The organism is Methylobacterium sp. J-077, assembly GCF_022829365.1.
Taxonomy (GTDB): Bacteria; Pseudomonadota; Alphaproteobacteria; order Rhizobiales; family Beijerinckiaceae; genus Methylobacterium.
Map to the genome: position 1 here is coordinate 1 of NZ_JAKSYJ010000111.1, position 55,273 is coordinate 55,273.

Annotated in this window: 53 protein-coding genes and 1 pseudogene (1 of these 54 cut by a window edge); 16 read left to right on the forward strand and 38 right to left on the reverse strand. The window is 70.2% G+C overall.

The annotated features are described in order from the left end of the window. Positions 1-490 precede the first annotated feature (490 nt). Together MKL11_RS10095 and MKL11_RS10100 are read left to right on the forward strand one after the other, a co-directional pair. Complete coding sequence (locus MKL11_RS10095; protein WP_243943050.1) at positions 491-1,246, forward strand: lysophospholipid acyltransferase family protein; 756 nt, start codon at positions 491-493, stop codon at positions 1,244-1,246. Then, positions 1,243-2,379 (forward strand): glycosyltransferase, encoded by a 1,137-nt coding sequence (locus MKL11_RS10100; protein WP_243942769.1) that lies wholly within the window; start codon positions 1,243-1,245, stop codon positions 2,377-2,379. Before MKL11_RS10095 ends, MKL11_RS10100 begins: the two co-directional genes overlap by 4 nt. 69 nt (positions 2,380-2,448) lie before the next feature. Here the strand turns inward: MKL11_RS10100 and MKL11_RS10105 are convergent, their stop codons facing one another. Beyond that, positions 2,449-3,057 carry a hypothetical protein gene (locus MKL11_RS10105; protein WP_243942771.1) on the reverse strand — a complete coding sequence of 203 codons (609 nt, stop codon included), beginning with the start codon at positions 3,055-3,057 and terminating at the stop codon, positions 2,449-2,451. A 305-nt stretch (positions 3,058-3,362) separates the two neighbouring features. Here MKL11_RS10105 and MKL11_RS10110 point away from each other — a divergent pair, with 305 nt between their 5' ends. Next, positions 3,363-3,980 (forward strand): LpxA family transferase, encoded by a 618-nt coding sequence (locus MKL11_RS10110; protein ID WP_243942773.1) that lies wholly within the window; start codon positions 3,363-3,365, stop codon positions 3,978-3,980. On the opposite strand, the gene cutA is transcribed toward MKL11_RS10110, so the two are convergent. After that, positions 3,968-4,321 (reverse strand): divalent-cation tolerance protein CutA, encoded by a 354-nt coding sequence (gene cutA, locus MKL11_RS10115; protein WP_243942775.1) that lies wholly within the window; start codon positions 4,319-4,321, stop codon positions 3,968-3,970. The genes MKL11_RS10110 and cutA overlap by 13 nt on opposite strands. Positions 4,322-4,467: 146 nt before the next feature. Here cutA and MKL11_RS10120 point away from each other — a divergent pair, with 146 nt between their 5' ends. Beyond that, complete coding sequence (locus MKL11_RS10120; protein WP_243942777.1) at positions 4,468-5,235, forward strand: NAD kinase; 768 nt, start codon at positions 4,468-4,470, stop codon at positions 5,233-5,235. Between the two features lie 58 nt (positions 5,236-5,293). On the opposite strand, the gene MKL11_RS10125 is transcribed toward MKL11_RS10120, so the two are convergent. Beyond that, positions 5,294-6,307, reverse strand: coding sequence for an alpha/beta fold hydrolase (locus MKL11_RS10125; RefSeq protein ID WP_243942779.1), 1,014 nt, complete (start codon positions 6,305-6,307; stop codon positions 5,294-5,296). Positions 6,308-6,451: 144 nt separating this feature from the next. Here MKL11_RS10125 and MKL11_RS10130 point away from each other — a divergent pair, with 144 nt between their 5' ends. Beyond that, the gene (locus tag MKL11_RS10130; protein WP_279600400.1) at positions 6,452-7,315 is read left to right on the forward strand and encodes a LysR substrate-binding domain-containing protein; all 864 of its coding nucleotides are present in this window, start codon (positions 6,452-6,454) and stop codon (positions 7,313-7,315) included. Positions 7,316-7,389: 74 nt separating this feature from the next. On the opposite strand, the gene MKL11_RS10135 is transcribed toward MKL11_RS10130, so the two are convergent. The 6 genes from MKL11_RS10135 to MKL11_RS10160 all read right to left on the reverse strand — a co-directional run bounded on the left by MKL11_RS10135 (position 7,390) and on the right by MKL11_RS10160 (position 10,689). Beyond that, positions 7,390-7,590: a hypothetical protein gene (locus MKL11_RS10135; RefSeq protein WP_147855991.1), complete on the reverse strand. Its 201-nt coding sequence runs from the start codon at positions 7,588-7,590 to the stop codon at positions 7,390-7,392. A gap of 134 nt (positions 7,591-7,724) precedes the next feature. After that, positions 7,725-8,093, reverse strand: coding sequence for a DUF6481 family protein (locus MKL11_RS10140; RefSeq protein WP_243942784.1), 369 nt, complete (start codon positions 8,091-8,093; stop codon positions 7,725-7,727). A 111-nt stretch (positions 8,094-8,204) separates the two neighbouring features. After that, positions 8,205-8,414 (reverse strand): cold-shock protein, encoded by a 210-nt coding sequence (locus MKL11_RS10145; protein WP_007568877.1) that lies wholly within the window; start codon positions 8,412-8,414, stop codon positions 8,205-8,207. Positions 8,415-8,760: 346 nt separating this feature from the next. Further along, positions 8,761-9,891, reverse strand: a complete 1,131-nt coding sequence (locus MKL11_RS10150) for a beta-ketoacyl-ACP synthase (protein ID WP_243942786.1) — start codon at positions 9,889-9,891, stop codon at positions 8,761-8,763. After that, positions 9,888-10,355: a 3-hydroxyacyl-ACP dehydratase FabZ family protein gene (locus MKL11_RS10155; protein ID WP_243942788.1), complete on the reverse strand. Its 468-nt coding sequence runs from the start codon at positions 10,353-10,355 to the stop codon at positions 9,888-9,890. Before MKL11_RS10155 ends, MKL11_RS10150 begins: the two co-directional genes overlap by 4 nt. Positions 10,356-10,380: 25 nt before the next feature. Continuing rightward, positions 10,381-10,689, reverse strand: a complete 309-nt coding sequence (locus MKL11_RS10160; protein ID WP_050734803.1) for an acyl carrier protein — start codon at positions 10,687-10,689, stop codon at positions 10,381-10,383. A 306-nt stretch (positions 10,690-10,995) separates the two neighbouring features. On the opposite strand from MKL11_RS10160, the gene MKL11_RS10165 reads away from it, so the two are divergent. After that, complete coding sequence (locus MKL11_RS10165) at positions 10,996-12,108, forward strand: AI-2E family transporter (RefSeq protein WP_243942790.1); 1,113 nt, start codon at positions 10,996-10,998, stop codon at positions 12,106-12,108. A gap of 51 nt (positions 12,109-12,159) precedes the next feature. Here the strand turns inward: MKL11_RS10165 and MKL11_RS10170 are convergent, their stop codons facing one another. Next, positions 12,160-12,852: a L,D-transpeptidase gene (locus tag MKL11_RS10170; protein ID WP_409565839.1), complete on the reverse strand. Its 693-nt coding sequence runs from the start codon at positions 12,850-12,852 to the stop codon at positions 12,160-12,162. A gap of 160 nt (positions 12,853-13,012) precedes the next feature. Here MKL11_RS10170 and MKL11_RS10175 point away from each other — a divergent pair, with 160 nt between their 5' ends. Next, positions 13,013-13,456, forward strand: coding sequence for a VOC family protein (locus MKL11_RS10175; protein WP_243942794.1), 444 nt, complete (start codon positions 13,013-13,015; stop codon positions 13,454-13,456). A gap of 2 nt (positions 13,457-13,458) precedes the next feature. Here the strand turns inward: MKL11_RS10175 and MKL11_RS10180 are convergent, their stop codons facing one another. After that, a complete protein-coding gene (locus tag MKL11_RS10180) occupies positions 13,459-13,902 on the reverse strand; it encodes a cyclic nucleotide-binding domain-containing protein (protein WP_058194054.1) in 444 nt (147 codons plus the stop codon). 52 nt (positions 13,903-13,954) lie between these two features. Here MKL11_RS10180 and MKL11_RS10185 point away from each other — a divergent pair, with 52 nt between their 5' ends. Further along, positions 13,955-14,818 carry an SCO family protein gene (locus MKL11_RS10185; RefSeq protein ID WP_243942796.1) on the forward strand — a complete coding sequence of 288 codons (864 nt, stop codon included), beginning with the start codon at positions 13,955-13,957 and terminating at the stop codon, positions 14,816-14,818. A gap of 12 nt (positions 14,819-14,830) precedes the next feature. On the opposite strand, the gene MKL11_RS10190 is transcribed toward MKL11_RS10185, so the two are convergent. Continuing rightward, the gene (locus MKL11_RS10190; protein WP_243942798.1) at positions 14,831-15,037 is read right to left on the reverse strand and encodes a hypothetical protein; all 207 of its coding nucleotides are present in this window, start codon (positions 15,035-15,037) and stop codon (positions 14,831-14,833) included. Positions 15,038-15,286: 249 nt separating this feature from the next. Between MKL11_RS10190 and MKL11_RS10195 the strand changes: the two genes are divergently transcribed. Continuing rightward, a complete protein-coding gene (locus MKL11_RS10195; RefSeq protein WP_007568857.1) occupies positions 15,287-15,475 on the forward strand; it encodes a general stress protein in 189 nt (62 codons plus the stop codon). Between the two features lie 138 nt (positions 15,476-15,613). Here the strand turns inward: MKL11_RS10195 and MKL11_RS10200 are convergent, their stop codons facing one another. Both MKL11_RS10200 and MKL11_RS10205 read right to left on the reverse strand, forming a co-directional pair. Beyond that, on the reverse strand, positions 15,614-15,934 hold the full coding sequence (locus MKL11_RS10200) for a hypothetical protein (RefSeq protein WP_243942800.1): 321 nt from the start codon (positions 15,932-15,934) through the stop codon (positions 15,614-15,616). A 498-nt stretch (positions 15,935-16,432) separates the two neighbouring features. Continuing rightward, positions 16,433-17,236 carry a response regulator gene (locus tag MKL11_RS10205; protein ID WP_058194056.1) on the reverse strand — a complete coding sequence of 268 codons (804 nt, stop codon included), beginning with the start codon at positions 17,234-17,236 and terminating at the stop codon, positions 16,433-16,435. A 233-nt stretch (positions 17,237-17,469) separates the two neighbouring features. Between MKL11_RS10205 and MKL11_RS10210 the strand changes: the two genes are divergently transcribed. Then, positions 17,470-17,757, forward strand: a complete 288-nt coding sequence (locus MKL11_RS10210) for a NepR family anti-sigma factor (RefSeq protein WP_243942802.1) — start codon at positions 17,470-17,472, stop codon at positions 17,755-17,757. A 141-nt stretch (positions 17,758-17,898) separates the two neighbouring features. Here MKL11_RS10210 and MKL11_RS10215 read toward each other — a convergent pair whose 3' ends face one another. After that, complete coding sequence (locus MKL11_RS10215) at positions 17,899-18,075, reverse strand: DUF1328 domain-containing protein (protein ID WP_007568853.1); 177 nt, start codon at positions 18,073-18,075, stop codon at positions 17,899-17,901. A gap of 566 nt (positions 18,076-18,641) precedes the next feature. Between MKL11_RS10215 and MKL11_RS10220 the strand changes: the two genes are divergently transcribed. Further along, complete coding sequence (locus MKL11_RS10220; RefSeq protein WP_243942804.1) at positions 18,642-19,562, forward strand: MBL fold metallo-hydrolase; 921 nt, start codon at positions 18,642-18,644, stop codon at positions 19,560-19,562. 12 nt (positions 19,563-19,574) lie between these two features. On the opposite strand, the gene MKL11_RS10225 is transcribed toward MKL11_RS10220, so the two are convergent. Continuing rightward, positions 19,575-20,354 (reverse strand): DUF1499 domain-containing protein, encoded by a 780-nt coding sequence (locus MKL11_RS10225; protein ID WP_243942806.1) that lies wholly within the window; start codon positions 20,352-20,354, stop codon positions 19,575-19,577. A 64-nt stretch (positions 20,355-20,418) separates the two neighbouring features. Beyond that, positions 20,419-22,221, reverse strand: coding sequence for an AsmA-like C-terminal region-containing protein (locus MKL11_RS10230; RefSeq protein WP_243942808.1), 1,803 nt, complete (start codon positions 22,219-22,221; stop codon positions 20,419-20,421). Positions 22,222-22,535: 314 nt separating this feature from the next. On the opposite strand from MKL11_RS10230, the gene MKL11_RS10235 reads away from it, so the two are divergent. Beyond that, complete coding sequence (locus MKL11_RS10235) at positions 22,536-23,276, forward strand: CoA transferase subunit A (RefSeq protein ID WP_243942810.1); 741 nt, start codon at positions 22,536-22,538, stop codon at positions 23,274-23,276. Between the two features lie 179 nt (positions 23,277-23,455). Then, positions 23,456-24,118 (forward strand): 3-oxoacid CoA-transferase subunit B, encoded by a 663-nt coding sequence (locus MKL11_RS10240; protein ID WP_243942817.1) that lies wholly within the window; start codon positions 23,456-23,458, stop codon positions 24,116-24,118. A gap of 27 nt (positions 24,119-24,145) precedes the next feature. Here the strand turns inward: MKL11_RS10240 and MKL11_RS10245 are convergent. From MKL11_RS10245 to MKL11_RS10260, 4 genes and pseudogenes are all read right to left on the reverse strand, one after another. After that, positions 24,146-25,840, reverse strand: a pseudogene (locus tag MKL11_RS10245) (methyl-accepting chemotaxis protein); the annotation flags it as partial. 442 nt (positions 25,841-26,282) lie between these two features. Further along, positions 26,283-26,969 carry a metal ABC transporter permease gene (locus tag MKL11_RS10250; RefSeq protein ID WP_243942819.1) on the reverse strand — a complete coding sequence of 229 codons (687 nt, stop codon included), beginning with the start codon at positions 26,967-26,969 and terminating at the stop codon, positions 26,283-26,285. Positions 26,970-27,150: 181 nt separating this feature from the next. Beyond that, complete coding sequence (gene acnA / locus MKL11_RS10255) at positions 27,151-29,850, reverse strand: aconitate hydratase AcnA (protein WP_243942822.1); 2,700 nt, start codon at positions 29,848-29,850, stop codon at positions 27,151-27,153. 671 nt (positions 29,851-30,521) lie between these two features. After that, the gene (locus MKL11_RS10260; RefSeq protein WP_409565841.1) at positions 30,522-31,331 is read right to left on the reverse strand and encodes a CDC27 family protein; all 810 of its coding nucleotides are present in this window, start codon (positions 31,329-31,331) and stop codon (positions 30,522-30,524) included. A 132-nt stretch (positions 31,332-31,463) separates the two neighbouring features. Between MKL11_RS10260 and MKL11_RS10265 the strand changes: the two genes are divergently transcribed. Then, a complete protein-coding gene (locus MKL11_RS10265; protein WP_243942826.1) occupies positions 31,464-32,861 on the forward strand; it encodes a leucyl aminopeptidase family protein in 1,398 nt (465 codons plus the stop codon). 9 nt (positions 32,862-32,870) lie between these two features. Here MKL11_RS10265 and chrA read toward each other — a convergent pair whose 3' ends face one another. The 4 genes from chrA to MKL11_RS10285 form a co-directional block, all read right to left on the reverse strand. Then, positions 32,871-34,271, reverse strand: a complete 1,401-nt coding sequence (gene chrA, locus MKL11_RS10270) for a chromate efflux transporter (RefSeq protein ID WP_409565840.1) — start codon at positions 34,269-34,271, stop codon at positions 32,871-32,873. Continuing rightward, on the reverse strand, positions 34,229-35,401 hold the full coding sequence (locus MKL11_RS10275; RefSeq protein ID WP_243942830.1) for a M20 aminoacylase family protein: 1,173 nt from the start codon (positions 35,399-35,401) through the stop codon (positions 34,229-34,231). Before MKL11_RS10275 ends, chrA begins: the two co-directional genes overlap by 43 nt. Positions 35,402-35,464: 63 nt before the next feature. Continuing rightward, positions 35,465-35,956 (reverse strand): Cu(I)-responsive transcriptional regulator, encoded by a 492-nt coding sequence (gene cueR, locus MKL11_RS10280; protein ID WP_243942832.1) that lies wholly within the window; start codon positions 35,954-35,956, stop codon positions 35,465-35,467. Further along, positions 35,953-38,457 carry a heavy metal translocating P-type ATPase gene (locus MKL11_RS10285; RefSeq protein ID WP_243942834.1) on the reverse strand — a complete coding sequence of 835 codons (2,505 nt, stop codon included), beginning with the start codon at positions 38,455-38,457 and terminating at the stop codon, positions 35,953-35,955. Before MKL11_RS10285 ends, cueR begins: the two co-directional genes overlap by 4 nt. 111 nt (positions 38,458-38,568) lie before the next feature. On the opposite strand from MKL11_RS10285, the gene MKL11_RS10290 reads away from it, so the two are divergent. After that, positions 38,569-39,171, forward strand: coding sequence for a glutathione S-transferase family protein (locus MKL11_RS10290; RefSeq protein WP_243942837.1), 603 nt, complete (start codon positions 38,569-38,571; stop codon positions 39,169-39,171). Here MKL11_RS10290 and MKL11_RS10295 read toward each other — a convergent pair. From MKL11_RS10295 to MKL11_RS10345, 11 genes are all read right to left on the reverse strand, one after another. Next, the gene (locus tag MKL11_RS10295; protein ID WP_243942839.1) at positions 39,162-40,427 is read right to left on the reverse strand and encodes an ATP-binding protein; all 1,266 of its coding nucleotides are present in this window, start codon (positions 40,425-40,427) and stop codon (positions 39,162-39,164) included. The two genes, MKL11_RS10290 and MKL11_RS10295, sit on opposite strands and share 10 nt — an antisense overlap. Before the next feature lie 22 nt (positions 40,428-40,449). Beyond that, complete coding sequence (locus MKL11_RS10300; protein WP_243943052.1) at positions 40,450-41,538, reverse strand: lysylphosphatidylglycerol synthase domain-containing protein; 1,089 nt, start codon at positions 41,536-41,538, stop codon at positions 40,450-40,452. Between the two features lie 151 nt (positions 41,539-41,689). Then, a complete protein-coding gene (locus tag MKL11_RS10305) occupies positions 41,690-42,319 on the reverse strand; it encodes a uracil-DNA glycosylase (RefSeq protein WP_243942841.1) in 630 nt (209 codons plus the stop codon). Next, complete coding sequence (locus MKL11_RS10310) at positions 42,309-43,067, reverse strand: PIG-L deacetylase family protein (protein WP_243942843.1); 759 nt, start codon at positions 43,065-43,067, stop codon at positions 42,309-42,311. Before MKL11_RS10310 ends, MKL11_RS10305 begins: the two co-directional genes overlap by 11 nt. A gap of 177 nt (positions 43,068-43,244) precedes the next feature. Then, positions 43,245-44,483 (reverse strand): glycosyltransferase family 4 protein, encoded by a 1,239-nt coding sequence (locus tag MKL11_RS10315; RefSeq protein ID WP_243942845.1) that lies wholly within the window; start codon positions 44,481-44,483, stop codon positions 43,245-43,247. Positions 44,484-44,781: 298 nt separating this feature from the next. Then, on the reverse strand, positions 44,782-45,654 hold the full coding sequence (locus MKL11_RS10320) for a sugar phosphate isomerase/epimerase family protein (RefSeq protein WP_243942847.1): 873 nt from the start codon (positions 45,652-45,654) through the stop codon (positions 44,782-44,784). After that, complete coding sequence (locus MKL11_RS10325) at positions 45,651-47,252, reverse strand: YcaO-like family protein (protein WP_243942849.1); 1,602 nt, start codon at positions 47,250-47,252, stop codon at positions 45,651-45,653. Before MKL11_RS10325 ends, MKL11_RS10320 begins: the two co-directional genes overlap by 4 nt. A gap of 224 nt (positions 47,253-47,476) precedes the next feature. Beyond that, positions 47,477-48,472 carry a Gfo/Idh/MocA family protein gene (locus MKL11_RS10330; RefSeq protein WP_243943054.1) on the reverse strand — a complete coding sequence of 332 codons (996 nt, stop codon included), beginning with the start codon at positions 48,470-48,472 and terminating at the stop codon, positions 47,477-47,479. Further along, the gene (locus tag MKL11_RS10335) at positions 48,472-49,851 is read right to left on the reverse strand and encodes a class I SAM-dependent methyltransferase (protein ID WP_243942851.1); all 1,380 of its coding nucleotides are present in this window, start codon (positions 49,849-49,851) and stop codon (positions 48,472-48,474) included. The genes MKL11_RS10330 and MKL11_RS10335 overlap by 1 nt, the downstream gene beginning before the upstream one ends. A gap of 62 nt (positions 49,852-49,913) precedes the next feature. After that, the gene (locus MKL11_RS10340; protein WP_243942853.1) at positions 49,914-50,819 is read right to left on the reverse strand and encodes a hypothetical protein; all 906 of its coding nucleotides are present in this window, start codon (positions 50,817-50,819) and stop codon (positions 49,914-49,916) included. Beyond that, positions 50,819-52,009 carry an inositol-3-phosphate synthase gene (locus tag MKL11_RS10345; protein WP_243942855.1) on the reverse strand — a complete coding sequence of 397 codons (1,191 nt, stop codon included), beginning with the start codon at positions 52,007-52,009 and terminating at the stop codon, positions 50,819-50,821. The genes MKL11_RS10340 and MKL11_RS10345 overlap by 1 nt, the downstream gene beginning before the upstream one ends. Before the next feature lie 322 nt (positions 52,010-52,331). Here MKL11_RS10345 and MKL11_RS10350 point away from each other — a divergent pair, with 322 nt between their 5' ends. Next, a complete protein-coding gene (locus MKL11_RS10350) occupies positions 52,332-53,594 on the forward strand; it encodes a transglycosylase SLT domain-containing protein (protein WP_243942857.1) in 1,263 nt (420 codons plus the stop codon). Between the two features lie 12 nt (positions 53,595-53,606). On the opposite strand, the gene MKL11_RS10355 is transcribed toward MKL11_RS10350, so the two are convergent. Beyond that, positions 53,607-55,226: a DHA2 family efflux MFS transporter permease subunit gene (locus MKL11_RS10355; RefSeq protein ID WP_243942860.1), complete on the reverse strand. Its 1,620-nt coding sequence runs from the start codon at positions 55,224-55,226 to the stop codon at positions 53,607-53,609. A gap of 5 nt (positions 55,227-55,231) precedes the next feature. After that, on the reverse strand, positions 55,232-55,273 hold the 3' end of the coding sequence (locus MKL11_RS10360; RefSeq protein WP_243942862.1) for an HlyD family secretion protein. It continues 1,209 nt past the right edge of the window; the window shows 42 of its 1,251 coding nt (coding positions 1,210-1,251); its start codon lies off the right edge, out of view; its stop codon occupies positions 55,232-55,234.

Sequence of the window (55,273 nt, forward strand, 5' to 3'; positions counted from 1 at the left end):
CCGCACGCGCGCTGCACGCCACACCCCTCCGCTCTGACCACACCCGCCCCTCCTCGTACCCCTCTGCTGGGGCGGCGACGGGCTTCACTGAGCACTGCCAGATTACGGCAAAGGCCCTGCTCAGGCGCCTCTCCCGCCCCCCGCTGCGGGGGAGGGTGGGCACGGGGTCAGCCGAGGGCGGGGGAGGGAACCTGGCGGCAGACACCGCTGCGACCGGCACGACGGGGGAAGCTCTATCCTCCACCCGCGCTCCCCTCTGCCGGGCCCCGTCGGGGGCCACCCTCCCCCGCAGAGGGGGGAGGGTGCGTGCGCGTCCAACACATGAAGACTTCTCGCCCATTTTAGGAAGATCAAGACGCCCTTCCGTGACTTTGCTCACCCGCAAGGCAGGGCGGACCCGCGGCGCATCCGGCCATCCGCGGAGGATCGGATAGTGCCCTCCCCGCCCCCCGCGCCCCTGCACGCGGTCTCGCCCCTGATCCGTCGCTTCATGGAAGCGTGGTTCGCGCGCTACGTGCACCGGCACTTCGACGCCCTGCGCTCGCCACACTGGAGCCTGCCGCCGTCCCAGGATCATGCCGGACCGCTGGTGATCTACTGCAACCACCCCGCCTGGTGGGACGCCGCGGTGATCATCGTGCTGTCCGGCCGGCTCTATCCGAAGCGCGAGAACCGGGCGCCGTTCGATGCCGCCATGCTGGCGCGCTATCGGGTGTTCGAGCGGATCGGCGCCTTTGGGGTCGACCTCGACAGCCCCCGGGGCGCCGCCCAGTTCCTGGCCGCCGCGAGGGCGATCCTGGCGCGCTCCGACACGGCCCTCTGGATCACCGCGCAGGGCCGCTTCGTGGATGCCCGGGTTCGGCCCCTCGGCCTGCGTCCGGGCGTGGCCCGGCTCCCCGAGATCGCCCCCGACGCGCTGTTCGTGCCGCTGGCCCTGGAATACGCGTTCTGGGATGAGCGCGGCGCCGAGGCCTTCGCGGCCTTCGGGCCCGGAATCCCCGGCGTCGAACTGGCGGCCCTGCCCCGACCCGCGCGGCTCGCACGCCTGGAGGCCGAGCTGACCGCGACCCTCGACCGGTTGAGCGCCGACGTGATCAGCCGCGAGCCGGAGCGCTTCCGGGCGCTGGTCGCGGGTCGCAAGGGCGTCGGCGGGGTCTACGATCTCTGGCGGCGCGGCGCCGCGCGGCTGGCCGGGCGCCGCTTCGATCCGGCTCATCGGGCCGGCGATGGGCAGCCCGGGCGATGACCGACCTGATCCCCACCGCCCTGGCCCTGCTCTGCCTGCTGACCGCCCTGCTCCCGGCTGGGCTGGCGGCGGTGAACCTGTTCGCCCTGCGCCGGCCGGCCCCGGAGGCGGATCCCGGCCTGGTTTCGATCCTGATCCCGGCGCGCAACGAGGCCGGTAACATCGCTGACACCGTGCGGGCCGCGCTTTCCAGCGTAGCCGTGCCCGTGGAAGTGATCGTGGGCGACGACCATTCCACCGACGGGACCGCCGAGATCGTGCGGGCGCTCGGCGACCCGCGCCTGCGCGTCGCCCCGGTGCCGCCGCTTCCCGAGGGCTGGACCGGAAAGAACCACGCCTGCGCCCACATCGCCGGGCTCGCGAACGGCCGCCACCTGCTGTTCATCGACGCGGATGTCCGCCTGGCGCCCGAGGGCGCCGCTTCGCTCACCGCCCGGGCCCGGCAGGTCGGCGCGGCCCTGGTCAGCGGCGTGCCCCGGCAGCGCACCGAGACCCTCGGCGAGATGCTCACCGTGCCGATGATCGACTTTCTGCTCGTCGGCTTCCTGCCGGTGCCGCTGATGCGCCGCCGCGCCGACCCCGCTCTGGGCGCGGCTTGCGGGCAGCTCATCCTGTTCGAGCGCGCGGCCTACGCGGTGATCGGCGGCCACGGCGCGATCCGCGCCTTCCTGCATGACGGCGTGCGCCTGCCCCGGCTCCTGCGCGCGGCCGGCCACCGCACCGACCTCGTGGCCGGGTCGGGTCTCGCGACCTGCCGGATGTATCGGGGCTTTGCCGAGGCCTGGGCGGGGTTCTCCAAGAACGCGCACGAGGGCATGGCCACGCCCCGCGCCCTTCCGGTCTGGACCCTGCTCCTGGGCTGCGGCCAGATCCTGCCGCCGCTCCTGGTGCTGGCCGGCCTGCTCGGCCTGATCCCGCCCCTCGCCCTGATCTTGGCCGCCACAGCGACCGCGCTGTCGCTCGCGACCCGGGCGGCGATTACCCTGGCGGTGCGGGCGCCGCTGGCGACGATCCCGCTCCACCCGGCCGCGGTGGTGGTGGCGCTGGCGATCCAGTGGAACGTGCTGCTGCGCGGCGTCCGAGCCGGCGCCGCCACCTGGAAGGGCCGCACCTACCCGGTCAGCGGCGCCTAATTTTTTTTCGGACGGCACGGCAGAGCGTGTCCGCCGGATGGCGCATGTCAGGTCAGGCAAGCCCTGCGATCACCGCGCGGTCGGCTGGCACGGATCGGTCGATCGCTTCCCCGTCCGAGGCTTCAGCGACACGATCAGCTGGACATTCGGCACGTCGCCGACCTGGCGGGTGAGGTGCCCGACATGGCCGTCCGGCCCTTGCGGGGTCGATCCGGTATCCGCGTTGAACTCGACCTCGCCCGGCCCCTGCTCCAGCACGGAGCCGTCCGTCGCCTCCACCGACCAGCGCCCCGACAGGGTGATCACCCATTGCGGGCCGGGGGCGGTGTGCCAGGTGCCGACATAGCCGACCGGCAGGATCGCGTACTTGATCGACGCGACCTCGCCCGGCGGGAAGCCGACATATTGCGGCGCCGCGGGCGGCGCGTAGCTTTTGAAGATGAAGTTCTTCAGGTCGCAATACTGGACGTGGCTCTGGCCCTTGGCGTCCGCATAGAGGGTCCCGTAGCGCAGCGCCGGCGGATTGGCCGCGGTCAGGCCGGCGGGGTCCGACGGCGCCGCCTCGATGGTCAACAGCGGCTCGCTCGGCTTGCCTCCGGCCGCGAAGACGCCCGTCCCGCTCGCGGCGGAAGCCAGCAACACCAAGGCGGTGCAGCCGGCGGTCTTGAATGACATCATGGTTTCGACGTCCCAAAGGTGACGGCGCCGAAGACGACGCCGCCAAACCCTTAGTCGTACCCGCAACCAATGCCAAATTAACCGCCTATATCAATAGATATACAGGCCGCAAAAATCCCAAATTCGCTGAGTTTCATTGAGTTATGGCTTGACGCGATTCGCAATGCGGTCGGACGCTCGATCAATCCCATGAACTCGAAGCTCGACGTGTCGTCGCGGCACAGGCGGCTGGCACCATCGGGCGCGGGCTGACAGGATCGGCGGCGACGCCGCGGATCGTCCCCGCCGCATGTCCTGGATCGACCATGGCTGACGATTGTCCGGACCTGCGCGATCTCATCGCGCGCTATTCCACCTCCTGGCTGGGCGCGCTCGCCCTGGCTCCCTGGGCGATCACGGCCCGGGCTGCGGCGCTGATCGCCGAACGGATCACCGGCCTCGACGGGACCTACCGGGTTGCGGACGGCGTCGCGATCCACGCGCAGGCGATCGTGGAAGCGGGTGCGACCGTGAAGCCGCCGGCGATCATCGGGCCGGGCTGCCTCGTGGCGGCCGGCGCCTACCTGCGCGGCGGCTGCTGGCTGGAAGCCGACTGCACGATCGGCCCCGGCGCGGAGCTGAAATCCGCATTCCTGTTCGCGGGCGCAGCGGCCGCGCATTTCAATTTCGTCGGCGACAGCATCCTCGGCACGACCGTGAATCTCGAAGCCGGCGCGATCATCGCCAACCACCGCAACGAGGCGCCGGACCGGCCGATCGTCCTCCGGTTCGCAGACCGTCTCATCGAGACCGGGACCCGGAAGTTCGGCGCGCTGGTCGGCGACGGCGCCCGGATCGGCGCCAACGCCGTGATCGCCCCGGGGGCGGTGATCGGCCGGAACACGGTGGTGCCGCGCCTGGGGCTGATCGATCAGGGCTGCTGAGGCGCGCCCTGCCCCGGCCCGCCGGCTCCCGTCTCCGACAGGATCCAGGCCGCCGTGTCGGCATCGGCCCCGGCGACCGGCAGGTGCAAAATAATCGGCGTCTCGTAGGGGTGGCGCGCCTTTAGGGAAGCCGACAGGGCATCGGCCAGGCCCTCCCGGGTCTTGAGGATCGCCGCGACCTCCTCGCCGCGTTCCACCGCGCCCTTCCAGCTGTAGACCGACAGCATCCCGGGCAGGACGTTGATGCACGCGATCAGTCGCTCGCGGACCAGGGCCTCGCCGATATTCAGCGCGGAGGCGGCGTCGGGAAAGGTGGTGTAGACGAGGAGCGGACGCTCCATGCTATGCCTCCGGGATCGCGCATGTGTCCGAGGAGACAGACGCATGCGGGGCACCGACGTCAACCGGGCGGTTCGCTCATCAGACTGGAGCCGTGACGTGACCCCCGACGCGAATCCGACCCGCCTGCCCGGCATCGCCTGACGCCATGCCGACATTCAAGAAGATCGCGTTCGTGGCGAGCCCCACCGGCTACGCCCGCGAAGCCGCCGCCGCCCTCATGCGGCGCTACGACCACGTCTCACCCGAAGCGGCGGATGTCGTCGTCGCGCTCGGCGGCGACGGGCTCATGCTGCAGGTGCTGCACCGCTTCATGGATCGGCCGAAGCCGATCTACGGGATGAACCGGGGCACGGTCGGCTTCCTGATGAACGAGTTCCGGGACGACGACCTCCTGGAGCACCTGGAAGCCGCCCAGCGCAGCGTCATCCATCCCCTGGTCATGGACGTGATCGACACCGAGGGCCGCAGCCACCGGGCGCGGGCGATCAACGAGGTCTACCTGCTGCGCCAGACCCATCAGACCGCCAAGCTGAAGATCGCCGTGGATGGGCATGTGCGGCTGGACCTGCTGATTGCCGACGGGGTGCTGGTCGCCACGGCCGCGGGCTCGACCGCCTACAATCTCTCGGTGGGCGGCCCGATCCTCCCGCTCGACGCAAAGCTGCTGGCGCTGACCCCGATCTCGGCCTTCCGCCCCCGGCGCTGGCGCGGCGCGTTGCTGCCGGATTACGCCCGGATCCGGATCGACGTGCTCGACGCCCCCCACCGCCCGGTGGCGGCGGTGGCCGACCACACCGAGTTCCGCAGGGTCTGCACGGTCGAGACCTCGCTCGACCGTGCCACCGAGCTCGTGCTGCTGCACGATCCCGGGCACAGCCTCGACGAGCGCATCCTCCGGGAACAGTTCGGGTAATCGACCACGCGCTCGACGGCAGCCGCCGAACTGCCGCGCGATCAAGCTCTGCCGATGATCACGGCGTCCTATCGGTCCAAACCGGCCGCGCCCCGTCGAAGAACGCCCGGATCTCACGGGCAGCGGCATCGGGACGCTCGTAATGGACGAAATGGCCGCCGTCTTCGCAGAAACCGAGATCCAGGTCGGCGAAGAATCGGTGCAGCTGGTCGGTCCACTCCGCCTTGATGCTGGGATCGAGACGTCCCCAGAAGATCCGCGTCGGCGCGGAGATGATCGGAACCGCTGGCGCACGTTCTTCGATCACGGCGCGGCGGGCCGCATTGGTGGAGATGTACCAGTTGAAACCGCCTTGCAGATTGTGGGGCCGCATGAAGTTGTCGACCCAACGCTCCAGAACCGGTTCGAACGCCGCTGGATTCCCGGCTGACCAAGCCGTGAGGAAATGCCCGATGTAGCGCCGGCAAGTGTCCCGCGACGCGCCGACGAGGCCCGCGGCGAAGGGCTGCTGGTTGAAATACTGGTACCAAGTCTGAAGCAGATGTGGGGCTTCGGCCCAGCGGTGGCCGATCCCGTCATACGGGCAGTTGAAGAAGAACAATCCCGCGACACGCTCCGGATTGTCGCGGGCGAAGCGCTGGGCGACGTATGCGCCGACGTCGTGCGAGACGATTCCGAACCGCTTGAGGCCGAGGCGATCGGCGAAGGCCCGCAGATCCGCGGCCAGGATATCGGCGCCGCAATCCGCCGCCGGCTGATCGCCGGCTGGCTTGTCACTCCAGCCGAAATTGCGCAGGTCCGGGGTAATCAAGTCGAAATGGCCGGCCAGACGGTCCATGACGGGACGCCACGCTTCACAATATTCAGGCCACCCATAAAGAAATATGATCGGGTTTTTCTCGGTCTTCGTCCTGATATAATGAATTTGGATCCCGTTTGCGGAGACGTACTCGCCGTCTGTCGCAACGACGTTCGTCGGCTTCTGCTCGACTGCCGTGGCGATCGTTGGCAACGCAGCTGCCAGCAATCCCGACAGGATGAGCCGGCGATCACAGAAGTCGCGGCCTGTCATATTTGAATCTCCGCAGATCTTTGCTTGATCGACTGATCGATGCTGTGTCGAACCGATCTGTCTTGGCGGAGCTTTATCGAACACTCCGCTCTGCGTGAGAAACGATGTTTTGGCGCGCAATTCAGTGTGCTACGAACTGGATCGATGCTCGATGCTACGCTCCTTCGAAGTCTGATCGCTGTGGCGGATAGCGGAGGCTTCACGCGTGCCGCGAGCCGCTTGAACCTCACCCAATCAGCGGTGAGCGCACATATCCGGCGCCTGGAGGCCGAGGTCGGGCAGCGTCTTCTGGATCGGACAACCCGCTCGGTCGCCCTCACGCCGGCCGGCAACCGTCTGGTCGGCTATGCCCGGATGATCGTCGCGCTCCATCAGGACGCCCGCGCCAGCCTCGGTGCCGGCCGACCCCTGTCCGGCGGCGTCTGCGTGGGCGCCAGCGAGGAGATGGCCGGCACAACGCTCGCCGAATGTATACGTCGGTTCAGTGCCCGGCATCCGGGTGTCGAGATCAGCCTGAAGATCGGTCTGACCAATGAGTTGTTGACCTGCCTTCAGGCCGGTGGCTTGGACCTCGTGCTAGGCAGCCGCTGCGGTGGTGATCCGCGCGGCGACATCCTGTGGTCCGAACCGTTAATCTGGGCGGCGGCGCCGAATTTCCGCATTGGCGATGATCCGGCAAAGCCGGTGCCGCTAGCGGTCTATCCCGATACCTGTCCTTACCGGGCCGTGGCGATCGAGGCGCTCGTGCAAGCGGGACGTCGTTGGCGCATCGCCTGCGAGAGCGCCAGCCGCGACGGCTTGTCGATCGCACTGGCGGCGGGGCTCGGGATCGCGCCGCTCACGCGCGCGGCGGCTTCGTCGGCAGGATTGCGGGCGATGGCCGGGCTGCCGCGTCTTCCGGATGCCGATTTCGGGGTCATGACGGGACCTAAAATCAGTCCCGTCGCTGCGGCGCTGGCCGACAATCTGCGACGTTCGGTGCTCATCCGCACCTTCGGAAAGGTGTAACCGGCAAACGCTCCCGCCACCGGGACCCTGTCAACGCCCCGGTGATATTCGAGACGCTCTGAGGCGCGAGCCAATCAGAGGCGGTTGACGGCGACCAGCTCGCTCTCGCGGATCGCGCGTTCGCCGGCTTCCGTCCGGATCCGGTAGGAGCGCTCGCCGGTCTGATCCTCCGGCATGAGCCGCAGGATCTCGAAGACCTCGCCACCGCCCTTGTCACCCGGAAGTCCGAGCTGCACCCGGCAGACGCGCTGGCCGATCTTGAATTTGTGGGTCATGCCAAGCTCCTGTGGCGGGGTCTCGAACGCGGCGCCCGAGGGTGGCCGACCATGTCACGATCGGACCGGCCCCCGACGTCTTTGATTCTCGTGCGCCCGTGTGCTGGATCGGCTGCCACGTCGGCGTCGAGACCTTACCGCTTCTTGGCCGCCTTGGCCTTGCGGGCGAGGTAGCGCGCGTCGCGCTGGAGCTTCTGCTCGGCCTGAAGGGCCTTGGCACGCTCCTGGGCGGCGAGCTGCTCGGCGAGCTTGCGCTCGGCCTCGGCCTGACGCTCGGCCTCGGCCTGAGCGGCCGCACGCTCGAGTTCCGCTTGGCGCTGGGCGGCGCGCTCGGCCGCGCGGGCCTCACGGGCATCAACCACGGCGCGGCGTGCGGACTGACGGGCGAGGACGACCGGATCATCGGCAGTCGGGCGGGCCCGGAACCGGGCCAGCATCTCGGACCGCGCCTTGGCGGCGGCCTCCAGTCGATCGACGACGCCTTGCTTGTTCGGAAAGCTCACAGACACTCCTGAGTTGGGCGCGGCGGGCCGCCGTCGTCCCGAAATCGGGTTTCAATGCGAAGAAGCCGCTCCCTCAGGAGCGGCTTCCACTAAAGGCCGATAGACTGATAATCAGACCGTCTGGAGCTGGCCAGCGGATTCCTTGCCGCTGCGGCGATCGGTTTCCAGCTCGTAGGAGACCTTCTGGCCTTCGTTCAGGCCACGCAGGCCGGCGCGCTCGACAGCCGAAACGTGCACGAACACGTCCTTGCCGCCGTCATCCGGCTGGATGAAGCCGTAGCCCTTGGTCTCGTTGAACCACTTGACGGTTCCGGTGCTCATGGAATTCCTCGATCTTCGCAGGCGTAGTGAGAAATGGCACCCGCTCGAAAAAGCGGGCCCCGGTATCGACCGATAGCGATAGGAAAGTCAGAACCGCCCTGCGAAGGCGTAACGGTCCAAGATATCCGGACACGTGCCGATAAAGCGGAGATAGACCTTCGGCGACGCATTGGCAAGTCCGAAGAAATATTTCGGCCGGACCCAGGATCAACGCGACAAGAATCTTTTCGACCGACATAGGCGCGAGCCGTCGCCAGAAGATCCGCACGATCAGACAGATAGCCAAGGTCGCCGAATCGCCGCTAATCCGGCTCCATCGATCCGCGAGCCCAGCTTCGGACGCGGGTCAGGCCGGAACCAGCCGCAGCACGCCTTCGCCGCGGCGATGACCGACCGTCGTCACCGCCACCTCGCGAGCCGATCCGGCCGCCACGAGACCCGCGGCAAGCGCCGCTCCGAGCGGGGCGACGACCTCGAGCCCGTGCCCGATCAGGTCGCCGAGGGCATGAAGACCCGCATCGGGTGCGAGCCGCGCGACCGCGTCCCGCTCCTCCACGGTGATCGGCGCGACTCCCGTGGCTCCGGACAGGATGCGGTCCGGAGCCGTGAGGCCAGCCTGCAGCCAGAGCGTTCCGAGACTGGCGGCGACGCTGCCGGGGGCGCGCCGCGTGCGATCGCTCGCCACCCGGTCCAGCCGGGCGAGCGCCCGAGCCCCGCGGGCGGCGGCGTGCGCCTCGGATTCCAGCATCAGGAAGGCGGCGCAGCTCCCGAGGATGAAGCCTGACGCCGCATCGGCCCGCTCGAACACTGGGCGGTAGGGTGCCTCGGCGAGGTAGCCGCCCATCGCGTGGATCACCAGCACGTCCGGCCGCTCGGCGCTGTAGGAGCCGCCAACCAGGATCGCGTCGATCTGCCCCGAGGCGACCCGCGCCTGGGCGATCCGAAGCGCATCGACGCCGGCCGCTTCCTCGCCCATGAAGGTGCGCGAGGCCCCCGTGACCCCGTGCACGATGGCGATGTTGCCGGCGAGCAGGTTCGAGAGCTGAGCCAGGAACAGCGTCGGCCGCAGGTCGTTCTGCAGCCGCTCGTTCAGGTAGGCGCCCGGGTCGGCCGCGTCGCGCAGGCCCGTCAGGATCGCGCCGTCGACGGCGTAGTCGCGCTCGCCGCCGCCGGCCGCCACCACGAGATGGAGCGCCTGCTTGAGGGCGGCATCGTCCTTGACACCCGCGGATTCGAGGGCGAGGCCGGCGGCGTAGACGCCGAGCCGCTGCCACGCCTCCATCTGGCGCTGGTCGCTGCGCTTGGGGATCTGCCCGTCCCAGACGATCGGCGGCGCCGGATGCACGCAATAGGGCGCGAAGGTTTCGGTGTCGGTCCGGGGCGCCACGCCGCTCTCGAGGGCGGCGAGATGCGCCTCGATCCCTTCGCCGGCGCAGGAGACGAGGCCGAGGCCGGTGACGAGGACCGGGCGGCTCATGGCTGCACCGGGTCCGGGAACAGGCCGATCGCCCGCGCCCGCGCGCGCATCGGCGTATCGAGCCCGTCCGGGAACGGCATGGTCCGGAAGCGCAGCTCCGCGTCGCAGAGCGCCTTGCCGGCATGGCTGATGGCGGCCTTGGTCACGGCGTAGCCCGAGCCGTCATGCTCCAGCGTGGCCGTCACGACCAGTTCGGCGCCGGGCCCGACGAAGGACCGGAACCGGGCCTTGTCCACCCCGGTGAGGAACGGCATCCGGGTGAAGTCGAGATGGGCGAGCACGAGGTAGCCCGAGGCCTGCGCCATCGTCTCGGTCAGGAGCACGCCGGGCACCAGCGGATGGCCGGGGAAGTGCCCCTCGAACACGGGGCTCTCCAGCGGAACCCGGGCGAGCGCCTCGATCCGGCCGGCGGCCCGGTCGAGGTGCCGCACCAAATCGATCATCTCGAAATATTCGAGGCGCATGGCGGTGGTGTCGGGCTCTGGGGCGTCAGACCTTGGCGGCCTTCTCGGCCACCAGGGCGTCGATGCGCGCGCACAGGTTCTTGAGCACGAAATATTGCTCCGCCGGGACCTTGCCCTCGTTGACTTCCTGGGTCCAGCGCTCGAGCGGCAGCTTGATTCCGAAGGCCTTGTCGACGGCGAAGGCGATGTCGAGGAAGGCCAGGCTGTCGATGCCGAGATCGTCGATGGCGTGACTCTCCGGGGTGATCTTGTCCCGGGGGATGTCGGCGGTCTCGGCTATGATGTCGGCCACGCGCTCGAAGGTGGCGCTGCCGTGGGCGGGCTCGTCGGACATGTCTTCTCGCGGGCTGTTCGATTTCCGGATCGGTCGGGCGGGGAGCCCCCCTCGACACCGGGCGACCCGGCGCTCACGCGCCGCGCGGCCACCAATACGCATACCGGCCGCTCGCACGAGGGCCGGTCGGACGGCCGCGACCTCTACACGAGGGGGTCGGGGGCGGCAACCGTAACGGTTCCCGGTGCGTTGCAGCGCTGGTCCCGGGTCGTCCGTCGAAACGGGCGCAGGGACCGCGCGCCGCCCCGCGAAGCGTTCGGCTGATCCGCGCGGGATCCCTCACGCGGCGCTCAGGAGACGAAACCGATGTTACCCACGGCCCAACCCGTCGCGGTCCCCGCGCATGCCGCCCCCCCGCCCCCGCCGGAGCGGGCACGCTCGCAGGGGGCGGCCCGGGTCATGCTGGTCCTGGCGCTGTCCGCGCTCGGGCTGTGGATCCTGCACGGCTTTCTGCCGGCCCTGGCCTGGGCGGTGGTGCTGGCGATCGCACTGTGGCCGCTCTACGCCCGCCTGGAGCGGCGCTTCCCGCCGGGCCGGCACAACCTGCTGCTGCCGATGCTGATGACCGCCGCGGTGGCGCTGGTGTTCCTCGCGCCGCTGGCGATCCTGGGCGTGCAGGCGGCGCGCGAGGCCCACGACGTCGCCGAGTTCGCGCGCAACGCCGAAGCGAACGGAATCCCAGCCCCGGACTTCCTCCAGCACCTGCCCTACGGCGCCGCCCAGGCCACCGCCTGGTGGAACGAGAATCTCGGGCACGCTCAGGCCGGCTCGGACCTGATGCACCGGTTCGAGAACAACTCCGTGATCGGCGCCTCGCGGAATTTCGGGCGCGAGGTGATGCACCGGATCGTGCTGTTCGGCTTCAGCCTGGTCGCGCTGTTCTTCCTGTTCCGCGACTGGCGGACGGTGACGGAGCAGGCCCGAATCGCCTGCGACCGGTTGTTCGGCCCGAGGGGCGAGCGCATCGCGCGGCAGATGGTGGCCTCGGTGCACGGCACCGTCGACGGCCTCGTGCTGGTCGGCCTCGGCGAGGGCTTCATCCTGGGCGTCGTCTACTATTTCGCCGGCGTGCCGCATCCGGTGCTGCTCGGCGCCTTCACGGCGGTGGCCGCCATGATCCCGTTCGGCGCGGCCATCGCCATCGCGGTCGCGGCGCTGCTCCTGGTCGCGGCGGGCTCGGCGAAGGCGGCGCTCGTAGTGGCGGTGGCCGGCCTCGTCGTCACCTTCGCGGCGGACCACTTCGTCCGGCCGGCGCTGATCGGGGGCACGACGAAGCTGCCGTTCCTGTGGGTGCTGCTCGGCATCCTCGGCGGCGTCGAGACCTTCGGCCTGCTCGGGCTGTTCGTCGGCCCGGCCGTGATGGCGGCCCTGGTCCTGCTGTGGCGGGAATTCACCGAGGGCCACGACAAGGCGGCGTGACCGCGCCCCCGGACGAGGCCGGGACCCGATCGGCCTCTCCGGGATTGGGATTCAGGTCCGATACTTGCCGCTGCGCTTCACCAGCACCCGGGCGCCCACCGGCACGCGCTCGTAGAGGTCGGCGATGTCCTCGTTGAGCATCCGGACGCAGCCCGACGACATCTGCTCGCCGATGCTCCAGGGCTCGTTGGTGCCGTGGATCCGGAACAGGATGTCGCGATTGCCCTGGTACAGGTAGAGGGCGCGGGCGCCGAGCGGATTGTCGAGGCCGCCCTTGCGGGTGCGTGGCAGGTCCGGGTTCAGCGAGACCATCGTGACGGTCGGGCTCCAATCCGGCCACACGCCCTTGCGGCCGACCCGCGCCTCGCCCTTCCAGGAGAAGCCGGCCTTGCCGACGCCGACGCCGTACTGCATCGCGGTGCCGTCCGTCTGGACCAGGACGAGCTGGCGCTTGTCGATATCGACCAGGATCGTCCCGGGCTTCTCCGGGCCGTTGTAGCTGACCTGCTGGCGGCGATATTTCGGATCGAGCCGCGCGGTATCGACCAGCGGAATGTCGTAGGGCTTGTCGGCCTTCGTGCCGATGTACCAAGCCGATTCATCGTCCTGCGCGAGCTGGGACGGGCGCGTCTGGCAGGCGGCCAGCGGCGCGATCGCCACCACGGCGAGCAGAATTCGCGAGAGCAGAAGGCGGCGAATTCGGCTCCAGGCCGCTGGGGGTGTTGCAATCATGGGTCCTGACATGCGGGATACGGTCCTGGACCCCATGCCTACCGTCTCCCCGCCGATGACGATGTAGCTTTTGCGCCGCAGCGGTGCACGGGCGCCCGGTACCGCGGCCACGGTTGCGCCCTAATTCAACATCCGAGACCCAGAACCCGTGCAGCGTTTGCGGAGGTGAATCATGGCCGAGACCGAGACGCTTCCGATCGACGCGGCGGTCGTCCCCGAAGTGCCGCTGCGTCCGGCGATCCACCTCGACCATTGCGTCATCCACGTCACCGACTGGGCGCGGTCCAACGCCTTCTATCAGGACGTGGTTGGTGCCGAGGTGATCGCGCGCGGGAACGGCTTCGCCTACCGGTTCGGCGGGGTGCAGCTCAATTGCCACGGCCCCGGCGTGACGGCGGAACCGGTTGCGGCGCAGCCCGTGCTGCCCGGTAACAGCGACCTGTGCTTTCGCTGGTCCGGCACGATCGAGGACGCGATGGCGCATCTCGAAGCCGTCGGCGTGCCGGTAGAACTGGGCCCGGTCGAGCGGCACGGCGCCGCGGGAGCGGGCGTCAGCGTCTATTTCCGCGATCCGGATGGCTCGCTCTTGGAATTCATCACCTACCTGACCGGGTGAAGTCAGCCCCGGCTCTCGGCGAGCGCCTGGTTGGTCTGCTCCAGCCGCAGCGCCAGAACCCGCATCAGCGCGATGCTGATCTGGGGAAACTGTGCCAGCAGCTCCAAGAACACGCCGCGATCGATGCGGAGCGCCGTCACGGCCGATTCCGCGGTCACGGTGGCCGAGCGAGGCTGATCGGCCAGGATGCCCATCTCGCCGACCAGAGCATCCTGCCCGAGCAGCGCGAGCCGGATCGGGCCGGCCGGCCCGTCGATGCTCACCTCGGCGCTGCCCTTGAGGATCACGTAGGCGGCATCGGCCACGTCGCCCCGGGCGAAGAAGCGCTGCCCCGGCTCGAAATGCACGCGCTCGCTCGTGAAGGCCAGGAGCTTCAGGCGCGCCGGTTCCACCTCGCGGAACAGCGGGACCTGCCTTAAGGAGGATACCTCGGTATCGAGGGTCATTCGCGGGCTCCGCGAGGGGTTTCACGCCCTCACGGGCATGGATGGTATTCAGATGGCCGGACTGGCCCATACATCCATGCGGTTCATCAAGCCCTTGTCCAGTCCCACCCCCGACACAGCCCGCGTGGTCCGGCACCTGATCGCCGGGATTCTGACGATCCTGTGCGGGCTTCTGCCGAGCGCGGGACCGGCCCGGGCGCGTCTGGTCCAGGCCGACCTCGCCCGCGTCGCGGCGGCTCCCCTGCCCGGCGCCCGGGTGCCTCTGGATCTGGCGGTCACGGACGCGCGGACCGAACAGGCGAGCACGCTGGGGCAGGCGCTCGGGGGACGCGCCGTCCTGCTGCTGCCCGTGGATTACACCTGCGGCAACGTCTGCGATCCCATGCTGTCGATGGCGGCGGATGCGCTGGCGGCGACCGGCCTCTCCGCGGACGACTACGCATGGGTGCTGGTCGGGATCGACCCGCGGGACGATGCCGCGTCCGCGCGTCGCATGCTCGACGAGACGCTCGGAGACCGCGCGGCCGGCATACGGCCCCTGATCGTCTCGGATGCGGCGCTGGCCAGGCTCACCGCCGCCCTGGGCTACAATGCGGTCTACGATGCCGGCACGGACAGCTTCGCCCACCCCGCCGCCGCCATGCTGCTCACCGGCGACGGCCGGGTCGCCCGGGTGCTTTCACCCCTGGCGATGACCGGTCGCGACCTCCGCCTCGCCCTCACGGAGGCCGGCGAGGGCCAGGTCGGCGGCTTGGTCGATCGTCTCGCCCTGCTCTGCTACGGCTACGATGCCGCACGCGGCCTCTACACGCCCCTGATCGAACGGATCCTGACGGTCGCCGCGATCGCTACGATCCTGAGTATCGCCCTGCTGATCCTCGTCCTGATCCGCCGGACGCGCCTGCGAACCCATTGACGGCGAACCGCTTCAGCGCTTCGTCGACAGGCCCTGCTCACCCGGACCGGGCGCCGGCCGCTTCAGGCTGGCATTGAGGTGCGGCGAGTCGACCGGCTCCTCGCGGGTCGTCGGCGTCGGCGATCCCTCGGGAGCGGGCATCGGCGGCAGCGGCGGTGTGTTCGGCTCGACGGCCGGTCCCGATCCGGGCCCGACCTTGACCATGTTGCGGTTCGTCATCACCGAAAACCCTTTTCATAAGCCTGCGTCATGGCTTGCAGGAAAGGGCAGACCGAGACCGGCGGACCGTCTGCCGGCCCGCATCGGGCGTCCCTGGAAGTGTGCGCAGGTCGATCCCGGTTCAACGCCGCACACAGTCGGCGGTTGCTGCCAAGCTTAGCTTTGCCGAACTTGGCGAGGTCTCGTCACAGGAACCTTGGTTATTGCTGAAGGTTGTTGCGGGGTGAAGCGAAGCCTGAGGAGGAACTGATGGCATCCGGGAATTCAACCTCGAAGCGGGGCTTTGCCTCGATGGACCTGTCGCGGCAGCGCGAGATCGCCAGCAAGGGCGGACGCAGCGTGCCGGCCGAGAAGCGCTCCTTCTCGCAGGATCGCGAACTGGCCTCGTCCGCCGGGCGCAAGGGTGGCCAATCCACGGGGACCGGCCGCGCCGAGTGACCCACCGCCACGATCGAGTCGCGTAACGGCGCCGTGTCTTCAGACCGGCGCCGTCTTTGTTTTCAGACCCCGGCCCAAACCAAAAGGCCCCGCCGATACGGCGGGGCCTTTTGATGTGACTGGAACCGGATTTTGCGATCAGGAGATACAGCGCCCCGGGGTCATGCGCCGCGCCTCGGGGCCGACCAGGGAGCTGAGCGCGGTCTCGCAGCCTTCGCGGACCATGCGGCGCGGCTGCGGCGGCTGCTTGAGGATCGGCCGGATGCCGAGTTCCGGCCCTTCCTCGGCGACCGGGCCCGAACGGCTCTCCGTGCGCTGAACACCGGCGACGCGGGTCGGGTTCAGGGCCAGCGACACCGGACGCATGCCCGGAAGCGGCGTCGGCATGAACGCGGCCGCGGAGATGACCGGAGGCGACCAATGGTCGGCTGTCTCGCGCACCACAGGCTGAACCAGCATGGTGAGAAGAGCCGCGGGAGCACTCACGCCCAGAATGAAACCAGACCGCAGCATTGCCCCGACCTCACCATGAGAGCTTGACAGGATGTTTTGATAACGCGGCCTGCAATCGCCGGTTCCACAACTGTCCCATCGCTGTGATCATTGAGTATTCGTCAACGGCCCAGCTGTTGGTGCGGCGGCGCACCCCGGTCATCCACAGCCATCCCCTGTGCTCAAAAAGCCACTCTCGCTCAAAAAGCGCATTTTCAGGAACCTCCCGGGCCGGCGCTCGTTTCATCGAGACCCGGCCACCTGGTCCTCCCCGCATTCCCCTTGTGCATCGGCCGGAACCTTTTTGACGGGCTGGAGGCATCTCCGGCCCGTTTTTTTGCGCGCGTCCGGTCGATCGTTCGCGCAACGAAAAACCCCGGCTCACGCCGGGGTTTTTTTAGTCAGACGGCAAAGCTGGACCGGAGCGTTAGAGAGCTCCAGCCTTGCAAGCTCACGCCATCGTGGTCAGGCGGTCTTGGCTTCTCGGCGACGCGCCGTCTGCTGGAAGAACAGCGCCTGGCTGATCACGGCCGAGACGTTCGCCGGCTGGAACGGCTTGGCGATGAGGAAGGCCGGCTCGGGGCGCTCGCCGGTGAGGAAGCGCTCCGGATACGCGGTGATGAAGATCACCGGGACCTCGAAGGTCTTCAGCAGGTCGTTCACCGCGTCGAGCCCCGAGGATCCGTCGGCCAGCTGGATGTCGGCCAGGATCAGGCCCGGGCGCTTGCCCTCGCCGGCGATCTTGATCGCCTCGGTGCGGGTGCGGGCGACGCCGATGACGTTGTGGCCGAGCCCCTCGACCAGAGCCTCGAGATCCATGGCGATCAGCGGCTCGTCCTCGATGATGAGGATCTCGGTGGCCATGTCGGCGGCGAGTTCGCGGCCGGCCTCGTCCACCAGGTCGCGGACCTCGGAGACGTCCACGGCCAGGATGATCGCGGCGTCCTCTTCCGAAAAGCCCTCGAGGCAAGAGAGCAGGAACGCCTGGCGCGGCAGCGGGGTGATCTGGCCGAGGCGGACCTCGGCGGGCAAATCGTGCTGGACCTGCTCGCTGCGCCCGTTCACCGACAGGGAATTCCAGATCCGGGTGAACACCCGGAACAGATCGGCCTTGATGTTGGTACTGCGGCCGAGCGTATCCGGCTCGTTGACGAGGGTTTCCAGGGTGGCGGCGACATAGGCGTCGCCCGCCACTTGGCTCCCCGTGAGCGCCCGCGCGTAGCGGCGCAGGTACGGCAGGTGCTGTACCACGAGTTGCGATGTCGACATTCGATCCCCTGTGCCTCGCCGTGTTGCCCGGCCACGATGCCTCGGTCCTCGACCGAGGTCGTGCCGGGGCCGGCTTGTATCCTGCGCAGCCTACCGCCCAACGCGGCGGCCCGCACTCCGTTCCGCCCCCAGCGGAACCGATCCGGCGGGCGGGCGTTGCAGCCGCAGCCATGGCGTATGTCGAGCCGCAGTACAATGCGGCCCAACGGACTTCGGCAACAAGGGGCCTGTGAATGGCGGACCAGGGCAAGGATGCGGACCTCCGCACAGGAGATTCGCATGCCGGGATTGCCGCAGATCGCCCCGCCCGTACCGCAAGGGGCGCATCCGGCGATTCGCCGAACACCGCCTCGGCCCAGGGCGATCGGCCCGCCACCGGGAGCGGCCTGAGCGACCATACCCGCAACCGCCTCGCTGCCCAGTTGCGGGCGATGTACGACACCGTGGCTCAGCAGCCGGTGCCGGATCGCTTCGCCGAACTCATCGCGAAGCTCGATAGCGGCGACCGCGAGAAGGCCTGAGGGTCTACGACGGGACTGCGGTAACGGCAGTCGCAGAATTCCTGGACCCAATTTCTGAACATAGAGGAGCCGCCGTCGATGACGGCGGCTCTTTGCAATTCGCGCGTCAGCCCGGCGCCAGCGCCAGTTGCTACCGCCGCGTTACAGAGTTGGCGAACGGCCGCGCATCAGGCCGACCACCGCGGAGATCGCGAACAGGACGATCGCGACGAAGAACACCAGCTTGGCAGCCTCCATCGCGGTTCCGGCAATACCACCGAAGCCGAGCAGAGCGGCGACCAGAGCGACGACGAGAAAAGTTACGGCCCAACCGAGCATTGCACGTATCCTTTAAAAGTACCGGCGCGGGCGGCCGCGTCGTTCTGGACTCGAAAACGCCACGGTTTCGCTTCGGTTCCGCACACTTGACAACCGGCGTCTGATTCGTCTCGCTGGTGGATCGCCCCCGCGACGATGCGTGACGGAACGGGAGCCAGACGGTAGCGTTCGAAGATAGGTCATTAGGTCCGAGCTAGGATCCGCGATGCTGCAAGCTGCAAAAAGAGCCGTTCGATCCAAGGCCGCCGCTCTGGCGGCGCGCGTGACGGAGATCGTCGACGGGGCTGCCGAAGCGGTGCGTGCCGCCGCCCTCGGTCTCGGGGTGATTCCGGCCCCCGTCCCGGTGCCCGTCCGCGTACGGGCCGGCCGGTCCCACCGCGCGGGCTGAGCGGCGGCTCGGCGAAGGCGGGGCGCCAGATCGCGTAGCCCGAACCGCCGTGGGTGACTGAACTGCGACCCGCGATTCCGAGATCGTCACCTTCAGGGAGCCAACCCGACAATCGCGCCCGATTGCACCGCGAGCGGGCGCGGCTTTAGAACCGCCGCCGGGAATGGACGGGGTGGCGATGGCGGACGAAGACGAGAGCGGGCCGACCTTCGATCGGTCACTGCCGGAGAGCGGACGCACGGAGCGCGTGGCTCCGCTGATCCGGAGGCGAATCGCTCCGAATGGCGGCCCGTTCACGGCCACCGGCACCTGCACCTACATCGTCGGCAACGGGCGCGTCGCGATCATCGACCCGGGCCCTGACGATCCGAGCCATATCGCGGCGCTGCTGACCGATCTCGGCAACGAGCAGGTCGCGGCCATCGTGGTCACCCATACCCATCGGGATCATTCCCCCGGGGCGCGGCTCCTCGCGGCCCGGACCGGCGCGCCGATCATCGGCTGCGGCCCGCATCGGGCCGCCCGCGCCCTGGCGGAAGGCGAGACGCCGGTGCTCGATGCCAGTTCCGACAAGGCCCACGCCCCCGAGCGCGTGCTGGCGGAGGGGGATGCGGTCTCCGGGCCGGGCTGGACCCTGGTGGCGGTGGAGACCCCCGGCCACACCATGAACCACCTCGCCTTCGCGCTGCCGGAAGCGGAGGCTCTGTTCTCGGGCGATCACGTGATGGCCTGGAACACCACCATCGTCGCGCCCCCGGACGGGGAGATGCGCGCCTACATGGCCTCGCTGGAAAAGCTGCGCGGGCGCCGCGAGACCATCTTTTGGCCGGGGCATGGGGGTCCGGTGCGCGAGCCGGCGCGCCTCGTGCGGTGCCTCGTCGGTCATCGCCGTCAACGCGAAGCAGCGATCCGCGCCAGGCTGGCCGCCGGGGATACGCGCATCCGAGAAGTCGTGGCCGCGATCTACCAGGGGCTCGACCCACGGCTGCACGGCGCCGCCGCTCTTTCGGTCTTCGCCCATCTGGAGGATCTCGTCGGGCGCGGGCTCGTGGCCTGCGACGGGCCACCGCGCCTGGACAGCACCTACGCGCCCGCCTGACGGGCGCGCCGGCTACTTCACGGCCAACGCCAGGTTGGCGACGTCGTCGAGATAGGCGCGGATGCGGTCGGCGTTGCTGCCGAAGTCGCGGCCGCCGAGCCGCGAGGCCGAGCGGACATCGATCCGGGCGCCGTCGGCCCGGGGCCGGATCCGCACGGTCACGTCGTCGGGCAGGTTCAGGACGAGGCCGCGGGCGACAGCTTCGATCCGGCCGTTGCCGGTCCGCCCCCCCGGACGGATCGCCTCGACGATCTGCCAATGCCGGTTGAGCGCCGCCTTGCGGGCCAGTTCGAACGCTTCGTCGGCGCCGATATCGAGGGTCAGCGGGGCGATCTGCGGATAGGCGCCGCGCTGGCGCTCGCGGATCGCGGGACCGGGATCGGCCGGGTAGCGCCCGCCCCTGGCCGTGAAGGCGGCGCGCGTGCGCGAGAAGGCCGGCGGGTTGTCGATATCCGTGGTGATGTCCGAGAGCACCGGGAGGCGCAGGCCACGCAGGCCCAGATAGGCCGGGTAGCCCAGCAGCAGGAGCGCCAGGAGCAATCCGGCCAGCGCAGCCCCCAGACCGCGCGCGCCCTCGCGCCAGACATGCACGAACGCGAACACCGCCGCGACCGCCGCGGCTAATGCGACGCAGAGCCCGGCCGCGAGGGCGGCCAGCGCCGCGTCGGTATCGGCGCGCGGGTCGCGCACCACGATCAGGGCGAGCCCCGTGGCGATGAGGGCGAACACCGCGAGCTGGCGGGACAACGGCCCGGCGCGGGTGACGGGTTCCTCGACGTGCAGGCGGCGCATGGGAGTCACGGAGGGGTTTGAAGCCGGAGCCGAAGTCGGACGGGTGCGGGCGCCTTCACCCGCATCAGGGCGCATAGGCCCGGGCGCTGCCGCTCAGGCCGAGGGCAGCGGGAAACTTGAAGGGATCGGGCAGCATCGCCTCGCCCTGAGGGACGACCTGCGCGGTCAGCGCGTCCCAGGGCCCCGAGACCTCGAACAGGAGCGTGCGGGACGGGTCGGCCGTAGCGCGCAGCGCCAGGTCGCCGCGGGCCTCGATCCGCCGCCCCGGCAGCGAGACCTGGCCCTGCAGGCTGGCTCCGACGCTCGGCCCGCGCAAGCCGGATTCGGCGAACTCGCCGATCCCGTCGGAAAAGCGCAGCGTGATCGCGGCGCGCTCGAAGGCAGTCCGGCCGTTCCGACGCGCGAGCGCCCCGGCGGGGACGACGCCGTTGCGGTGGACGAGTTCGGCCAGGTCGAGGCCCGAGATCGCGCCCCCGTCGACCGTCAGCGTGGCACGACCGCCGAGATGGGCGAGCAGGCCGGCGCTGTCGCGGGCGCTGCCCTCCAGGGTGAACTGGCCTTGCAGGGGCCCGCTGATCCAGCGTCCGCTGCCGATCTCGCCCAGCAGGGTCCCGAAATCGACCCGATCCAGGCTGCCCTGCATCCGCATCTCGGTCTCGGCCGGGTCCGCACCGCTCGCCAGGGTGAGGCGCCCCTTGAGCGTGCCGTCTTGGAGGCGCGCCCGGTTCACCGCGACTTCCATCGCGGCGTCGCGCACCAGGATGCTGGCGGCCAGATCCTGGACCTGAACCGGTCCGACCCGGCTCTCGGCCGCCGACAGGCGCAGGTCGAGATCGCCCTTGGTCAGCGGCGCCAGGGCCAGGGGCGTCGCCTCCGAGTCGAACAGCTTGATCAGGTCGCCGATCAGCGGCGCCAGGTTAAGCGTCTCGGCCGCGAGCGTCGCCTGGACCGAGAGGCGCGGTGCAGTCTCCGGCCCGAGGGCCACGGCGCCCGCGCCTTCCAGCACGTCGTCGCCGAGCCCGACGCGCAGGCTCGGCCACGACAGGGATCGGTCCGCGGTCTCGAAACGTCCGTCGACGAAGAAGGCCCCGGCAAGGGCTGCGAGCGGCGCGGCGCGGCCGAGCCAGGCCAGGGTTTTAGGTAGCGATCGGCTCTCGAACCGCGCATGTCCCGCCAAAGCCGGCACGGCACGTCCCTCCGGCGGAGGGCTTGCCGTCCCGTCGGCCGCCAGGCTGCCATCCGGCCATGTCACCGAAGCCGTGAACGGGCTGAGCTGCCCCTGCGCGATGTCGGCCGGCCGCAGATGGGTCAGGGCGATCCGCGCGGGCACGCCCCGCCATGTCAGGCTCGCATGGGCCTCGGCCGAGGCGCTCCAGAACGGCCAGTTGAGGTCGATGTCGATGTCCCGGGCCTCGTCGCCCTCGGCGATGCGGGCACCGGTCACGGTCAGCCATCGGGGCCGCTGCGTCGCGCCCGCGCGCATCCGGCGGCCGAATTGCGCCAGCGTCGCGCGCCAGGCGGCGGCATCAGGCGACAGGCGCGCACCGTCGAGCCGGAGACCGCCCAGTTCAGCGCGGCCGGCCAGGAGGCCGAGCGGATCGAGATCGATCGTCAGGCGGCCGCCTTCGGCCAGCGTCGGCCCGCTTGGCCCGGCGGCGACGCGGACGGGGCCGAGGGAGAGGCGCGGAAGGGGCAGGAGGGTGAGGCTCGACGGACCCTGCGCGGTGAGCGCGAGGCCGTAATCGTCCAGCGCGTGGCCCGCGAAACGCATCGCCCGCCGGCCATCGACCGGCCAGTCCTGCAGGCCGAGGCCCGCGAGGATGAGGCCCGCGAGGGCGAGGGCGAAGATTGGGCGGCGCGGCGACATCGTGCTCCGGATGGGCGAGCCGCAACTGCGGCCGAAGGCCGGGCGCCGCGCCAGCCCCCCTCAAGCCGTCGCGGCCCGGTAGGGTCTGCTCGTGAGGTCACGTCATAGCGCGCTCCGCCGGGCTTGTCTGCGGGGGTCCCGGGCGGCACCATCGCTCTCCCCAGCGCGACGCGGGTTACGGATCGCCCCGGACGCCATGCGGGCCGGGGATACCGGTACTGGATTTCGGGCGCGGAATCGGGGACAGCAAGCCCGAGGAAACGCGCTTCCCAAGATTTCGGCCGGGTCAGACCGGGCGGGAAAAGGACGGTTCGATGAAGAAGGTCTACACGGATCCCACCGCGGCTTTGGCCGGATTGCTGCGCGACGACATGATGGTGATGTGCGGCGGCTTCGGCCTCTGCGGCATCCCCGACGAGCTGATCGAGGCGGTGCGCGCGTCGGGGGTCAAGGGCCTGACCATCGTGTCGAACAATGCCGGCATCGACGGGGTCGGCCTGGGCAAGCTCCTCGACACCCGGCAGGTGCGCAAGATGATCTCGTCCTATGTCGGCGAGAACAAGGAATTCGCCCGGCAATATCTCGGCGGCGAGCTGGAGATCGAGTTCAATCCGCAGGGGACCTTGGCCGAGCGCATCCGCGCGGGCGGCGCCGGCATCCCGGCCTTCTTCACCAAGACCGGCGTCGGCACCAAGGTCGCCGAGGGCAAGGAGGTGCGGGCGTTCGACGGCGAGCAGTACGTGATGGAGCGGGGCCTATTCGCGGACCTCGCCATCGTGCACGCCCATACCGGCGACACCGAGGGCAACCTCCGCTACCGGATGACCGCCCGCAACTTCAACCCGATGATGGCGACCGCCGCCAAGATGACGGTGGCGCAGGTGGAGCACCTCGTGCAGCCGGGCGCGATCGACCCGGACACGATCCACACGCCAGGCATCTTCGTGAAGCGGATCATCGAGGTCGGCGCGCGCGAGAAGCGCATCGAGCAGCGCACCACGCGCAAGCGCGCGGAAAGCACGCCCGCGGCGGCCGCTGGCGGCGGCACGCACTAGGCCACGCACCGCCACGCTTCTCTCCTCCCCCTTGTGGGGAGGGCCGGAGGTGGGGGTGGTGCCGGACAAGGTTCCGCGGTTCCTTCTGCACCACCCCCACCCCTACCTCTCCCCGCAAGGGGGACAGAAACAGCCAGATCCGGCCGCGCTTGAGCGCGCTACGCTATCAGGAGACGACCATGGCCTGGACCCGCGAGCAGATGGCGGCGCGCGCCGCCAAGGAGCTGGAAGACGGCTTCTACGTGAACCTCGGGATCGGCATCCCGACGCTGGTGTCGAACTACATCCCCGATGGGATGTCGGTGCAGCTGCAATCCGAGAACGGCATGCTCGGCATGGGCCCCTTCCCGTACGAGGGCGATGAGGACCCGGATCTGATCAACGCCGGCAAGCAGACGATCACCGCGCTGCCGACGACGAGCTACTTCTCCTCGGCGGATTCCTTCGGGATGATCCGGGGCGGGCACATCAACCTGTCGATCCTCGGGGCGATGCAGGTAGCCGGCAACGGCGACCTCGCCAACTGGATGATCCCCGGCAAGATGGTGAAGGGGATGGGCGGCGCGATGGACCTCGTCGCCGGGGTCAAGCGGGTCGTCGTGGTGATGGAGCACGTCGCCAAGAACAAGGACGGCACCGAGAGCCCGAAGCTGCTCAAGGCCTGCGACCTCCCGCTCACTGGAACCCAGGTGGTCGATCTCGTGATCACCGATCTCGGGGTGTTCGCGATCGACAAGAAAGGCGACGGCGGCATGACGCTGATCGAGCTCGCGGACGGCGTCACCGAGGACGAGATCCGCAAGAAGACGGAAGCCGATTACACCGTCGCGCTGGCGGCCTGACGGTCCCCGGGCACCGGGTTCGCCTCTGGCGGCCCGGATGCCCTCGAGGAAGCGGGCCACCTCGGCGTTGAGGCGCCCGGATTGATCCGAGAGCGTGGCCGCCGCACCCAGCACTTGAGCCGCGGCCGCCCCGGTCTTCTCGGACGCCTCCGCGACCCCGACGATGTTGCCCGTCACGTCGCCGGTGCCCGATGCCGCCTGGGCGACGTTGCGGACGATCTCCTGGGTCGCCGCGCCCTGCTCCTCCACCGCCGCCGCGATGCTGGCGGTGACGCCGTCGATCTCGCCGATCCGGCTGGTGATCCCACCGATGGCCGCCACGGCGTTCTCGGTCACTGCCCGGATCGCGCCGATCTGCCCGGTGATCTCGTCCGTGACCCTGGCGGTCTGGCCGGCCAGCGCCTTCACCTCGGCGGCGACCACCGCGAAGCCCCGGCCCGCCTCCCCGGCCCGGGCCGCCTCGATGGTCGCGTTGAGCGCCAGCAGGTTGGTCTGGCTGGCGATGCTGGCGATCAGCCCGACCATCTCGCCGATCTTCGCCGAGGTCTGGTTCAGGGCCTGCACGAGCTGGGTCGTCTCACCGGCCTCCCGGGCCGCAATCCGGGTGAGGTCGGCCGATCCCGTGACCTGACGCCCGATCTCCTGGACCGAACTGCCCAGTTCCTCCGCGGCCGCCGCCACGGTCTGGACGTTGCTCGCGGCCTCCTCGGCGGCCGCCGCGACGGTGGCGGCCTGCATCGCGGCGAGGCTGGCCGTGTCGGTCATGCTCTGAGCGGCGGTTTGCAGCTCGATCGCCGAGCTCGACACCGCGCCGACGATGCCGCCCATGGTCCGCTCGAAGCTCTCGGCCAGTTCGGCCCGGGCGCGCCTGCGCTCGGCCGAGGCCTCCGCGTCGGCGCGGCGGCGAAGCTCGGCCTGCTCGGCCGCCTTCTCGGCGACCATGCGCTTGATCCCCTCGACCGCGCGCCCGACGGCGCCGATCTCGTCGCCGCGGGCGGCCTCGGCGATCTCGCTGTCGATCTCTCCGCGCCCCATCCGTTCGAGGGTCTGGACCAGCTTTCTAAGGGGGGCCGTGACGCCGCGGGCCACAACGGCGACACCGGCGGCGATGGCGGCGACGAGACCGATGGAGGCCGCGACGACCAGCGTGAGGGTGGCCCGGGAGGCCGATTGCTCGGACGCATCGCGCTCCTTCTGGAGTTCGCTCGTCAGGACATCGACCCGAGATTGCGCCAGCTCCCACAGCTTCGCGCGCAGCGGATTGCCATCGCCCAGCAGGATATCCCGAGCGAGTTCGTTGTCGCCCTGCTCCGCGCCGGCGACGACCCGATCAACGACCGCTCCGAGCGCCATCAAGGTCTCACGCAGCACCTCGTCCGTCGCGCGCCGCTCGGCCGTGTCGGCCAGCTTTTCCAGCGCGTCGATCAGGCCGAAGGCGTGCACCTTGGCTTGCTTGATGCGCGTCTCGTATCCCGCCATCTGCGAATCCCGCGTTTCGAGGACGAGGTTCCGCGCCTGGACGGAGATTTCACTGACATCGATCTGGAGGCCGAGGGTCAGCGCCAAGCGCTTGGCCTGCACGTCGACGATCTGCCGTGTCTGGCCGGACTGGGCGACGAGGCTCGATCGAGCGTAGAGGATCAATCCACCGGCCGCCAAAGCGACGATGACGAGCGGAATTGCAAATTTGACGAGAATTTTTGCGTCACGCAAGAATTTCATCGCGTCGGTCCCGCGTTTTGGAAGCTAGATCTTCGATATTCTAGCACGCTCGCGAAAACATCAACGCCTGAGTGCCACCTCATTGGGCTGCATCAAATTCAGACAACGCCCGCACAATCATTCGAGGAGCAAAACATGTTGTTTCGGCAGTTCATATGACGCGTAAGAAGCAAATATAGCCAATTTTATTTTTCGATGATGCAGATCTAATATGCATCTATCCAGCTTCCGTGCCGCGAATGTTGATGTATCTCCTGCGCTTTCGGTCGCGAAAATTCAGACACTCGCCCCTGAACGGCACCGGATCGTGCCGGTAATTTATGCACACACTGCCGGCCTTCCGAACCGCAGAGTGCGGTGACGACGCAAATGCTCCCGCTTCGATAAGGAATCCGCGCGCCGCGGCCGGCCGTGCCGACCGCGGCGCACGAGAATCCCGAAATCACATCGGCGGGGTGAGACCGTCCTTGCCGACCGCCACGAGCTTGCCCTCGGCCTTGGCGCCGTCCTTGGCGACCACGGCGAAGACCTTGGAGCCGGGGGCCAGGATCGCCTTGTCGGCCGGCTCGAAGGCGACGATCGGCGCCGAGGACGGCACCACGATCTCCTTGGACCCGTCCTTGCCGTAGCTCACCGTCAGGGTGCGCTCGCCGCCCGACGCCGCCTTGTCGGCCTTGACGGTGCCGTTGGTCATCGCGCTCTTCACCTTCGGGGCGTTGGCGGTCTCGGCCTTCACGGTGCCGTTGGTCATGGCGCTCTTCACCTTGGAGCCGGCGCCGCCGGTCTGGTCGGTGATCGAGTCCCAGCCGTAATGGCCTTCGCCGGTGCCGCGCATCGACTCGGGGAACAGCACGACCTCGAGGGCCGTCATCGGGTTCTCACCCTTGGTGGCGGTGCCGATGAAGACGCCGTCCTTGATGGCGTCGAGGCTCGACGGGACCACCCAGGCGAACTTGGCGCCGCCGACATCGACGGTCTCGGACTTGCCGTCGTCGGTCTTGATCGTGAGCGTGCTGCCCTCGGCCTTGTCGATGGTGCCGCGGACGCGCTCGACCTGGGCAGCGAAGGCCGCGCTCGACAGCAGGGCGGTCAGACCGGCGGCGGCGAGGATTTGTGTGGCGTGCTTCATGGGGAACCCATCCTGGCTTCGGGAGCCGGGTTATGGGGTGCCGGGCCGCGAAAACAAGATTGCGCGCAAGACAACAATCGTAAGATACGCAGCCGGACGGCGCGCATGAAAAAGGCGGCGCCGGATCGGCGCCGCCTTGAAGCGGATGGAGCGGCGCCCGGAGGTACCGCCCGGGCAAGGCTCAGGCCGCCAGCGACCGCAGCACGTAGGGCAGGATGCCGCCGTTGCGGAAGTATTCGAGCTCGTCGAGGGTATCGATCCGGCAGGTGAGCGGCACCTCCGTCTTCGATCCGTCCGCCGCCGTGATCTCCGCGACCAGGGTCTGGCGCGGCTTCAGCTCGCCCGACAGGCCCTTGATGGTGACGGTCTCGTCGCCCTTTAGGCCCAGGGAGGCCCAGGAGGTCTCGCCCTGGAACACCAGCGGGACGATGCCCATGCCGACGAGGTTCGAGCGGTGGATGCGCTCGAAGCTCTCGGCCACCACCGCTCGGATGCCGAGCAGCTTCGTGCCCTTGGCCGCCCAGTCGCGCGACGAGCCGGTGCCGTATTCCTTGCCGGCGAAGACGACGAGCGGCGTGCCGCTCTCGGCGTATTTCTGCGCCGCGTCGTAGATGAACATCTTCTCGCCCGTGGGCTGGAACAGCGTCCAGCCGCCCTCGACCACGTTGCCGGACGGGTCCCGGACCATCTGGTTCTTGATGCGGATGTTGGCGAAGGTGCCCCGCATCATCACCTCGTGGTTGCCGCGGCGCGTACCGTACTGGTTGAAGTCCTGCACGCGGACCTGGTGCGCCTGCAGGTACTCGCCGGCCGGCGAGGCCGCCCGGATGTTGCCCGCGGGCGATATGTGGTCGGTGGTGATCGAGTCGAGGAAGAGCCCGAGGATGCGGGCGTTCTCGATGTCCTCCACGGGCTTGGGAGTCTTCTCCATGCCGACGAAGTACGGGGGGTTCTGCACGTAGGTGGAGCCGGGGTTCCACGCGAAGGTCTCGGCCTCGGTGACCTCGACGTCCTTCCAGTTCTGGTCGCCGCCGAACACGTCGGCGTAGCGGCGCTTGAACAGCTCCGAGGTGATGTTCTCCTCGATGAACTGCTGCACCTCGGCCGAGGACGGCCAGATGTCCCGGAGGTAGACCGGCTTGCCGTCGGAGCCCTGGCCCAGCGGCTCGGTGGTGATGTCGATCTGCATCGAGCCGGCCAGCGCGTAGGCGACGACCAGCGGCGGCGAGGCGAGGTAGTTCGCCCGCACGTCGGGGTTCACCCGGCCCTCGAAGTTGCGGTTGCCCGAGAGCACCGCGGCGGCCACGACGTCGTTGTCGTTGATCGCCTTGGAGATCGCCTCCGGCAGCGGGCCGGAATTGCCGATGCAGGTGGTGCAGCCGAAGCCGACGAGGTTGAAGCCCAGCGCGTCGAGGGGCTCCTGCAGGCCGGATTTTTCCAGGTACTCACCCACGACCTGCGAGCCGGGAGCCAGCGAGGTCTTCACCCAGGGCTTCGAGCGCAGGCCCTTGGCGACGGCGTTGCGGGCCAGCAGCCCGGCGCCGATCATCACCGACGGGTTCGACGTGTTGGTGCAGCTGGTGATCGCCGCGATCACCACATCGCCGTGGCCGATGTCGAAGTTCGTGCCCTCGACCGGATAGCGGCTGGCGAGGTCGGCGGCCTTCTTGAACTCGGTCTCCATCGAGGTCGCGAAGCCGGGCTTGGCGGCGTCGAGCAGCACCCGGTCCTGCGGGCGCTTCGGGCCGGCGAGGGAGGGCCGGACCTCGCCCATGTCGAGATGCAGCGTGTCGGTGAAGACCGGGTCGGGCGTCTTGGCGTCGCGCCACATGCCCTGCGCCTTGGCGTAGGCCTCCACAAGGGCGATCCGGTCGTCGGACCGGCCGGTGACCTTCAGGAAGTCGATGGTCTTCTGGTCTACGGGGAAGAAGCCGCAGGTGGCGCCGTATTCCGGGGCCATGTTGGAGATCGTGGCCCGGTCGGCGACCGCCATGTCGTCGAGGCCGGGGCCGTAGAACTCCACGAACTTGCCGACCACGCCCTTCTTGCGCAGCATCTGGGTGACGGTGAGCACGAGGTCGGTGGCGGTGGTGCCCTCGGGCAGCTTGCCCGACAGCTTGAAGCCCACGACCTCGGGGATCAGCATCGAGAGCGGCTGGCCGAGCATGGCCGCCTCGGCCTCGATGCCGCCGACGCCCCAGCCCAGCACGGCCATGCCGTTGACCATGGTGGTGTGCGAGTCGGTGCCGACCAGCGAGTCGGGATAGGCGATCTCAGTCCCGTCCTCGGACTTCGTCCAGACGGTCTGGGCCAGATATTCCAAATTCACCTGGTGGCAGATGCCGGTGCCGGGCGGAACCACGGAGAAGTTGTCGAAGGCCGACTGGCCCCACTTGAGGAAGGTGTAGCGCTCGCCGTTGCGCGAGTATTCCAGGGCTACGTTGTCGGCCAGCGCCTTCGGGGTGCCGAACTCGTCGACGATCACCGAGTGGTCGATGACGAGATCGACCGGCACCAACGGGTTGATCTTCTGCGGGTCGCCGCCGAGCGCCACCATGGCGTCGCGCATGGCCGCGAGATCGACCACGGCCGGGACGCCGGTGAAGTCCTGCATCAGCACCCGGGCGGGGCGGAACGCGATCTCGACCTCGGCCTTGCCCTTCTCGGCGAGCCAGCCGACCGTCGCCGCGATATCCGCCTTGCGGACGGAGCGATCGTCCTCGAAGCGCAGCAGGTTCTCGAGCAGGACCTTCATGGAGAAGGGCAGCGCGGTGGCGGAGGCGAGGCCGTTCTTCTCGGCCTCGGGGATCGAGTAGTAGGTGTAGGTCTTGCCGCCGGCTTCGAGCGTCTGGCGGGCCTTGAAGCTGTCGAGTGATGGCACGGCTGGTTGTATCCTCGCTGCGGGTTGTCGAACACGCGCAGGCAAGACCTGCGCTAGGAAGTCTGTGTTCGGCCTGTGTAGCGCCCGACGGGCGCGCGCCGCCCCGGGAGTGCCCGGGCAGGAGACGATGCGCGGGGGCGATTTGGACGCCCGTGGAGCCGCGCGGCGCAGCCAGGAGTCGATATAGAACTTTTCGAATCTGGCCGCTACCGGGTTGCGATGACAGCCGCGCTGCCCTGTCGGGCGTCGGGACGCATGCCGCTCGGTCGCATCCCCGGCGAAGACTCGCATTGTGTCCGGGAAGCAGGCGGCTTGCCACGCGCGTCTCCCCTCCCCCCCCTGCGGGGGAGGGTGGGCCGGCCGTCAGGCCGGGTCGGGAGAGGGGAACCCAGGTTCCGAAAGAGGCGGGGCCGGTATGAAGGCCGCAGCCTTGTCCTGCACCGTCGCTCCCCTCTCCCGACTCCCTTCGGGGGCCACCCTCCCTTGCAGAGGGGGGAGGGAGAGCCGCGGTGTCTCCCTCGGATTCTGCCGAGCGGATGATGAATCCGCGAGCCTCTGCTCGGGAGGAAGACGCGCCCAGATCCACCCGTTGCCTTCGTTCAGCAGCGACGTGTGACGATCGTGACCCGCCCGTGGCGCCTCCGGACTGGTCGCCGCCGCGCGGTGCCCCGTCACCCCTGACCCGGCGCCCCAGCCCCCGTCAGCGTCTTGAAGCGATTCGGCTGTGCGGCGAGCTTGCGCAGGGACGCCACGTTGGCCGCGGCCTCCTCGGGGCCCATGTCGCGGCGCAGCACCGCCTCGGCGTCGGCGAATCGACCCTTCAGGCCGAGCACGAGGGCGAGGTTCGCCCGGACCCGGGCATCGGCACCGGGCTGGTCGGCGGCCAGCTTCAAGGTCTGTTCGGCTTGGTCGAGATTGCGCGACAGGGCGTAGGACAGGCCGAGATTCGACAGCAGCGAGGGCTCGTTCGGCCGGATCTTCAGCGCGGCCTCGTAGAAGCTCTGGGCACGGGCCTGCTCGCCGAGCTGCGCGGAGGCCGAGCCCTGCGCCGACAGGATCCGCCAATCGGGCGAGGCCGGGGAATGGGCGTTGGCGAGCACGTCGATCGCCTCGCGGTAGCGGCCGGCCTCGACCAGCGACTTGCCGTAGGCGCCGAGAATGAACGTGTCGCGCGGGTTGCGCAGGGCCGCCTGCTGCAGCACGGCAGAGGCCTGGGCCGCCTGATCGTTCGACCGAAGGGCGCGCGCGTAGGCGATCGCCGCCCGCCCGTCGCCGGGATTGGCGTTGAAGCGCTCGGCCAGGGCGTCGGTGTCCTGGCGTGAAGCCGTCTGGCGCACGCTGGCGTCACCGATCGAGCCGGTGGTCTCCGGGGAGCGGGTGTTGCAGCCGGCAAGGCCCAGCGCCACGAGGGCCGCGGCGGCGAGGCCGGCGCGGCGGCGGGTGGAAGCCGAGGTCGTGGTGACCCGGATCGGGGCCGTCATCATGGTGCGCTCCGCCGGCACTGGCCGGGCGGGCTCTGGCTCGCGCTTCACGCTCCCGGCCGGCCGGTGATAGAGCGTTAACCCTAACCACCGGTTAAGCCGCTGCCGGCCCGACCGCCGCACGAGAGGCACATGACCCAGGCCGACACTTCCGCGACGCCCGCCCTGCTGCCCGGCGACACGCCCTCCGTGACGGTCACCCTCGTCACGACGGCGTCCTGGCCCGAGGTCGAAGCCGCCCTGGAACCAGCGCACAGAAGTTTTGCGCGAACCATCGGCTTCAAGCCGAAGGCCGGGAGCCTCGCGCTGCTGGCAGGACCGGACGGGAGCCTCGCCCGGGTGCTGTTCGGCCTCGGCGATCCGGAGGCGGCCACCTATGACCAGCTGATGGTCGGCAAGCTGCCGGGACTGCTGCCGGAGGGGGTGTTTCGCCTGGAGAATGCCCCCGAGCCAACCGAGGCGGCGTTGGCCTGGCTGATGGGCAGCTACCGTTTCGGCCGCTACCGGTCCTCCGGCGGCACCAAGGCCCGGCTGGCGGCGCCGGCCGGGATCGACGCCGCGGAGGTCGAGCGGGTCGCCGCCGCGGTGGCGATGGGCCGCGACCTGATCAACACCCCCGCCAACGATCTCGGGCCGGCCGAGATCGAAGCCGCTGCCCGGGCGCTCGCCGAGCGCCACGGCGCCGCGATCGATGTCACGCAGGGCGAGGAGCTGGCCCAGGAATTTCCCCTGATCCACGCGGTCGGCGTCGCCTCGCCGCGGGCTCCGCGCCTGATCGACCTGACCTGGGGGCCGGAGGACGCGCCGAAGGTGACCCTGGTCGGCAAGGGCGTCGCCTTCGACACGGGCGGGCTCGACATCAAACCCTCGTCCGCGATGCTGCTGATGAAGAAGGATATGGGCGGGGCCGCGGTGGCGCTGGCAGCCGCCGACATGATCATGGGCGCCGGCCTCAAGATCCGGCTGCGGGTGCTGATCCCGGCGGTGGAGAACGCTGTCTCGGGCAACGCCTTCCGCCCTAGCGACGTACTGGCCAGCCGGGCCGGGCTCAGCGTCGAGATCGGCAACACCGATGCGGAAGGCCGGCTGATCCTCGCCGACGCACTGACGCTCGCCGATGCGGAGGCGCCCGAGCTGATCCTCGACTTCTCGACGCTGACGGGGGCCGCGCGCGTGGCGCTCGGGCCGGACCTGCCGGCCTTCTTCACCGAGGACGAGGCCCTGGCGGCTGCCGTCGCGGAGGCGGGGCGGATCGCGATCGACCCGACCTGGCGGATGCCGCTGCACCCCCCCTACGCGAGCCTGCTCGAGTCCAAGGTCGCCGATCTCAACAACGTCTCCGGCGGCCCGTTCGCCGGGGCGATCACCGCCGCCCTGTTCCTGCGCCGCTTCGCTCCGAAGACGAGGGCGCACGGCCATTTCGACCTTTACGGCTGGAACCCCGCGACCAAGCCCGGCCGGCCCGAAGGCGGCGAGGTCCAGACCGCGCGGCTGACCTACGCGCTGCTCAAGGCCCGCTACGGGGCCTGACCGTCCGGGTCAGGCCAGGCCCATCAGCCGCAGCACCATCCCGGCCCCGGCGCAGAGCGCCAGGGTCGGCAGCGCTCCAAGTCTGAGCCGGAAGACAGCCAGGAGTGCCAGCAGCGTCAGCCCCAGGGCCGCGGGGTCGAGGCTGCCAAGTACCGGCAGGTCCAGGCGCAGCGGCCCGAGCGCCACCGTCCGGATCTCACGAAACAGGGTCCGGAGCGCGAACCAGACCGCGAGGTTGAGGATCACCCCGGCCACCGCGGCGGTGATCGCCGACAGGGCCCCAGCCAGGGGGCGGCTGCCGCGCAGGCGCCCGATCAGCGGCGCACCCGCAAAGATCCACAGGAAGCAGGGCGCGAAGGTGACCCAGGTGGTGAGCAGGCCGGCGAGCGTCCCGGCGAGCAGCGGCGGCAGCGTGCCGGGCGCCCGGTAGCCGGCCAGAAAGCCGACGAACTGGAGCACCATGATCAGTGGGCCGGGGGTGGTCTCGGCGAGCCCGAGCCCGTCGAGCATCTCCCCGGGCCGCAGCCAGCCGTAATGCTCCACCGCCTGCTGCGCGACATAGGCCAGCGCCGCGTAGGCGCCCCCGAAGGTCACCACCGCCATCTTGGCGAAGAACACGGCGACCCGCCCGAAGACCGGGGGCACCCCGGGCATCACCAGCAGGGCGGCCACCGGCAGCAGCCAGATCGCCAGCCAGAGCACGCCGATGCGCAGTGAATCCGCCGGCCCCGCGCGCTCCCGCGGCAGCATGGCTTCTCCAATCAGAAACCCGGCCTCGTCAGCCGCCGCCTCCGCGGGGGTCGGGGCCGGCGCGGGCCGGCGGCCCAGCACGAGACCGAGCACGCCCGCCGCGACCACGACCAGCGGGAACGGTACACTCAAGGCGAAGATCGCCACGAAGGCCGCCGCCGCGATGAGTCGGTCCGCCCGCCCGCGCAACGCCCGGCCGCTCAGCCGCCAGAGCGCGTGCAGCACGATGGCGAGCACCGCCGCCTTGAGCCCGAAGAACAGGCCCTCGACCCAGGCGACCGCCCCATAGAGCACGTAGAGCCAGCTCAGGCCCATCAGGGCGAGGAGCCCCGGCAGCACGAACAGCCCGCCCGCGACCAGCCCTCCGGCGGGGCCGTGCATCAGCCAGCCGATATAGGTCGCGAGCTGCTGCGCCTCCGGCCCGGGCAGGAGCGTGCAGAAGCCGAGCCCGTGCAGGAAGCGCCGCTCGGAGATCCAGCGCCGCTCCTCCACTAGGAGGCGGTGCATCACGGCGATCTGCCCGGCGGGACCGCCGAACGAGAGGGCCGCCACCCTTAGCCAGACCGGGACGGCCTGCCGGAGGGTCGGGAGCAAGATGCCGGGCGCGCCCGCCAGATTCACGCCGTCCGGGGCAGCGCGGTCTCGATCAGGCGCGCCCACAGCGAAGCCCCGTACGGGGTCGCGGCGTCGTTGAAGTCGTAATGCGGGTGGTGGAGCGAGGCACTGTCGCCGTTACCGATGAACATGTAGGCGCCGGGGCGGCGGCCGAGCATGTAGGAGAAGTCCTCCGCCGTCATCATCGGCGCCACCGTGCGGTCGACATTGTCCGCACCGACCAGGGACTCGGCCACGCCGGCCATGAACTCCGTCTCGGCCGGGTGGTTCTCGGTCACCGGGTAGCTCGAGCCGAAATCCACGATGCCGGTGGCGCCGAAGGCACCCGCGATCTCCGTCACCAGGGCCTCGATCCGCGCCTTGATCTGGCTGCGCACCGCCTGGGACAGGGTCCGCAGGGTGCCGCGCATGGTCACGCTCTGCGGCAGCACGTTGAACGCCTCGCCGGCATCGAGGGCGCAGACCGAGACCACGGCCGAGTCCAGCGGATCGAGGTTGCGCGACACGATGCTCTGCAGGGCGATGATCACGTGGCTGGCCACCAGCACGCTGTCGACGGCGTTCTGCGGCAGGGCCGCGTGGCCGCCCCGTCCCTCGATGGTGAGGGTGAACCGGTCGGTGGACGCCATGATCGGACCCGGCCGGATCGCGAAGGTGCCGACCGCCATGCCGGGGATGTTGTGCATCCCGTAGACCGATTCGATCCCGAACCGCTCCATCAGGCCGTCCTCGACCATCGCCTCGCCGCCGCCGCCGCCCTCCTCGGCGGGCTGGAAGATCAGCACGGCGGCGCCGTCGAAATCCCGGGTCTCGGCGAGGTACTTGGCGGCCCCGAGCAGCATCGTGGTGTGCCCATCGTGGCCGCAGGCGTGCATCTTGCCCGGCACCGTGGAGCGGTAGGGCAGGTCCCGGACCTCCTGGATCGGCAGGGCGTCCATGTCGGCGCGCAGCCCGATGGCGCGGTTCGAACTTTTGCCGTTGCCGCGGATCACCCCGACCACGCCGGTGCGGCCGATGCCGGTCTCGACCGTATCGCAGCCGAAGGCGCGGAGCTGGTCGGCCACGAACCCCGCCGTGCGCTCCACGTCGTAGAGCAGCTCGGGATGGGTGTGCAGATCGTGCCGCCACGTCGTCATCGTGTCGGCGAAATCGCGGATCCGTTCGAGGACGGGCATGGGTCCGGGGCTTTCGTGGCCATCAGGTGGGCCGGACCAGCAAAGCCGGGGCCAGACGCGGCGTCAACGGCCGCGCTTGTCGCGCAGGTGCATCGAGCGGGGCCCAAGGGCCGCCAACAGCGAGGATCGTGGGCGCGTCGCGGGCGGCGTGTCCTCCGTCGCGAGATCATCCAGGATCGGGCAGTCGGGCCGTTCGTCGCCGCAGCAGCTCTCGGCGAGGTGCTCCAGGGTCCGGGCCATGCCCTCCAGCTCGGCGATGCGGCGGCGCAGGTCGGCGATCTGCTCCTCGGCGATCGCCTTCACCCCGGCGCTCGGCCGGGCGCGGTCGCGCCACAGCGCCAGCAGGTCCGCGATGGCCTCGACGCTGAAGCCAAGGTCGCGGGCGCGGCGGACGAACCGCAAGGTGTGCAGATCTGAGTCGTCGTAGTGGCGATAGCCCGCCTCCGAGCGGGTCGCGGGCGGCAGCAGGCCGGTCGCCTCGTACCAGCGGATCATCTTGGCGGAGACGCCGGTGCGCCGCGCCGCCTCGCCGATCGTGATGGCCCCCGCGCTCATGCAGGCCTCGGCACCGGGGCGGATGTTTCGGCGGCGGGCGCGGCCCGGCCGCCGGCCCGACGCAGCCGCAGGGCGTTGCCGAGCACGAAGACACTGGAGAAGGCCATGGCACCGGCGGCCAGGACCGGCGACAGGGCCGGGCCGCCGAACGGCACCAGCAAGCCCGCGGCCACCGGGATCAGCGCCGCGTTGTAGGCGAAGGCCCAGAACAGGTTCTGGCGGATATTGGCCATCACCGCCCGCGACAGGGCCAGCGCCTCGACCAGCGCCTGCGGATCTCCCGACATCAGCACGACGTCGGCGCTCTCCACGGCGATGTCTGTACCGGTGCCGATGGCGAGGCCGACATCGGCTTCAGCCAAAGCGGGCGCGTCGTTGATGCCGTCGCCCACGAAGGCCACGGCCCCGTGCGCCGCCCGGAGCCTCTCGACCGCCTCGACCTTCCCGCCGGGCAGGATCCCGGCCGCGACATCGTCGATACCGATCTGTCTCGCGATCCCCGCGGCGGTGCCGGGGTCGTCGCCGGTCACCATCGCCACCACGAGGCCCTGCGCTCTCAGCGCCGCCACGGCCTCGCAGGCGCCGGCCTTCACCGGGTCGGCCACGGCCAGGAGGGCGGCGTGGCCACCGTCGAGGGCGAGGTGGATGGGGCTTTTGCCTTCCCGGGCGAGACGTTCGGCCCGGTCGGCGAGGTCCGGGTCCCGGGCGATGCCGAGCCTGTCGAGGTAGCGCGGCGCGCCCAGGGCCACGCTTCGGCCGGCGACCTGGCCGGAGACGCCGAACCCCTCCACCGCCTCGAAACGCTCCGGCTCGGGTATGTCGAGGCCGCGGGCGTGGGCAGCCGCCACCACGGCGCCGGCCAAAGGATGCTCGGACCGGCTCTCCAGCCCGGCGGCCAGCGCCAGCGCCTCGTCCTCCGCGACGCCCGCGCCGACGAAAAGATCGGTGATGCGTGGGCGGCCCTCGGTGAGGGTCCCGGTCTTGTCGAAGGCCACGACGCACACGTCGCGCAGGCGCTGCAGGGCCGCGCCGTCGCGGAACAGGATGCCCCGGGCCGCCGCGCGGCCGGTCCCGACCATGATGGCGGTGGGCGTGGCGAGCCCCATGGCGCAGGGGCAGGCGATGATCAGCACCGCCACGGCGTTGACCAGGGCCGGACCGAGGGCGGGCGCCGGGGCGAGGATCAGCCAGGCCAGGAAGGTCAGGAGGGCGATCCCGATCACCGCCGGCACGAAGCGTCCGGTGACGCGGTCGACCAGGGCCTGGATCGGCAGCTTGCCGCCCTGGGCGCGTTCCACCATGGCGGCGATTTGGGCGAGCACGGTGGCGGCGCCGACCGCGTCGACCCTCAGGTCGAGGCTGCCGCGGCCGTTGAGGGTACCGCCGACCATCCGGTCCCCGGGCCCCTTGCGCACGGGCGCCGGCTCGCCGGTGACCATGCTCTCGTCGACATGGCTCGTTCCGGCCACCACCGCGCCGTCGGCCGCCACCCGCTCGCCGGGGCGGACGCGGACGACGTCGCCGAGCGCCAGAGCCGAGAGCGGCACCTCGACCTCGGCCCCGTCGCGGACCACCCGAGCGGTCTTGGGCGCGAGATCCATCAGCCGGGCGATGGCTTGTCCGGTCCGGCCCTTGGCCCCGGCCTCCAGGGTGCGCCCGAGCAGGATCAGCGTGACGATGAGCACGCTGGCCTCGAAATAGAGATGCGCCGCGCCCGCGGGCAGCAGGCCCGACGCCAGGGTCGAGACCAGGGAGTAGAGGTAGGCGGCCCCGGCCCCGAGGGCGACGAGGGCGTTCATGTCGGGATGGCCGCGCAGCAGGCCCGGCACGCCCCGCAGGAAGAAGCGCCGGCCGGGCCAGGCGAGCACCAGCGTCGCCAGGGCGGCCTGGATCAGGGCCGTGACCGGGCCGCCGTGGAGGCCGGGCAGGACGTGGCCGCCCATGTCGATGACGACCACGGGGACGGAGAGCAGCGCCGCCACCGCGAGGTCGCGGCGCAGGGCGCGGCCCTCGGCCTCCCGCCGCGTTGCAGGATCGCTCCGCGGCCCGTCCTCGACGGGTCGGGCCTCGTAGCCCGCCGCCTCCACGGCCGCGACGAGGTCGGCGATCGGCACGAGCCCCTCGGCATGGCGGATCGTGGCCTGGCCGGTGACGAGGTTGACGCTGGCGCCGCTCACGCCCGGCACGGCGGCGAGCGCCCGCTCGACCCGGCCGACACAGGAGGCGCAGGACATCCCCGCGACGGCGATCCGGCTCTCCGTCTCCGGGACCGGATACCCGGCATCCGCCAGCGCCGACGCGGCATCGGCGGGGCTGGCGACGCCGCCGAGGACGAGGCTTGCGCGGTTGGTGGCGAGATTGACCGCCACGTCGCGGGCACCGGGCAGCGCCTTCAGGACGCGCTCGACCCGGCCGACGCAGGACGCGCAGGACATTCCCTCGACGGGGAAGCTCAGGGAGACGTTTTCGGGCACGGGGGCGGTTCCGATCGAGGCATCCATGCCGGCTCAGATGGGGGTTCCCATCGTGGGAAGGTCAAGGGCCGCCAGGATCGCATTGCCGAATCGCGAGCCGACCGACAGATTTCCTCTCTCCGCCGCGCGAGAGAACCAATGACCGAACCACTGACCATCTATGGCGATCCCACCTCGGGGAACTGCCTGAAGGTCAAATGGGTGGCCGAGCATCTCGGCCACCCGGCGCTCTGGCGCACGATCGATGTCCCGGGCGGCGGCACGCGCGATCCGGCGTTCCTGGCGCTGAACCCCGCTGGCCGGGTCCCCCTCGTCGTGTTTCCCGACGGCCAGACCCTGTCGGAGTCGAACGCGATCATCATCTACCTCTCGGAGGGCTCGACGCTCGTACCCGAGACGGCCTTCGCCCGCGCCCGGATGCTGCAGTGGATGTTCTGGGAACAGTACAGCCACGAGCCCTACATCGCCGTCCGCCGCTATCAGCTCCACTACCTGAAGCGCGCGCCGGAGGCGCTCGACCCGAAGCTGGCGGAACGCGGCGCGGATGCCCTGCGGCTGATGCAGGGGACGCTCGAACGCTCCGCCTTCATGGCCGGCGATGCGTTGACGCTCGCCGACGTGGCGCTGGTCGCCTACACCCGCATGGCCCATGAGGGCGGCTTCGACCTGGCCGCCTACCCGGCGATTCGCGCCTGGATCCCGCGGGTCGAGACCGCGCTCGGGATCGGGCCCTATACCTGATCGGCCACGCGCGGCATCGCAGCGGTGGCGCCGTATTCCGGCAGGCTGACCCGCACGATGGTCCCCTTCCCCACCGTGCTGTCGATGGTCAAGCGGCCGCGGTGGCGGTTGAGGCTGTGCTTGACGATGGCGAGGCCGAGGCCCGTTCCGCCGCGGGCCCGGCTGGAGGCCACGTCGACCCGGTAGAAGCGCTCGGTCAGGCGCGGGATGTGCTCGGGCGGAATTCCCGGGCCGTCATCCGTCACCGACAGGACGATCCGAGAACCCAGTCGGGGATCCTCGTCCCGGGACAGGCCGACGCTGACATGGCCGCCGCCATACTTCACGGCGTTCTCGATCAGGTTCTCGATCACGCGGGCGAGTTCGTCGGCATCGCCGGGCACCGGATACGGCCCGGCTCCGTCCTCGAACTGCACCGTGGCCCCGCGCGCCTCGGCGGGCGGCCCCTGCGCGTCGACCATCTGGCGGGCGAGCGCCCCGAGATCGACCACGGTGGTCGGGGCCACGTGCTCGCGCAGCTCGATCCGCGACAGCGACAGCAGGTCGTCGATCAGCCGGGTCATGCGCAGGGCCTGGACGCGCATGATCTCGAGGAAGCGCTCGCGGGCCTGCGCATCTTCGCGGGCCGGCCCCTGAAGGGTCTCGATGAACCCGATCAGGGTGGCCAGCGGCGTGCGCAGCTCGTGGCTGGCGTTGGCCACGAAATCGACCCGCATCGCCTCCAGGCGGCGGGCCGAGGTGAGATCGCGCAGGAACAGCACGGCGCTGACCCCCGACCCGTCCGGCATCGGCAATGCGCCGATCTGGACCTCGAAGGTCCGCTCCAGGGGTACCCGGGTCGCCAGGGGGACGCGGCGGGGCATGCCGGAACTGAGCACGGCCTCGACCCCGTCGAGCACCTCGGGGCTCCGCAGCGCGAACGACAGGGGCCGGGCCTGGAGCAGGGCCGGCAGCAGCGCCCGGGCGGCCGGGTTGGCCTCCACCACCAGGGTGCGGCGGTCCACCAGGATGACCGGGTCGGGGACGTGGGCCAGCAGCGCCTCGGCAATCGCGTGGCGCTGGGCGGTGGCCGCCGGCCGCGGCGGCGGGGCTTCCCGGCCGCGGCCGCCGAGCCAGCCGCCTGCGCAGACCGAGACGAGGCCGGCGAGGATCAGCGGAAGGTCGAGCCGGCCGGACAGCGCGGCGGCGAGGCCGAACAGGCCGGCCGCGATCGCGGCGCCCGTCCAGGACTGGGAACTGCGGGGACGGTCGGACATGGTCGACGGCGTGCCGGAGCGGTCACCGAGGCCCGGGATCGTCGGGCCGGGGCCGCCCGGACGGGCCGGCGACACCCTCGGGCGGCCCGGGATCGCGTGCGCCGCCGGCCCGCTTCACGATCTCGTAGAGCCCGAGCATCGCGAGCGCGGTCATGAACGGCACGACGTAGTAGCAGCCCCGGAACAGCAGCAGCGAGGTCAGCACCTCGTTGCGCGGCAGGCTCGACAGGGCGAGCAGCACGGTGGCCTCGAACACCCCGATCCCCCCGGGGGCGTTGGAGGCGATGCCCAGCATCGCGGCCAGCACGTAGATCGCCAGGAAAGTGGTGAAGCCCAGCGTCATCTCCTGCGGCAGCAGGACGTAGAGCACGGCCGCCGCCGCACAGACATCACCGATCCCGACGAGCATCTGCCCGATCGAGACCGAGGCGCCCGGCAGCTCCAGCCGCCACTGCCTGACGGTGATGCTGCGCTTCTTGGCAGAGACCCAGGCGAGGTAGCCGAGCACAAGGCCCAGCGCCGCGAGGCCGACGCCCTGGTTGATCCGGATCGACGTGAAGGCGAGCCCGGCGAGCTGGCCGGCCTCGATGATCAGGCTGAGGCCCAGCACCACGCCCATGCCGAGCCAGAAGGTGAAGCCGGCGATGACCGTGAGCGCCGCGATCTTGGCCGTGGTGAGGCCCTGCCGGGCATAGATCCAGTAGCGGATCGTGCCGGCGGTCAGCAGCGGGAAGCCGAGGGTGAAGCTCACCGCGTAGCTCGTGAACGAGGCGAGCGCGGTGATCCGGTAGGGCACCTTGATCCGGAGCTGGCGCAGGGCCAGCGCGTCGTAGCCCGTGAGGAACAGGTAGCTGATCCCGACGAACAGGAAGGCGAGGCCGAGCTGCTTGGCGGTCGCCGCCGCGACGGCGGCCCGCACCTCGGCCCAGCTCACGCTCTGGACGAGCTTCCACAGCACGCCGAGGGAGACCGCGAACAGCACGATGCTGGCGGCCGTGCCGATCCAGGCATACCGGCCGCGCCAGCTCTTGCGCGGCTTGTCCGCGGCAGCGTCGTGCTCGACCGGCTCGACCGGCTCCGCCGGTCCCCGGTGCTGTCCCTGAAAGTTCATGCCGTTCGGCGTCCGCCCTTCCGGCTGCGCGGCCCGGCCGAAGGCCTGCGCCCGTACCGGATGATCCCGGACCGCGGCCCGTTGCCTCGCCATGTAGGCCGAACCGGCGCCCAAGGCCAGGGAAGGTCGGCATGCGGCGGGGGCGCTATCCTCAGCGACCGGCGCGGCACAGGATCGCCGCGGCCTCCGACAGGCCCTTCCGGATCCGCGCCGGCACCGCCGGTGCGGTGCAGACATAGGTCGGGCTCGGATGGGGAATCGCGATCAGCGGCAGGTCCGGGCGCCGGGCCGCGATCGCCGGCGCCGCCCCGCCGGCATAGCGGCCGGCGAGTACCGCCACGGCGAGCCGCGGAAGCAGGTCCAGCAGCGGCGCGAGATAAGGCGCCGCCGCCGCGACTTCCGCCCGGCGCGGCGCCCGGTTCAGCGCGCCCGCTTCGTGGATCAGCCACGGCACGGCGTTCCAGATCAGGGTGTCGCCCCGCTCGATGCCGGCCTCCCGGAGGAAGCGGAACAGGTTGGCCGCAGTGCCGTTCGCGCCGTCGCGGGTGACGAAGCCGGTGCGCAAAACCGCCGGCCCCGGCGTCTCCAGGAGCAGCAGCATCCGCGCCGCGACGCCACCGTCGAGGGGATCGGGGATCGGCACCGGCGCGCCCTGCTCCGCGGCGATCCGGTCGGCCAACGCGCGGATCGGGGCGATGTGCGGCGCCCCGATCAGGGACCGGCGGGCGGCGAGCGCCGCCGGGTCGGCCAGGGATTTCGGAGCCTGCGGCTCAGGCGGCATCAAGGCCGGCGATCGGCGCGGCGAGACGGCCGGTGAGGCGGAAGCGCTCGATCCCCTCTTCCCGGGCGAGACGCGCGTCGAGGCCTGCGGGGCTGCCGAATTGAAAGCCGATCTGGCTCGCATAGGCCGCGCAGCCCGCGCGCTTGCGCGCCTGCGCCTCCGGATCCAGGGCCATTCGCCGCGACGGCAACGCGAAGAGCAATTCGGCCAGGGGCTCCCGGGGGGCGGCCTCGCGCACCGTGTAGGGAAAATCGCGCCACCACAGGATCGACGCCCGGACGTCGAGGCTCAGGAGCGCCCTGACGGCCTGAATGTGGTCGACATGGCCGCCGATCGCCTGTGGGGCGAGGATGAGGTCGGGATTCTCCGCGGCGATCAGTGCGGCCAGGGCCGGCGCCAAGTCCGCCGCGATGCCGTCGTCGGCGCGAGGAGCAGAAAACAGTTCCGGCGCGGAGCCGTAGCCCCGGTGCGGCGCCTCCCGGAAGGGCAAGTGCCGGGGCGGCGCGATCCCGAGTTCCTTGGCGGCGCGGACATCCTCCGCGCGGCGCAAGGCCATGTAATCGACCTCGGCCGACAGGCCCTTGTCGAGCTGGCAGGCCAGCGCGAAGCCGGTCGGATCGGCGACGCTGCCGGTGAACAGGGTCGCCATCACCACGTGCCAGCCGTCCCCGGCCAGGCTCGCCAGAAGACCGCCGCAAGAGAAGGCGGCGTCGTCGAGATGGGGCGAGAGGGCGAGGGCTTTGGGCATGGTTTGGAGCCTATCGGCTTGCGATGCCCTCCCCTCATAGTGAGGTGCCGGAGCGCAGCGCAGGCCTCGAAGGAGGACCCTTGGGAGGGCGCGGCCGGCTGGAGGGCTCCTTCGAGGCGGCTTCGCCGCACCTCAGGATGAGGGAGAGGGTTGGAGAATCGAGGATCTAGCCGTCCTTCAGAGAAGGTGCGGCTCAGCGCGGAACCGGCAGGTCGGGTCCTCCGGCAGGTCGACGGAAAAGTCCGTCGCCGGATGCTCGCCACGCACGCGCGCGTAGACCTCCATGATCTGCCGGCCGACGGCGCTCCAGGAATAGACCCGGCGGCATTCCTCGAGGCCGGCCGTCGCTAGGCTGCGGCGCAATTCGGTGTCGGTGACGATGCGGGTGAGTGCGGCGGCGAGCGCCGGCACGTCGCCCGGATCGACCATCAGGCCGTTCTCGCCGTCGCGCAGGCAATCCGAGACCCCGACCGCGTGGCAGGAGACCACCGCGAGCCCGGCCGCCATCGCCTCCAGGATCGTGTTGGAGAAGCCTTCCGCGTAGGTCGGCGAGACGAACACGTCGGCGCGGCGGTACAGGTCCGGCACATGGCCGTACTCGGCATAGCCGGTGAAGGCGATGTCCCGCGGCGAGAAGGCGAGGTCCGCGGCCAGCGCCTGGGCCGGCTCCACGTCCGGACCGATCCCCGAGATCGTCGCGGCGAACGGCGTGCCCTGCGCGCGCAGGATCGCCAGGGCCTGGATGAAGTCGAGCACGCCTTTCCGGCGGTCGACCCGGCCGTGGTAGAACAGCCGGACCGGACCGGCATGCGGCGTCGGCAGTCCGTCTTGCGTACCCTGCGCGAAGCGGTCGGTATCGACCGCGCCGGGGACGATGGTGAACCGGGCCGGATCGGAGCCGAGGCGCCCGCAGACCTCGTCCACGAAGGACGCACCGCCGATCAGCAGGGCGTTGGCGTTGGCCAGGACCTCGCACATGGCGACCCGATGGGTCTCGCAGCAGGAGCCGACCCAGTGGCCGTCGCCGCCCTGGATCGAGACCACGCTCGGCACCCCGAGCTTTCGGGCAGCGAGGAGGACCGCCCAGCCGGTGGGATAGCCGTACTGCGCGTGCAGGATGTCGAACGGCGTCTGCGCATGCTCCCGCTCGATCGCCGCGATCATGGTGGCGATGTCGCGCTCGAAATCGCCGGACGTCTGCTCGCCAAGCTGCTCCAGACCGATCACCCGCACCCCCGGCACCTGGGGCGGCGGGCCGCCGCCATAGACCCGGGTCCCGAAGGCGTCGCCCCGGTACTGCGAGATCATCGTCACGTCGTGGCCGGCCTCGACCAGCTCGCGCAGGAGGTTCTGCGCGTAGACGCTCATGCCCGATATCGCCGGGAAGTAGCGGCGGCTGAGGAAGAGAATTCTCATCGGTGAACGCCCCCGGACAGGACGTGCGCGCCCCCTCCCCCCTCTGCGGGGGAGGGTACCCTGCGCAGCAGGGGGGGAGAGGGGCGGTGCGACGTGGGCGGATGTGTCGCCCGGCACGCCCTATCCTGCACTGTCGCTCCCCTCTCCCGACCCCCTTCGGGGGCCACCCTCCCCCGCAGAGGGGGGAGGGAGGGCGCGTGGGAACGAGCGTTCACGCCATGCATCGACGATGGGCCGAGACCGTACGGCTCAGGAGCCGAGAACGATCCCTCATCGCAGGCCAACAGGGCTGCCATCGTCACTGCCATTGCCGCCGCGTCTCCTGCTCGCCGGCGAGTTCGGGGCCCGGGCGCCGGCAGCCGCGCAGGTACTCCAGCGACCGCGGGATCATGACGTCGGCCCGGTGGCTCTCGCGGGAGAGCTCGACGCAGACCAGCTTGCCGAAGCCGATCTCTTCCAGGGCGCCGAGCACGCCGGGCACATCCATGTCGCCCTCGCCGAACGGCAGGTGGATGTGGCTGCCGCGCTTCATGTCCTCGATCGCCACGGTGCCAATCCGGTCGGCGAACTCGTGGACGGCTGTGGCCGGCTCGCGCTCGCCGGTGACGAGGCAGTGACCGGTGTCGAGGGCGAGCTTCAACCCGGGAACGTCGAGAGCCGCAAAATCGTCCAGGGTCTCGATCAGCATGCCGGGCTCGGGCTCCAGGCACGGCACCACGCCGGCCTGGGTGGCGAAGGCCGCGACCGCGTGCAGTCCGTCTGCCAGCCAGCGGCGGGCCTCGTCGTGATCGACGCCGGGCTTCGGCACGCCGGCCCAGAACGACACCGCCTCGGCCGACAGCATCGCGCCGATCTCGACCGCGCGCTTAAGGAAGCCGATGCGGCGGGCACGGCCCGACGCATCGGCCGTCACCAGCGTCGGCTCGTGCTTGGCGTTGGGGTCAAGCAGAAAGCGGGCGCCGGTCTCGATGACGCAGGCCAGCTCCAGCTTCTCCAGCAGGCTTGCGACCCGGCCGGCTTCCGCGGCCCAGGTCTCGGCGAACGGGTCGAGATGGTGGATGTCCAGCGTCAGGGCGACGCCGTCGTAGCCCGCCGCCTTGATCAGGTGCAGCGCGTCGTCGAGCCGGTGGTTGGCCGCGCCGTTGGTGTTGTAGGCGAACCGAAGCATCACGCCGCCCTCCCCTGCTTCTGAGCGAGCCGGAACGGCGCGTGGTGCGATTCCGGCTCGCGATAGAGCGGATAGTGCCGCCCGACGATCCGCTCCGCGAGGGCGGTGTCGAATAGCGGCTGGCCGCCGAAGCGCTCCAGGGCCTCCGGGGTGAGGCGCACCGGCCGCAGGGTCTCGCTCGCGGTGCCGAAGCGGATCAGCGGGTGATCGCGTTCGATGAGCTTGCGCGTGTTGCGCTCGCCGATCCGGTAATAGCTCATGGTCTCGACCTCGAGCCCTGGCACGATCGCCTTGACCACGCCGACGCCGCCTCCAGGTGGCGAGCAATCGACGTAGAGAAGGTCGAACCCGGCCTCGGTGAGCCGGTCACAGGCGATCTTGCCGCGGGCATGCCCGTCCGGGGCCTCGGTGGAGGGCAGATCCGCGAACCGCTTGGTACTCCGCTCGCCATAGACGGTGTCGGCGAGCACGCCCCGGAGGTCGGCGGCCGGCATCTCGATCCAGGCCAGCATGGCCTGCAGGGCGCGGCTCTCCTCCAGATCGAGGCTCGGCAGCGCCTTCTGAATGAACGCGTCGACATAGCCGGGCGGCGTCACCGTCGCGGCGAGGTCGAGCGGACCGTGCCCGAAGGTCTTGCGCACGCGGGCGGCCTGGAATTCGAGCAGCGCCTTGCGCAGGGCCCGCTCCCGGTCCGGATCGCAGGCCTCGCCACAGGCCGAGAGGGCGATCGGCGTGGGCGCCCGGGCGGGATCCTCGTCGTAGCCGACCACGTAGAGGTTGGTCAGGCCGAACTGGTCGGTGGCGAATTTCGGCAGCGCGCGGATGCCCAGCTCCTTAAGCCGGGCCAGCATCGCGGCGTTCTCCGGGCCGATCCCGTCGAGATCGAGCATCACGCCCTGGTCGAGGGCGCGGAACAGCAGGCCGTTTCCGTCGCGCTGGAGCAGTTCCAGCACGCCGTGGCCGAGCGCGAAGGGGACGTCCGGCCCGGCGCCCAGGCCGTTGGTGATCAGGTTGGTGAAGGGCTTGTAGCCCTCCGACAGCTCGAAATAGTCCGTCGCGGCGATATCGAGCGGCATCAGCACGATCGCGCCGGTGCCGTGCCGGACCGCCGGCGTCCATTCGAGCACCGTGTCGCGGTCGACCGGGGAGCCCGCGGGCAGACAGAGGGTGAGCGGGTCGGCGACCGAGTTCGCCCCGTAGACCCGCACGAGGTCTTTGTAGCTCGCCCGCTCCTTGGCCCGCGGCAGCACGGCGAGCGACGGCATCAGGTTCTCGGCGATCTCGGCCACGGCGCCGATCAGCGCCTCCTCGTCGGTGGCGCCGTAGCCGATGCCCGACGGCATGGCGCCGACGAAGAACGGATCGTCGAGGAACAGGGCCACGAACCAGACCGGCACGCCGGTGCGATCGAGCGGCGCCAGCGGGAAGCCGACGATGCGCCCCTCCGGCAGCACGTCGAGATAGGCCCGCACGGGATCCGGGAGCGTCGCAGGCAGCCCTTCGATCCGGCGCTGGGCGCCGAAGCGATAGGGGCGCGGCTCCTTGATCCGCTCGTGGCGGGCGCGGTCGTCCTGGTCGTGAGAGGCGTCTGCGTTGGTCAAGTCGTGTTCCCGTCTACCTCGGACCGCTTCGCCACCCCATCCCGCCCATTTCCCTCATCCTGAGGTGTCGGAGCGCAGCGGAGGCCTCGAAGGAGCCCTCCAGACAGCGCGGCGCCCCCTGGAGCCCTCCTTCGAGGCCCGCTGACGCGGGCAACTCAGGATGAGGGTGGGGGTGGGAAATCTTGGGGGTTGGCTCGGCGGTCGGTCATCCTGTCGTGCGTTCGCTACCGGTGCCCGTAGGCGCAAGCGACGAGTTGCATCGTGTGAAGGTCGCGCAGGGCGGAATAGGCACTGCGCTCCTCGGGCCGGCGCAGGGCCGAGCCGAAGGCCCGCACCTGCTCGGTGAAGGGCGAGCTGTCGGTATCGAAGGCCACCGGCTCGGAACGCCCGGTCGCACCGTCGATGAAAAGCAGCGTGCCGCCGGCCGTCTGGCCCATCGTGTTCTCGGCCACCAGCATGCCCTTGGTGCCGACCACCTCCAGGCGGCGGCGCGGGAGCGCGTCGGGGCAATTGTAGGCGACGTGCAGGCTCGCCAGGGCGCCGCCGGCGGTGCGGCCGATCAGCAGGGCGCCGTCGTCGACGGCGTAGTCCTGGGCGCGGCTCTGGGTCAGGGCGGCGAGGTCGGCGATCGGCTCGTCGAGCAGGAAATCCACGAGGTCGAGACCGTGCGGGGCCAAGTCCATGAGCGCGCCGCCGCCGGCCTGGGCGGCGTCGATCCGCCAGTTCGGCTGGCCGGCCTCAGACCAGTCGCGCCCGAGCCAGCAGGCATAGACAATCCGGATCGCCGTGACGGTCCCGAGCCGCCCGGCCGCGACCTGGGCGCGGATCGCCCGGTGGGCGGGGTGGTGCCGCTGGTCGAAGGCCGTCCCGTAGAAAATTTTTTTGGATTCGACCGCCCGCACGATGGCCTCGGCGTCGGCGAGGGTGGCGGCCATCGGCTTCTCGCACAGGATCGCCTTGCCGGCGGCGGCCAGGGCCTCGACCGCTTCCCGGTGCAGGTGGTTCGGCGTCGCCACGTACACCGCCTCGACCTCGGGCTCCGCGAGGAGCGCGGCGAGGTCGGCATGGGCGCGGGCGCCTTCGCGCTCGGCCGCCGCGCGGCTCTCCGGGTTGGGATCGCTGACCGCCACGAGGCGGTGCCCCGCGGCCCGGATGCCCGGGGCCATGTAGTCGCGGGCGACCCAGCCGTAGCCGACGATGCCCCAGCCGACGGCGTCCATCACCAGCGCTCCGGCAGATCGACGAATTCGCGGGCGCGCACACGCTGCGTCTCGGGTCCGTCGATGCGCCCGTCGAAGGTGATCTGATCGGGGCCGGGCGAGCGCGACGGATAGGTGGCGCGGGGGGCGTATTCGGCCTCGTACCGCTCCGACGGCCAGCAAACGGCGTAGTTGTCGAGGCCGGATACCTGACGACCGCCCTGTGGATATGGCGCGGCCCCCCTCTCCCGTGCGGGAGCGGGCTGGGGTGAGGGGTCCGACCGTTCCGGAGAGGGCGCGAACGCAACGGGCGTCAATGGTGCGCTCGATTCTGAGCCTTCGCGTCCCTCACCCCAACCTGCTCCCGCACGGGAGAGGGGGCGCGCCGCGTCCGTCGCGACCGGCCCGTAAAGGGGATTGAGCCGCACGACGGTGCCGGCCTTCGGCAAGGTCAAGCCGTCCACCACCGCCCGCGGGGCCGGGCGCATGCCGGGGCCGGCCACCACCGAGAACGCCTCGCAGGTCTTCAGCGCGGCCGGCTCCTGCGGGACCGGCGCCCGAGCCTCGACGAGGGCGCGGGTCAGCTCCGCGTCGTCATACACGAGGGCGTCGGGAAAGAGCTCGGCGATCTCCTCGGCCGTGACGGCCCGGCCGGCGGAGAAGCCCGGGCATTCGCGGTTGTGGATGTGGCTGAGCGCCAGCCAGCCGTCGTCGCCGGCATTCTGGCGCAGGTTCTCCAGCAGGGCCGCCTTGTCGTCGAGGAAGTAGAACGCGTCGTTGCAGACGACGAGATCGACCGGCGCGCCCGGGATCGGCCAATGCGGCGAGCCGGCATCGAAGCAGACCAGCTGCGGCCTGGGGCCGACGACCCAGTGGCGGGCGACCCAGAGCTTGGCGAAGACCACGTCGGCGCCGGCGGTCTTGCAGCCGCGGCGTTCCAGCTCGCGCAGGTAATGGCCGATGCCGCAGGCGAATTCGAAGACGCAGCGCGGCTCGTTCCAATGGGCTTCGAGCAGCGTCAGGCCGGCCAGGAAGGTCGGGTCGCTCCAGCGGTGCAGGAAGTAGTCGCCGACCCGGCCCCAGCCGAGCTGGTCGACCGCGTCCCGGAGGGTGGCGTCGCGCCGGTCCTTGATCAGCCGGATGATCCCGGCCGGATCGGCGGGCGGGCCGGTCCACCAATCGTCCTGATCGGCCAGCAGCGCGGCCAGGGCCTCGTCGGGTTCGCCCGCGTCGAGATGGGCCAGCACCCGCTCGATCAGGGCGTCGCGGCCGATCCGCAGGTACGGGATGCCGTCGATGACGGGCCAGCGCGCACCGGTGCCGGCATCCCGCAGGGCGTGCGGCGCGTCGGGCTTGAGCGGGTTGCCGGTCTGCGGCGATCGGAGTTCGAACGGGATCATGGGCTCTCAAGACCGCCCCGTCAGATGGGCGACCGGGTCTGACGGACAACGCGGAATCGGTCCTAAGGGATGCGCATGTCGCGCAGGACACGGTCGTGGAAACCCTTCACCGGTCCGGCATGGACCAGCTCCCACTCGTCGAGCACCGCCGCCATCGTGGTCGAGGCGCCGCGCAGGTGCTGGGCGATCTGCAGGACGCGATCGACGCAATCGGCCGCGTGGAAGGCGCGGCCCTCCGCGGTGGCGTCGTCCGGCAGCACGGCACGCGCCCGCTCGACATGACCGCGCAGCGGCTCGTCCAGTTCGTTCATCGCCCAGGCGGTGGTCACGGCCATGATCGGGCCGAGATGGTCGCCGAGCAGCATCTCGCCGGTGAAGCCGGCATCCGGCATCGCGGCGTTGTGGAAGTGGTGCGCCATGGCGGCCAGGAACACGGTGCCGGGATCGGCCCGGTAGAACGAGCTGAGGCATACGCCGTAGACCGCGACGATCAGGCAATGCTCGGCGTGGTTCTCGGGTGGTTCCAGCAGGATCCGGGCGCGGCCGGGGCAGGTCACGCCCGCCCGCGGCTGTCGAGCGAGCGCCGCCACGAAGGCCGGCAGCGGTCCAGAGCGGCCCGGCGGACGCGGCGCGAGCCGGCCGCGCAGGCGATCCCGCAGGTCCGGATCGAGGGCTTTGGTGACGGCGTCGAAGCCAGCCACCAGCACCGCGGAGGCCGCCGCGTTGGACAACCCCGCCGCCGCCAGGAAGGCGGCGTCGAGATCGCAGAGCCGGGTCGCGGCGAGCGTCGTCGCGGTGATGTCGAGGGCGATATCCTCGGGCGCGGCGCCGCTGGTGAGTAGGCTCCAGCCCTGTGCGAACAGCCGCTCAGCGATCGACCCGTCGCGGCCCGCGGAGCGGACGCGCTTGAGGTCGTTCATCTCGACGAAGAGGTCGCGCAGGGCGGCCGGCGCCGCGGCCTCCGACATCAGTGAACGCCGAGCCAGTCGAGGAGCATCGTTTCCTGCTTGCCGAAGGCGTGCTCCGGCCCGTGGCCGTTCTTCACCATCGGCGCCTTGAAGAAGGTCGAGAGCTGCTCCTGCACGCCGCCGTCGCCGCGCTTGTGCGCCAAGTCGAGCACCCGGGCGATCTCGATGACCAGCGGCGCCGCCAGGATCGAGTCTTTGCAGAGGAAGTTGACCTTGATCTGCATCCGCTGGCCCATGAAGCCGGTGACGTCGATGTTGTCCCAGGCTTCCTTGTCGTCGCCGCGCGGGCGGTAATAGTGGATGTGCACGAGGTGGTCCTCGACCGGGTAGCCGAGGATCGAGTCGAGCACCGTGCCCTTGGTGTTGAGCTTGGACTGCAGCGAGTTCGGGTCGTTCAGGGCCAGCCCGTCGCGGTTACCCAGGATGTTGGTCGAGAACCAGCCGTCGACGTGGAGGGCGCGGGCCTTGAAGGCGGGGGCCAGCACTGTCTTCATCATGGTCTGGCCGGTCTTGCCGTCCTTGCCGGCCACCGGGACGTTCATCTCCGTGGCCAGTTCGAGCAGCGCCGGCACATCGGCGGCGATGCTGGGCGTGAAGTTGGCGTAGGGGATGCCGCTCTTGATCGCCGCATAGGCGTAGAGCATCGCGGGCGAGATCGACTCGTCGCTGGAATCCAAGCCCTTCTCGAAGGCGGCCGAGGAGTTGAGCGTCGGATCGGACAGGTCGGGCCAGCGCTCCGTGGAGGCGAGATTCACCACCACGACCTGATCGAGGTTGCTCTCCTTCTGGAAGCGTCGCAGGTCGCTGGCGATGATCGACACCGCTTCGCGGTGGCCGGCGGCGACGATACGGTTGCTGCCGTCGATGTTCTTACAGAACTTGGCGCTGCCAACTGCCGGCCAGGGCGTGATGCCCTTGAGCGCCTGAGCGCCGTCCTCGATGTCGTCCTTCGACAGAACGCCGTGACCGGACGCGGCCGAGGCGAGATCGTCGCCATTGAGGTCCCAGCCGCCGAACACGAGGTCCTTGTAGTCGGCCAAGCCCGCCACGGAGAGGCCGGCAAGCGGCAGTCCGTCGAGCCGGTTCGAGCCGGATTTGATCATCTCGATGCCGGCGATGGCGGTGGTGGCGACAGCGCCACCCATGCCAACGAAGGCGACGCCGACACGGCGACCGGTCTGCATGCTCATCGGAAAATAATGTCCTTGTGGGGACGCGGGCCGCGTCTCGGAAATGAATAGTCGACCCCCCGGGGCGATATCTAACTGGCCCGTACGTGAGCCGTTCCAAGTCGAATGCGACAACTTCGCGCCTGATCGAGGCCGAGCGCGGCCTCATCGCGGCGTTAAGGCGGCCTCAAAAGGCAGGGTTAACCCTTCGTTGACCGTGCCACGCTTGAATCACGGAGCCGTCCCATTCTGGTCACGGCCGGCGCCGATAGGGCCGCCGCTTCAAAGGACCCGGCCGCCAGACGCCGGGCCGACGCAAGGGACATTCTGAAAAGGACCAGTGATGGGGGTTTTCCCGGAGCCGGCGCGTTGCGCCGACGACGTGAGCCGACTCGTGCCCGGCGCGAGCTTTTGTGAGACGGAGACCGTGGCGTGGCTGCCGCGGGCCGGACGTGGGAATGGGCGCCGGTCACTTCGCCGCATGGGCCGCAACGGACTTCGCCGCCTTGCCGGGACGCTGGCCCTGGGCTTCGTCGCCGGGTTGGGCCTGCCTCAGGCGGCCTTCGCCCCCGCCTTCTTCGCGCAGCCCGCGCAGGCCCATGACCGGATCGACGCTGGTCCGCGCGCAGCGCAGGCGCTCGCCACCGCGGGCGAAACTGGCTGGATGCAGGCGGGCGGATCGGATCAGGGCCTGCGGGCCGGATTTGTGGACGCGGCTCCGGTCGAGCGCGCGGAAGCCTGGACCGGGCTGCCCGTCGAGGACCAGGAGCCGGCGACCGCCGCGCTGATCCAGGACGACCTCGCGGCCCTGCCGCGGGTGACCCAGGAGCAGGGCGAGGACGCGGTCCGGTTCGGCGAGCGCAGCGTGCCGCGCAAGGTGGTCGACACGATCGTGAAGGCCTCCGACGAGGCCGGCGTCGACCCGGTCTACATGATGGCCCTGGCCGACAAGGAATCGAGCTTCGACACCGACGCCAAGGCCGGGACCTCCTCGGCGCAGGGACTGTTCCAGTTCGTCGCCCGCACCTGGCTGGAGATGATCCGCGACTACGGCGCCCGCTACGGCCTGGGCGACGAGGCCGCCGCCGTGAAGGGCCGCGGCGCCGCGATCACCGTCGCGAACGGCCTGCGCGCCCGGGTGCTCGGCCTGCGCAACGATCCCCGAATCGCCGCCCTGATGGCGGCCGAGCTGATCAAGCGCGACCGCGAGCGGATCGAGGCCAAGGTCGGACGGGCGCTCACCACCACCGAGCTGTACCTCGCCCATTTCCTCGGCACCGCCAGCGCCGGGCGATTCCTGTCGCTGTCCTCCGAGAAGCCCGACGAGGTGGCCGGGCGCGAGTTCCGCAGCGCCGCCCGGGCCAATCGCAGCCTGTTCACCGAGAAGAGTGGCGGCAAGCGCCGCAGCCTGACGGTGGCGGAGCTGCACGGGCGGATCGACGACATGATCGACCGCCGCCTGAATCGCTATCAGGGCGTCGCCGCGGTGGCGGGGGCCGCCGACAAGGCACAGGCCCCGACCGAGACCGCAGCCGGCGAGGCCGGACAGGCGCCGGACACCCGTCGCATCGAGGTGACGGAGGCATTGCCTCCGGACGGGGTCTGATCCTCTCCGACGTCAATGCCCGCCTGCGGGGGCGCCGCCGCCGAGCTTGACCGATTTCAGGCTCAGCGCGAGCGGCACCGCGCAGGCGGCGACCAGGCCGAGCGTCCAGAACACGTCGATATAGGCCCAGTAGGCCACCTCGGTCTGGAGCACGCTGCCGATCCAGGCGGTCGCCTGGCCCTGGGCTTCGACGCCGGCATAGCCGTGCTCGGCGAAGTACTGGGTCGCCTGCCGCATGGTCTCCTGGTAGGCGGGCGCCGCCGGGTTGACGCTCTCGACCAGCCGGCTCTGATGGAACTGGCTGCGATAGGCGAGGATGTTCTGGGCGAGCGAGACGCCCAGCGAGCCGCCGACGTTGCGGGCGACGTTGATCAGGGCCGAAGCCTGATCGGTCTGGTCCTTGCGCAGGCCCTCGTAGGAGGCCGAGGTGATCGACAGGAACACCATCGGCAGGCCGATGCCGATATAGACCCGCGACCACGCGAAGAACGCGAAGGTCGTGGTGCCGTTGAGCCGCGTCAGATCGTACATCCCGAGCGCCACGATGGTCATGCCGGCGGCGATCAGCCATTTCGGCTGCACGTAGGCCGAGGCGCGGCCGGTGAGGAACATCATCACCACCGTGACGATGCCGCCCGGGCCGAGCACGAGGCCAGACAAGGTGGCGGTGTAGCCGTAATATTCCTGCGTGATCTGCGGGATGAACTGCGTGGTTGAGATCAGGATCGCACCGGTGAACATCATCACCAGGAAGCAGGAGCCGAACTGGCGATTGCCGATCAGGCTCAGGTCCACCGCCGGGTTCTTCTTGTTCAGCAGCCACGGGATCATGGCGATGAACGAGACTACCATCAGCACGCCGGACACGTTCATCAGGGTCGAGGTGCCGAACCAGTCCTTCCGCTGGCCCTCGTCGAGGATAACTTCGAGCGAGCCCAGGAACAGGGCGACCAGCAGAAAGCCGACGATGTCGAACCGGATGCCCTTGCGCACCAGGGCGCGGCGCTCCTTCTTGGCGGCGTCGCTGTCCTCGATCAGCCAGTACATCAGCCCCAGCGCGATCACGCCGATCGGGCCGTTGATCAGGAAGCACCAGTGCCAGGAGGCGTTGTCCGAGAGCCAGCCGCCGAGAGTCGGGCCGATCACCGGCGCGACCACGATCGCGACGCCGTAGAGCGCGAAGGCTTGGCCCCGCTTCTCGGGCGGGAACGAATCGGCCAGGATCGACTGCGCCAGCGGGGCCATGCCGCCGCCGCCCAGCCCCTGCAGCACCCGGAACAGCAGAAGCGACTCGAGGCTCCAGGCGAAGCCGCACAGGATCGACGCGATCGTGAACAGCCCCACCGACCACATGAAGAACGCCTTTCGGCCGTAGCGCTTGGCCAGAAAGCTCGACGCGGTCAGCGTGATCGCGTTGGCTACTAGGTAGCTGGTCACCACCCAGGCCGCCTCGTCGGGCCCGACCGCGAGGCCGCCGGAGATGTAGCGCAGTGCGACGTTGGCGATGGTGGTGTCGAGCACCTCCATGAACGTCGCCAGCGCCACCACGCCGGCGATCAGCCAGGGATTGTGACCGCCCGGCGCCTTATCGGAGGATGCCTTTCCGGCGGTTGCCCGGCCTTTGCCGGCCATCGCGGTCACCGCACCGTGACGGTGGGCACGATCGACATGCCGGGGCC

Bases quoted from the DNA above. Each gene is read 5' to 3' on its own strand.
- MKL11_RS10095 (WP_243943050.1), top strand. From the start codon at position 491: ATGGAAGCGTGGTTCGCGCGCTACGTGCACCGGCACTTCGACGCCCTG.
- MKL11_RS10100 (WP_243942769.1), top strand. From the start codon at position 1,243: ATGACCGACCTGATCCCCACCGCCCTGGCCCTGCTCTGCCTGCTGACC.
- MKL11_RS10105 (WP_243942771.1), bottom strand. From the start codon at position 3,057: ATGATGTCATTCAAGACCGCCGGCTGCACCGCCTTGGTGTTGCTGGCT.
- MKL11_RS10110 (WP_243942773.1), top strand. From the start codon at position 3,363: ATGGCTGACGATTGTCCGGACCTGCGCGATCTCATCGCGCGCTATTCC.
- cutA (WP_243942775.1), bottom strand. From the start codon at position 4,321: ATGGAGCGTCCGCTCCTCGTCTACACCACCTTTCCCGACGCCGCCTCC.
- MKL11_RS10120 (WP_243942777.1), top strand. From the start codon at position 4,468: ATGCCGACATTCAAGAAGATCGCGTTCGTGGCGAGCCCCACCGGCTAC.
- MKL11_RS10125 (WP_243942779.1), bottom strand. From the start codon at position 6,307: ATGACAGGCCGCGACTTCTGTGATCGCCGGCTCATCCTGTCGGGATTG.
- MKL11_RS10130 (WP_279600400.1), top strand. From the start codon at position 6,452: ATGCTCGATGCTACGCTCCTTCGAAGTCTGATCGCTGTGGCGGATAGC.
- MKL11_RS10135 (WP_147855991.1), bottom strand. From the start codon at position 7,590: ATGACCCACAAATTCAAGATCGGCCAGCGCGTCTGCCGGGTGCAGCTC.
- MKL11_RS10145 (WP_007568877.1), bottom strand. From the start codon at position 8,414: ATGAGCACCGGAACCGTCAAGTGGTTCAACGAGACCAAGGGCTACGGC.
- MKL11_RS10150 (WP_243942786.1), bottom strand. From the start codon at position 9,891: ATGAGCCGCCCGGTCCTCGTCACCGGCCTCGGCCTCGTCTCCTGCGCC.
- MKL11_RS10155 (WP_243942788.1), bottom strand. From the start codon at position 10,355: ATGCGCCTCGAATATTTCGAGATGATCGATTTGGTGCGGCACCTCGAC.
- MKL11_RS10160 (WP_050734803.1), bottom strand. From the start codon at position 10,689: ATGTCCGACGAGCCCGCCCACGGCAGCGCCACCTTCGAGCGCGTGGCC.
- MKL11_RS10165 (WP_243942790.1), top strand. From the start codon at position 10,996: ATGTTACCCACGGCCCAACCCGTCGCGGTCCCCGCGCATGCCGCCCCC.
- MKL11_RS10170 (WP_409565839.1), bottom strand. From the start codon at position 12,852: ATGTCAGGACCCATGATTGCAACACCCCCAGCGGCCTGGAGCCGAATT.
- MKL11_RS10175 (WP_243942794.1), top strand. From the start codon at position 13,013: ATGGCCGAGACCGAGACGCTTCCGATCGACGCGGCGGTCGTCCCCGAA.
- MKL11_RS10180 (WP_058194054.1), bottom strand. From the start codon at position 13,902: ATGACCCTCGATACCGAGGTATCCTCCTTAAGGCAGGTCCCGCTGTTC.
- MKL11_RS10185 (WP_243942796.1), top strand. From the start codon at position 13,955: ATGGCCGGACTGGCCCATACATCCATGCGGTTCATCAAGCCCTTGTCC.
- MKL11_RS10190 (WP_243942798.1), bottom strand. From the start codon at position 15,037: ATGACGAACCGCAACATGGTCAAGGTCGGGCCCGGATCGGGACCGGCC.
- MKL11_RS10195 (WP_007568857.1), top strand. From the start codon at position 15,287: ATGGCATCCGGGAATTCAACCTCGAAGCGGGGCTTTGCCTCGATGGAC.
- MKL11_RS10200 (WP_243942800.1), bottom strand. From the start codon at position 15,934: ATGCTGGTTCAGCCTGTGGTGCGCGAGACAGCCGACCATTGGTCGCCT.
- MKL11_RS10205 (WP_058194056.1), bottom strand. From the start codon at position 17,236: ATGTCGACATCGCAACTCGTGGTACAGCACCTGCCGTACCTGCGCCGC.
- MKL11_RS10210 (WP_243942802.1), top strand. From the start codon at position 17,470: ATGGCGGACCAGGGCAAGGATGCGGACCTCCGCACAGGAGATTCGCAT.
- MKL11_RS10215 (WP_007568853.1), bottom strand. From the start codon at position 18,075: ATGCTCGGTTGGGCCGTAACTTTTCTCGTCGTCGCTCTGGTCGCCGCT.
- MKL11_RS10220 (WP_243942804.1), top strand. From the start codon at position 18,642: ATGGCGGACGAAGACGAGAGCGGGCCGACCTTCGATCGGTCACTGCCG.
- MKL11_RS10225 (WP_243942806.1), bottom strand. From the start codon at position 20,354: ATGCGCCGCCTGCACGTCGAGGAACCCGTCACCCGCGCCGGGCCGTTG.
- MKL11_RS10230 (WP_243942808.1), bottom strand. From the start codon at position 22,221: ATGTCGCCGCGCCGCCCAATCTTCGCCCTCGCCCTCGCGGGCCTCATC.
- MKL11_RS10235 (WP_243942810.1), top strand. From the start codon at position 22,536: ATGAAGAAGGTCTACACGGATCCCACCGCGGCTTTGGCCGGATTGCTG.
- MKL11_RS10240 (WP_243942817.1), top strand. From the start codon at position 23,456: ATGGCCTGGACCCGCGAGCAGATGGCGGCGCGCGCCGCCAAGGAGCTG.
- MKL11_RS10250 (WP_243942819.1), bottom strand. From the start codon at position 26,969: ATGAAGCACGCCACACAAATCCTCGCCGCCGCCGGTCTGACCGCCCTG.
- MKL11_RS10260 (WP_409565841.1), bottom strand. From the start codon at position 31,331: ATGACGGCCCCGATCCGGGTCACCACGACCTCGGCTTCCACCCGCCGC.
- MKL11_RS10265 (WP_243942826.1), top strand. From the start codon at position 31,464: ATGACCCAGGCCGACACTTCCGCGACGCCCGCCCTGCTGCCCGGCGAC.
- MKL11_RS10275 (WP_243942830.1), bottom strand. From the start codon at position 35,401: ATGCCCGTCCTCGAACGGATCCGCGATTTCGCCGACACGATGACGACG.
- cueR (WP_243942832.1), bottom strand. From the start codon at position 35,956: ATGAGCGCGGGGGCCATCACGATCGGCGAGGCGGCGCGGCGCACCGGC.
- MKL11_RS10285 (WP_243942834.1), bottom strand. From the start codon at position 38,457: ATGGATGCCTCGATCGGAACCGCCCCCGTGCCCGAAAACGTCTCCCTG.
- MKL11_RS10290 (WP_243942837.1), top strand. From the start codon at position 38,569: ATGACCGAACCACTGACCATCTATGGCGATCCCACCTCGGGGAACTGC.
- MKL11_RS10295 (WP_243942839.1), bottom strand. From the start codon at position 40,427: ATGTCCGACCGTCCCCGCAGTTCCCAGTCCTGGACGGGCGCCGCGATC.
- MKL11_RS10300 (WP_243943052.1), bottom strand. From the start codon at position 41,538: ATGAACTTTCAGGGACAGCACCGGGGACCGGCGGAGCCGGTCGAGCCG.
- MKL11_RS10305 (WP_243942841.1), bottom strand. From the start codon at position 42,319: ATGCCGCCTGAGCCGCAGGCTCCGAAATCCCTGGCCGACCCGGCGGCG.
- MKL11_RS10310 (WP_243942843.1), bottom strand. From the start codon at position 43,067: ATGCCCAAAGCCCTCGCCCTCTCGCCCCATCTCGACGACGCCGCCTTC.
- MKL11_RS10315 (WP_243942845.1), bottom strand. From the start codon at position 44,483: ATGAGAATTCTCTTCCTCAGCCGCCGCTACTTCCCGGCGATATCGGGC.
- MKL11_RS10330 (WP_243943054.1), bottom strand. From the start codon at position 48,472: ATGGACGCCGTCGGCTGGGGCATCGTCGGCTACGGCTGGGTCGCCCGC.
- MKL11_RS10335 (WP_243942851.1), bottom strand. From the start codon at position 49,851: ATGATCCCGTTCGAACTCCGATCGCCGCAGACCGGCAACCCGCTCAAG.
- MKL11_RS10340 (WP_243942853.1), bottom strand. From the start codon at position 50,819: ATGTCGGAGGCCGCGGCGCCGGCCGCCCTGCGCGACCTCTTCGTCGAG.
- MKL11_RS10345 (WP_243942855.1), bottom strand. From the start codon at position 52,009: ATGAGCATGCAGACCGGTCGCCGTGTCGGCGTCGCCTTCGTTGGCATG.
- MKL11_RS10350 (WP_243942857.1), top strand. From the start codon at position 52,332: ATGGGGGTTTTCCCGGAGCCGGCGCGTTGCGCCGACGACGTGAGCCGA.
- MKL11_RS10355 (WP_243942860.1), bottom strand. From the start codon at position 55,226: ATGGCCGGCAAAGGCCGGGCAACCGCCGGAAAGGCATCCTCCGATAAG.